33 protein-coding genes (1 of these 33 running past the window's edge) are annotated in these 57,671 nt (G+C 37.7%); 2 read left to right on the plus strand and 31 right to left on the minus strand.

Translation table 11 applies throughout. The features are described from left to right. Window positions 1-381: 381 nt before the first annotated feature. From ACX9YW_RS05865 to ACX9YW_RS06005, 29 genes are all read right to left on the minus strand, one after another. The gene (locus tag ACX9YW_RS05865; protein ID WP_460343258.1) at window positions 382-855 is read right to left on the minus strand and encodes a hypothetical protein; all 474 of its coding nucleotides are present in this window, start codon (window positions 853-855) and stop codon (window positions 382-384) included. 381 nt (window positions 856-1,236) lie between these two features. Beyond that, window positions 1,237-1,833: a type II toxin-antitoxin system PemK/MazF family toxin gene (locus tag ACX9YW_RS05870; protein WP_460343261.1), complete on the minus strand. Its 597-nt coding sequence runs from the start codon at window positions 1,831-1,833 to the stop codon at window positions 1,237-1,239. Between the two features lie 538 nt (window positions 1,834-2,371). Next, window positions 2,372-3,538, minus strand: a complete 1,167-nt coding sequence (locus tag ACX9YW_RS05875) for a nucleotide sugar dehydrogenase (protein WP_460343264.1) — start codon at window positions 3,536-3,538, stop codon at window positions 2,372-2,374. Window positions 3,539-3,648: 110 nt separating this feature from the next. Continuing rightward, window positions 3,649-5,016: a phenylacetate--CoA ligase family protein gene (locus tag ACX9YW_RS05880; protein WP_460343267.1), complete on the minus strand. Its 1,368-nt coding sequence runs from the start codon at window positions 5,014-5,016 to the stop codon at window positions 3,649-3,651. A 186-nt stretch (window positions 5,017-5,202) separates the two neighbouring features. Continuing rightward, window positions 5,203-6,558: a flippase gene (locus ACX9YW_RS05885; protein WP_460343270.1), complete on the minus strand. Its 1,356-nt coding sequence runs from the start codon at window positions 6,556-6,558 to the stop codon at window positions 5,203-5,205. A gap of 151 nt (window positions 6,559-6,709) precedes the next feature. Beyond that, entirely contained in the window at window positions 6,710-8,008 is a 1,299-nt protein-coding gene (locus ACX9YW_RS05890; protein ID WP_460343273.1) for an O-antigen ligase family protein, read from the minus strand. Between the two features lie 100 nt (window positions 8,009-8,108). Continuing rightward, complete coding sequence (locus ACX9YW_RS05895) at window positions 8,109-9,041, minus strand: glycosyltransferase family 2 protein (protein WP_460343276.1); 933 nt, start codon at window positions 9,039-9,041, stop codon at window positions 8,109-8,111. A 22-nt stretch (window positions 9,042-9,063) separates the two neighbouring features. Beyond that, window positions 9,064-10,311 carry a glycosyltransferase family 4 protein gene (locus tag ACX9YW_RS05900; RefSeq protein WP_460343279.1) on the minus strand — a complete coding sequence of 416 codons (1,248 nt, stop codon included), beginning with the start codon at window positions 10,309-10,311 and terminating at the stop codon, window positions 9,064-9,066. After that, window positions 10,308-11,528, minus strand: coding sequence for a glycosyltransferase (locus ACX9YW_RS05905; protein WP_460343282.1), 1,221 nt, complete (start codon window positions 11,526-11,528; stop codon window positions 10,308-10,310). The genes ACX9YW_RS05900 and ACX9YW_RS05905 overlap by 4 nt, the downstream gene beginning before the upstream one ends. Window positions 11,529-11,557: 29 nt before the next feature. Then, window positions 11,558-12,622, minus strand: coding sequence for a glycosyltransferase (locus ACX9YW_RS05910; protein ID WP_460343286.1), 1,065 nt, complete (start codon window positions 12,620-12,622; stop codon window positions 11,558-11,560). Continuing rightward, window positions 12,623-13,738: a glycosyltransferase family 4 protein gene (locus ACX9YW_RS05915; RefSeq protein WP_460343289.1), complete on the minus strand. Its 1,116-nt coding sequence runs from the start codon at window positions 13,736-13,738 to the stop codon at window positions 12,623-12,625. Between the two features lie 11 nt (window positions 13,739-13,749). Further along, window positions 13,750-14,931, minus strand: a complete 1,182-nt coding sequence (locus ACX9YW_RS05920) for a glycosyltransferase (RefSeq protein WP_460343292.1) — start codon at window positions 14,929-14,931, stop codon at window positions 13,750-13,752. Window positions 14,932-14,971: 40 nt separating this feature from the next. Continuing rightward, window positions 14,972-16,168 carry a glycosyltransferase gene (locus tag ACX9YW_RS05925; protein ID WP_460343294.1) on the minus strand — a complete coding sequence of 399 codons (1,197 nt, stop codon included), beginning with the start codon at window positions 16,166-16,168 and terminating at the stop codon, window positions 14,972-14,974. Beyond that, on the minus strand, window positions 16,165-17,292 hold the full coding sequence (wecB, locus tag ACX9YW_RS05930) for a non-hydrolyzing UDP-N-acetylglucosamine 2-epimerase (protein ID WP_460343297.1): 1,128 nt from the start codon (window positions 17,290-17,292) through the stop codon (window positions 16,165-16,167). The genes ACX9YW_RS05925 and wecB overlap by 4 nt, the downstream gene beginning before the upstream one ends. 5 nt (window positions 17,293-17,297) lie before the next feature. Next, entirely contained in the window at window positions 17,298-18,407 is a 1,110-nt protein-coding gene (locus ACX9YW_RS05935) for a capsular polysaccharide biosynthesis protein CapF (RefSeq protein ID WP_460343300.1), read from the minus strand. Then, a complete protein-coding gene (locus ACX9YW_RS05940) occupies window positions 18,404-19,426 on the minus strand; it encodes a polysaccharide biosynthesis protein (protein WP_460343303.1) in 1,023 nt (340 codons plus the stop codon). Before ACX9YW_RS05940 ends, ACX9YW_RS05935 begins: the two co-directional genes overlap by 4 nt. Before the next feature lie 4 nt (window positions 19,427-19,430). Further along, a complete protein-coding gene (locus ACX9YW_RS05945; protein ID WP_460343305.1) occupies window positions 19,431-20,618 on the minus strand; it encodes a glycosyltransferase family 4 protein in 1,188 nt (395 codons plus the stop codon). 22 nt (window positions 20,619-20,640) lie between these two features. Beyond that, window positions 20,641-21,534, minus strand: coding sequence for an NAD-dependent epimerase/dehydratase family protein (locus tag ACX9YW_RS05950; RefSeq protein WP_460343308.1), 894 nt, complete (start codon window positions 21,532-21,534; stop codon window positions 20,641-20,643). A gap of 10 nt (window positions 21,535-21,544) precedes the next feature. After that, window positions 21,545-22,186, minus strand: a complete 642-nt coding sequence (locus ACX9YW_RS05955; RefSeq protein WP_460343311.1) for a sugar transferase — start codon at window positions 22,184-22,186, stop codon at window positions 21,545-21,547. Between the two features lie 191 nt (window positions 22,187-22,377). Continuing rightward, window positions 22,378-23,271, minus strand: a complete 894-nt coding sequence (galU, locus tag ACX9YW_RS05960) for a UTP--glucose-1-phosphate uridylyltransferase GalU (protein WP_460343314.1) — start codon at window positions 23,269-23,271, stop codon at window positions 22,378-22,380. A 41-nt stretch (window positions 23,272-23,312) separates the two neighbouring features. Beyond that, the gene (locus tag ACX9YW_RS05965; RefSeq protein ID WP_460343316.1) at window positions 23,313-25,139 is read right to left on the minus strand and encodes a polysaccharide biosynthesis protein; all 1,827 of its coding nucleotides are present in this window, start codon (window positions 25,137-25,139) and stop codon (window positions 23,313-23,315) included. Between the two features lie 452 nt (window positions 25,140-25,591). Next, complete coding sequence (locus ACX9YW_RS05970) at window positions 25,592-26,365, minus strand: tyrosine-protein phosphatase (protein WP_460343319.1); 774 nt, start codon at window positions 26,363-26,365, stop codon at window positions 25,592-25,594. Between the two features lie 101 nt (window positions 26,366-26,466). Then, complete coding sequence (locus ACX9YW_RS05975; protein ID WP_460343321.1) at window positions 26,467-27,171, minus strand: CpsD/CapB family tyrosine-protein kinase; 705 nt, start codon at window positions 27,169-27,171, stop codon at window positions 26,467-26,469. Then, the gene (locus ACX9YW_RS05980; RefSeq protein WP_460343323.1) at window positions 27,164-27,904 is read right to left on the minus strand and encodes a YveK family protein; all 741 of its coding nucleotides are present in this window, start codon (window positions 27,902-27,904) and stop codon (window positions 27,164-27,166) included. The genes ACX9YW_RS05975 and ACX9YW_RS05980 overlap by 8 nt, the downstream gene beginning before the upstream one ends. A 366-nt stretch (window positions 27,905-28,270) precedes the next feature. After that, window positions 28,271-32,824, minus strand: a complete 4,554-nt coding sequence (locus ACX9YW_RS05985) for an endonuclease (protein ID WP_460343326.1) — start codon at window positions 32,822-32,824, stop codon at window positions 28,271-28,273. Window positions 32,825-32,991: 167 nt separating this feature from the next. Then, a complete protein-coding gene (locus tag ACX9YW_RS05990) occupies window positions 32,992-36,459 on the minus strand; it encodes a 5'-nucleotidase C-terminal domain-containing protein (RefSeq protein WP_460343329.1) in 3,468 nt (1,155 codons plus the stop codon). 647 nt (window positions 36,460-37,106) lie between these two features. After that, window positions 37,107-45,797: an S-layer homology domain-containing protein gene (locus tag ACX9YW_RS05995; protein ID WP_460343332.1), complete on the minus strand. Its 8,691-nt coding sequence runs from the start codon at window positions 45,795-45,797 to the stop codon at window positions 37,107-37,109. Between the two features lie 277 nt (window positions 45,798-46,074). Continuing rightward, on the minus strand, window positions 46,075-46,599 hold the full coding sequence (locus ACX9YW_RS06000) for a hypothetical protein (protein ID WP_460343335.1): 525 nt from the start codon (window positions 46,597-46,599) through the stop codon (window positions 46,075-46,077). A 160-nt stretch (window positions 46,600-46,759) separates the two neighbouring features. Continuing rightward, window positions 46,760-49,510, minus strand: a complete 2,751-nt coding sequence (locus tag ACX9YW_RS06005; protein ID WP_460343338.1) for an S-layer homology domain-containing protein — start codon at window positions 49,508-49,510, stop codon at window positions 46,760-46,762. A 413-nt stretch (window positions 49,511-49,923) separates the two neighbouring features. On the opposite strand from ACX9YW_RS06005, the gene ACX9YW_RS06010 reads away from it, so the two are divergent. Further along, the gene (locus tag ACX9YW_RS06010; protein ID WP_460343341.1) at window positions 49,924-50,931 is read left to right on the plus strand and encodes a C40 family peptidase; all 1,008 of its coding nucleotides are present in this window, start codon (window positions 49,924-49,926) and stop codon (window positions 50,929-50,931) included. Between the two features lie 361 nt (window positions 50,932-51,292). Here ACX9YW_RS06010 and ACX9YW_RS06015 read toward each other — a convergent pair whose 3' ends face one another. Together ACX9YW_RS06015 and ACX9YW_RS06020 are read right to left on the minus strand one after the other, a co-directional pair. Next, window positions 51,293-52,840: an S-layer homology domain-containing protein gene (locus ACX9YW_RS06015; protein ID WP_460343344.1), complete on the minus strand. Its 1,548-nt coding sequence runs from the start codon at window positions 52,838-52,840 to the stop codon at window positions 51,293-51,295. A gap of 254 nt (window positions 52,841-53,094) precedes the next feature. Next, window positions 53,095-56,574: a S8 family peptidase gene (locus ACX9YW_RS06020; protein ID WP_460343347.1), complete on the minus strand. Its 3,480-nt coding sequence runs from the start codon at window positions 56,572-56,574 to the stop codon at window positions 53,095-53,097. Between the two features lie 331 nt (window positions 56,575-56,905). Between ACX9YW_RS06020 and secA2 the strand changes: the two genes are divergently transcribed. Then, window positions 56,906-57,671 carry the beginning of an accessory Sec system translocase SecA2 gene (gene secA2 / locus ACX9YW_RS06025; RefSeq protein ID WP_460343350.1) on the plus strand. It continues 1,589 nt past the right edge of the window, so the window shows 766 of its 2,355 coding nt (coding positions 1-766); the start codon lies at window positions 56,906-56,908; its stop codon lies off the right edge, out of view.

Genomic DNA, 57,671 nt, shown 5'->3' on the forward strand with positions numbered 1-57,671 from the left:
CACACCAGCCAATTAGCTGCTTAATATAAAACTCTAACTTTTAGGGGTCACCACACGTTGGGTGGTTTTCTTGTGTTCTAGAACGTTTTTCCGAAAAAAATGAGCGCTTATTTCACGCACAATTCCCTTCAAAATTTCTCGTAGAAATTCAAGGAATGTTTCCATGATTATCACCTCCTTTCCTAAATAACAAAGGAAAGAGGGGACAACCAACCACCCCAACAATATACAGTTGCAACTTTATTCTATCACTTTGAATAAGCTAAATAACCTATCAATCTTCGACAAAATCCGAGGAGTGACAGAACCGAAACACTATATTTCCACTTTTCCTCTTAATTTAATCACGTTAGGTAACTGGCCGTGGTTCCGGTGTCCCACCTAACCACGTAATCTCTCTCTTAACTTCTTATTCCGCTCATCCTCTTTTAATTTTGAATTCCAGTAATCTATAAATGCTGTATATCCCTGTCTTTTCCTAAAGTAAGGTAAGAGCTGCTCACCTGCGAGTTTATATGAATCAATACGTGACACACCCTCCCGGTAAGCCTTCTCCATCCGATGGTTGCCGTCGATTATCTTAAACTCACCAGGCCGGACTTCTGCCTGAATGACTGGTTTACTCACATCGACCTTCGGCAAGTGCTCTTCATTTACAAACGGACGGTAATGAGACTCGAACCAACTGCTCACATCAATAGTTTCCTCTTTAACCTTGAGTGATCCATCATGGATATGTTCAGTAATCCTCGATATATTAAAATGAAAAATTCCGTTTGGAAAAATTTCATCTCCTTCATAAGTAGGTAGAGGAACATATTCTTCATTTAATTTCAGTGCTCTCTTAAGTTTCATCTAAACCATCCTGTTTTCAGTCTTAACTCAAGTATAGGAAAGTTTTCTATCCAGTAGAAGAGGTGAATTACTCGTTTGTGAGTTTAAATACTAGAAATCTTTTATGTATGGGGAAAACAATCTCCTATCATATATTGCACGGGAGGACCTGACACCTGGATTTAAAGCCAACGGAATTAACCAATTTGTCCACGGGAGGTACCTGACACCTTGTTCCATAGCCAATTTGTCCACGAGGGGTACCTAGGCGAAAAAAAACCCCACAAATTAATGTAGGGGCCTTAATCAAATAACTTTATTTAGTCGGCAATTAAGCCATCTTTCAATATCGAGTCGGCAATTAAGCCAAAATTATATATTCACACTATAATGATAATAAATTTAGTTTCCAATGTCAACTGTATCCGTAACTTTTTTCCTTGTGAATATAGTCTGTTCTCCCAATTTCTTTATTGCATTAAAAATTAATTTCATTTGGGTTTCACTAAGGGTCATTGGATAGAACTTTTTGTCATCATTATTAAAATAGTCAGTTAGTCTTTGTTTACTTACTGTTTTTATTTGATTAACCATAGCATAAACTGGTTTTTTGTCTTTAGGCATATCCTCAATTTCACCTATTGGAATAACTAGATTCCCAGCACTTTTCCAGTCAGCATCATCCTCTTTTTCTGTAGATAATGGCACTATAATTGCAGTATAGTCAAACTCTTTAATAACTACACAGAAATGAAAAAAGTTAAACTCCGATCCGACATTTACTCCAAAATCAAGACAATAAACATTCTGTCTTTTCTTCTTGACAGTTTCTTTGGCTTCACCTTTTTTTATCTTATAATTTCTATTTACCAACTCAAAAAGCCACTTTTTTAATTGATAAACATACTGATTTTTATTTTTAAAACTTAAATTATCTAATTCTTCAACTTTTTTTGCAATCTGCTGAAAATTACTTTCTACCTTATCTATAATCTCCACCCCCAATTTCTCGCTATATTTTACCATATTTCGAGTTTAGATGGAGGAAAGTTATAGAATAAAACCAAGAGAACATTGGGCTCAACTTTTCAAGTAATCTTACCCTGGGAAAGCAATTAATAAATGTGTTGGGGCATGGCAAGTAAGTTATTATCCAATTGAATAAAGCGACTTGATTATTGTTGTTTCCTTCTAATTGTCGGAGTGTCCCTATCGCTTGCTGATATTAATTATTTCACTAGTAATCCAATTTCCGTCATGTTCATGCACAGGACTGTCCTCCCACCGCGGACAAATCAACCGATTTGTCCACCAAAGGTACCTGACACCTGGGTTTCCGAAACTAAAAGTCGCATAAAAACATAATCTATAATCCGGCCATTACCGTTTGACCCATATGAAAGAGCGTAAACCAATTAAAGGATAAGATTGGCGCTTACAATTATAAAAATCTTCCACTTGTGAAAATATGGTAGGACGAGGAACCCGTCCCCATGTCCCATCCTCCTCCCCATTTTATATTTTGACTGAAATCATTTTAATCCCTACTAAACAAATCTCTAGTATAGACTTTATTAATAACTTCTTGCAAGTCATCGGATATACGATTAGCCACTATTACATCACTTTCTCTCTTAAACTCTTCTAGATTATTTATTACTCTAGAATTAAAGAACATATTTTCAGTAAAAGTTGGTTCATATACAACAACCTCTATACCCTTAGCCTTTATACGCTTCATAACACCTTGGATTGCTGATTGTCTAAAATTATCTGAGTCCATTTTCATGGTGAGTCTGTAAATACCAACAACCTTAGGGTTTCTTTTTATAATCATTTCAGCAATATGATCTTTTCTCGTTTTATTAGCATCGACAATTGCTGTCATTATACTATTAGGGACATCTGCATAATTTGCTAATAATTGCTTTGTATCTTTCGGTAGACAATATCCTCCATAACCGAAGGAAGGGTTGTTATAATGATTTCCTATTCTAGGATCAAGACCAACTCCATCAATGATTTGTTTCGTATCTAAACCTCTTACTTCAGCATATGAATCTAGTTCATTAAAAAAGGCAACTCTCATGGCAAGATAAGTATTAGCAAATAGTTTAATTGCTTCGGCCTCTGTTGAATTTGTAAATAAAACATCAATATCTTTTTTTAAAGCACCTTCAATCAGTAAATCTGCAAACTCCCTAGCTCTATTTGATTTTTCACCAACAACAATTCTTGATGGATATAAATTATCATAAAGTGCTTTTCCTTCTCTTAGAAACTCTGGTGAGAAAATAATTTTTTTCGTATCAAATTTCTCTCTTAATTTTTGAGTATATCCAACTGGGACTGTGGATTTAATAATCATTACAGCTTCAGGATTAATTGATAATACATTAGCAACAACTGCTTCAACCGATCTAGTATTAAAATAATTCTTTTCTGGGTCATAATTTGTTGGTGTTGATATTATGACATATTCCGCTTCTTTATATGCTTTATAATTATCTGTAGTTGCCGTTAAATTTAGTTCTTTCGTTGCTAAGAATTCCTCTATTTCATGATCAATTATAGGTGACCTTCTTTTATTAATCATATTAACTTTTTCTTTTACTATATCAAGCGCGGTAACTTCGTTGTTTTGCGCTAACAATATTGCATTTGATAATCCCACATATCCAGTTCCCGCTACAGTAATTTTCATTGTTATACCTACTTTCATAAATAAATTCTTCCAAAACAAAATTCTGTATAAAAACGACATGAACAGATATGGATAAAATATTGTTGCATGTTTTAAATTCAATTTAAAACCTATTCTGATATATTTTGTATTAGAAATTTAGACTTGCCACGCTGTGTCAAAGGTAAAGAATCTACATATTCAAAAGAAGTTTTTATTTTTGCAATATCGTAAAAGTTTTCTTTCAACTCTTCTTCATCTTCACTCGAAAAGTTTGGATTTTTTATTATTTTAAAGATAATTTCGCCAGGTTTATTTTGTACAATTTGCCATTTATCAATACTATCGAACGCTTTATAATGTCTTCCAAATACTAAAGCAGTTAGTAGAACTTTTTCCATATTGTAAGTATAAATATAGTCTTGTGTTCTTCCAAAAATTCGCCTTAACCTAACTATTCCACTATCTTCACCGTCATATAATGCTAAATCACCTGTACGATATCTAATAAATGGCATAGCATAATTATTAAAGCTAGTTACTACAACTTCTCCTATTTCCCCTTGATTAACATGTCTACCATCTTCTCCAATTACCTCTGTAAAGCCATAAAGTGGAGAACAGTAAGTCATCATCGTCTCATCTATAGAATAGCCAAATATACTTGACTCTGCATGTCCATACTGATTGTAAACTTTTGTATTAAAAGCATTTCTTATATTATCAATTTGATAATCATAGGCACTCTCTGATGTTATCTCTATTCCTTTTATACTTAAACCCAAGCTTATATTGTTTTTTAAAATATATACAGCAAGAGAATCTATAAAAGCCGGATAACCTCTTATTATAGAAGGTTTAAATTCTTTAATGAAATTGATATAAGTCTGTATATTCTCCTTATTCAAATAATGAGATGATAAGGCAACACTACCATAAGGTAAATTACTATCACTTTTTTTAGTCCAAAATATCCTTTTATTAACAAGCTCTTCCGGTACTAAAGTTCCGTCCATTGCCAAAATTCTGTCTCCAGGTTTATATCCCATGATTTTATATAAAAATTCTTGATGTTCTGAATCTAATCCACCTAAGATATAGAATCCCAAAGGTTGGCCCGTACTTCCCCCTGTATTTAAAAAGCCAACATAATCTTTGGTACTTGAAACAGCAATTAATCTATTCTTTTCTTTACGAATTATCTCCTTGTCCAGGAGAGGAATTAACTTCCAATCATCTAAAACTCTATCAATTCTAACCCCATTTTTATCAAATGTTTCTTTATAAAATTCAGTATATCTATAAGCATATTTTAATATTTTTTTTAGTTTCCTTTTTCTAATAACTTCAAAATCCTTTTTTTCACCCAAATGGTATTTTTCAAGATTCTTAAGTTGAATATTAAGTGAAAGTTTGTCAGGTAATCGCCTTATCCCATATCTGATATATTCAAGATCATTAATTCTTTTAAATATTGACATTATACGACTGATGTCCATTATTCTCTCCTTTTAAATAAATAAAGTAACTTAATATCAAACCCTTTATTTATAACCTTAATTTGCATAATATTTCAATCATACTTATGTGTTTAGATCTATTAGATCTTTTCCTTACATATAAGTACTTGTGCAATATATAATTTATATTTACATTCTAATAAAATTAATTATACAGATTATTGACTAATTATTTCCAATTCTTTTGTTAGATTTCTTCCTAAATACATTAAGAATTAATGATTTAATAATCATTTTGGAAGATACTCTAGTTTCCTTAAAAAACGAAGGAGCAATAATGGCTACTGTCATCTGTGAAAAAAGAGTTGCAATTGCTGCCCCATACCCACCAAAAGATGGTATTAATAGATAATTGAGAATTACGTTTAGAACACAACCTAGAGAAATATAGAACATAGAAAATCTCTGAAGTCCTTCGCTAACAAGCCATACACCTCGTGCAGAGCCTAACATTGCAAAGCTTCCTGCCCAAACGCTTATTGATAATATGCTTGCTGCTTTTAAAAATTCTTGACCATAGAGAACAGAAACAATAGTTTTCGAAAACAGTAAAATAAAAATGCCAAAAAAAATACTAATCCATAATACTATACTGTATAGAATTTGAATGGTTGAAATATACTTTTGATTATCTCCGTTTTTTTTATGTGTCATTATCACTGGCTGAAAAGAAGTTATTATTGCTGCAGGCACAAAAAACCACATTTCCGCGATTCTAACTGCTGCTGAATATATTCCAACCTCAGCTTTATCATTTAGTAAAGATCCTAGCATTACCTGATCAATACGCATATATATTGTTACCATTAAACCAGATAGAATAAGATACCAACTTTGTGATAATATATTTTTGGCAAACTCACTACTAAAATTCCAATTTGAAAAATCTTCTCTAGTTTTAATATAAACAGCCACTAATAAAATACCGGAAAATATTATTTCAAACATAAAGATTATTGCTAGAAAAATTAAATCTAGCTTCATGATAACTAGTAATATCTTTAAAACAGAGGTTAAAATATATACAATAATACGTATAGTTGATATTAATTTTGCTTTTTGATGAGCTTGAATCCAGTAGTCAATTACCTCTAATGATTTAAAAACCATTGTTAAAGATATTAATGTTACTAAAATATGTAACATTTGATCATTTGGTTCTACTATTTTTATTAGTGTTATAGCAATGAATAACAATCCAATTCCACTAATCATTCTTAGAATAAAACTTGTAAATAGGATTGTTCCTTCTTTATACTTATTATCTATAAGTGCCTTAATTGCAAGAGTCTCTAATCCAAGAGTAGAGAAAGCCGTAAAAAGTGATACAAATGCAAGTGCATAATTATATTTACCGAAATTTTCCGGACCAAAATACCGGGCTAACAATCCAATAACAAAAACCCCAATAATCATATTGAAAATCTTTTCAAAGATCATCCAGCTTGAATTTTTTATTATTTTATTAAATATATGATTTTTTTTTAACTTGCCCTTAATGTTTAATAGTTTGTTTTTCATATGTTTTGTCCATTCTTAAAACCTTTATTAATGAAATTTTATATAAAGATAGATTGTTAAATTAATTATTTCATTTTGGATTTAAACATTGTTTTGATATTTATTTATTAAAAGGTTCTTTATTAGCATCCAATAGTTTGTTAATTAATAATTACATTAATAATAACCAAATAAAGTATTTATAAGGAAAAATAGAAATGCCTGCACTTCCAATTAATAATACTAACTTTAAGCAGATTAATGTAAGATAAATATTGTTTTTTTGTCTTTTATAATTTTTATAGTTTAGTATTATGCTTAAACCTAATAAAAATAATACTATAATTATGCCAACTATACCTAAGCTGAAAAGCATATCTATATAACTATTGTGCGACACATCTCCAACCATATTTTTATATTTCATTCTGGTTACTTCGTTTGCAGTTAATAATTCGCCTCCGAAAAATTGATTTTTTATCGGCAATGATTTAAATTCACTAATATATAAGTGTGATAATTCACTTCTATGGTTCGTAAGTTGTTCGTAGTTGCCTTCATTATAAAACCCTACAGTTTCACTTATTCGGTTAATAAGTATTGCAGAATATTCACCACCAAATAAAGTAAAAAGTAATATAAAAACTAAGGAGTAGATGGCCATTTTTATTTTACCTTTAATACCTTTATACAAAATAACATAGATTAAAAAAACTGTAATAAAGGTAAGTATTCCGTGAATACTTACAGTCATTATCAAAAATAATAGCATAATAACAAATAGAAAAGTTTGAATATTTTTTTTAAAGATGTCCTTTATCCCTAAGAATATTATTAAGGCAACATTTATTATGAATGCTGTATAATTAGGATCAGAAATAGTTGAAGTTATTCTTGAGTATGAAACTCCACCTGATAATAAATTATAATTTATTGAGGTGGAGTAAACTATCCCATAGAATACTGAAAATAAAGCACCAATTCCAAACGCCAGTAATTCTCCATTAAATATTTCTTTATTATGATTGGTTAGTGTTCTTAATAAGATAATAATTATTATGTTTGATGCAATTGCAAGTGAAATTTGCCCAGAAAGTACATTATAAATATCTAAACTAAACAATATTATTGCCTTTATAAATATAATTGTAAGACCCAAACCCATTTTTATATTCGTTCTGTAATGCATTAAAAAGTACTTGATTAAGAATGCTAATATATATATTCGAGATATTGAACCCATACCCAGAGGTAACAAAAATTGATTTTCAAATAAAATAAAAAAGGGATAAAGTATAAACAGCAAATTATTTTTATCAAAAATAAGATATAATATAATTGCTGCGGTTACTGTAGTTGTAACAAAGTACATATAAGAATTTAATTCCGAAAGTAATGCTAAGAAACCTAAAATAAGAAGAATTTTAGTCAATTTATTAATATTTAGGTTATCTTCAATTTGAAAGTTCATTTGATTCACCGCATCATTTACATTTATTTTTGAATTATATTTAAAGTTATAGTTATTTACAGTTATAGTTATTTACATATCAAGATTTATTGTATATACTTTATCTCTTTACGGAGTCTCTAAAAAACACCTTATTTAAGATAATATATTTAATAAACATTTTTATTCTTGAATATAAATTCATTTCAAATTTACTGACAAATTGTTTTCTAATTCTCTCATCTACCACTAGGTCATTAAATGTGACGTTACCCTCCAATAATATTGTATCAAATTTATTAGAAACCTTTTTGGCATGAGTTCCCGTCCCATCATGGCCAATGTTACGTACCTTAGAATATCTCGGATATACTGTTAGCATATTATTTGAAAACATTGCATAACAAAATCTTATAGCCCAAGAATCTATTTTTCCATTCATTTGACCATCTAACATATGTGACCTATCGTTTCCGTATCTATTAAAAAGCTTCCTTTTAACCAAATCATACTTAAATTTATTATAATCTGATACATTCCAATCTATTTTTTCCCAGCGATCCTTCCAGGTTGCCCAAGCATAACTACAAGTCCTTCCCATTACAAAAATATCGAATTGATAATCCTTAGGAAACTGCATTGGAAAAGAATATCCTCCAATGGACCATATATTTTTATTTGTTCTATAATATTCAAGTCCATTATTCATGTATTCTAAGAAATCTTTGGATGATACGCTATCATCTTCAACAACAATAACCTTACCATAATTGTTTATTACTTCATTTACCCCACTAATTATAGATTTAGCTAGACCTTTATTATGCGGAGATTCAATCACTGATACACTTTTAAAAGCTGCCTTTATATCATCTGATTTAATATATTCTCTCACCTTGTTTACCATTTCAACAGCTTGTTGATTTTTAGGCCCATCGGAAAAAATATATAGGTCACTCTCAATAGCCAGGGTATTTTTCATTAATGCCTCAAGAGTGTCTTTGGTATGGTCAAAACGGTTATACACAAATAATATTACTGGTGCTAAAATCATTTTTATAATGACTCCTTCGAACTTAAGAAATTTTCCTATAAATTTCAATTAATGTTTTTATATTATTCTCTCTATTATGTGTGACTAAAGCATGTTTTCTTGCTTTTTTTGATAACGTCAATGCAAGACTGTCATTTTCAAAAATAGAACTAACATAGTGAGCAAGCATATAGGGCTCATCAAAAGGATATACGAAACCTTCTGTTTGATGATTTAATAAATTTTGCACACCACCGACACATGACGAAACTGAAGGAACCCCCAAGATCATTGCTTCACCTAACGAATTGGGGCTATTTTCAATACTTGAAGGAGAAACAAAAACATTTGCTTTTAGAAATTGATTACACATTTGTTCTTCATTTAAATCTCCTGTAAATGTAATGTGTTTCCGAAGGCCTTTTGTATTAATTAAATCTTTTATATACTTACCATAAGATATATTTAATTTATCCGCCAATGCCTCTCCATTGGTAATATCAAAACCTGCTATATAGAGATGAGTTTTTGGGTATCTTTTTAAAATCTCAGGCATCGCTTCAAGCAATATATGCAAACCTTTAATAGGATATCCAGCTTGACTAACGAAAATTGAATGTTTTTCACAATTTTTTATATCCCATTTTTGATTATAAAACTCCCCACGGAGAGTTTCATTACAAAAGTGATAGTTTACATTGTTATTTATTTGCTTAATACATGCATAATCCCAAGTTGTTCTTCCAATAACATGCTTAGCTTTTTTTATTGCCTGCTCTTCAAATTTACCTCTAATTTCAAACTCTCTACGCTGCTTATTTAATAATCTTCTCATCAGATAATTTTTGAATGTTCTTGGCAATAAAGAAGGAAGACTTGCTTCATAATGTCTGGAATATATAGAAACTAACCCTTGTATAGATATGACAGTGTTTTCAACTGGACAAATATTCATCATTGCTAATGTATGAGGATATTCAGTACCAAAAATATGAATTACATCTGGTTTTACAGTGTTTATTACTTCCTTTAGGTAAGATTCCGTATTTTGATCATATACACAAGGATTAATCTCATTTTTAGGTATTGCGTAATAAGTTATATTATCAATCTGACGTTCTTTAACTTCCTTAATATTGTTATGCATAAATGCAATATTCAAATGATTTCCATCTATATTTTTCAGATCCTCTGACATGCCAACTAGCCAACCGCCACCATTCCCTGCTTTTATATTAAAAGATTCGGCAGCCATTGGTAGAACTCCATTACAAAGCCATAATATTTTCATTGCTGCACTCCTTTATTTTTCCTACTTAACATTTCAATTATTTTATTTGCTTGCATGATATTATTTTTTTCTCTTAAAACAAATTTTTTTGCTTCTAAGCCTTTATTATGCAGTTGCTCAATAGGTATTGTTAAGATTTCTTTTAACGCTAAACATACTCCATCTACTGTTTCATCATTAATTAAATATACATGTTCATAATATTCCATTGGCATGCCTGGTAATTTGGTAGTTAAAGTTGGTGTGCCGGAAACCATGTATTCCATATTCTTTGAAGGAAATGAGTACTTTGTAAATTCTTTGTCCGTAGGACGTGGATTAATAAGTAAAGTTGCTTTAATTTGCTCCTGAATTATTATATCGTTATGAACAGAACCATAATACAACACGTTATTTACCTTCTGTGCAATACGAGTTAATTCTTCCTCATAATCTCCACTCCCATATATATGAAGCTCGCTACCTTCTATTCCTGCTTTAATAAAGCCATCAACTAATATATTTATACCATTTGCTCTGTTTAGAGAACCGGCGAACACACATACTTTTGCAGTGTATTTATTTGCAAGATTATTATTAGAATGTGTCATATTATTGTCTACTTGTCCTTCAATAACACAATAAGGCTTTCCCTTTGGGTTTACTATATTATTCATAAGCTTTGTAAGTAATATATACGAATCGAGAGAGGTTATGAGTGTCATATTTATTTTACGCGACAAACTTTGGAAGAAGCTAACATTTCGTCCCTCTTGTTCATCTTCTGAGAAAAAGCCCGGGACATCTGTTACTATCCCTGTAATCTTTCTATTCATAAGTTTTGCAGCCAAAAATGCACCGTAACTGACACTAATATTGAGCACATCACAAATAATTGCACCTTTTTTATTTTTCATGCTCCAGATCATTGTTTGATAGAAACTACAAATAAATATTAAAAATTGACGTAATATAGGTATATTTATAAAAGCTAGATATGAGAAAGATATATTATTCTCAATTTCATTTTCTTGTTTCCAAAAGAGTCTTTTAGAAACATTCCGACTAATAGGACGTGCTGAAAGTACTGTTATATTAGCATTACTATTGCGCGAAAATCCTTCAGCCATTAAGATATGATATTTTTGCGATTGTTGTGCTATTTTAATATGTGCATTCTCATAGATTCTTTTAAATTGCTTCCTTGAACAGAGTGATGAGACATATAAAAAATTCATAATTTACCTCAATTTTGTATTTAATCTTTCTAACGACTAAATATTTTTCTAAAGTTTTTATACAAGGGTTCAAATTTATATCTAAACCAAAATAATCCTTCATACCCGTATTGCATAAATAAAACACTATTTATTTTACAAAAGTATTTAAATAACTTTCCATAAATATCCGAAGGGGAAAATTTATTAATGTTCTCTCTAACAAAGATATCTTCCAATATATTATTCTTAATAAAATGAAACCTCTCAGATCGAGTTAGCTGACAATCTTTTCTATATAAATTTATTATACAATTTGAAAGATCATATAAGAATGAATTTATCAGCCACTCCTGTTGTTTTTCATTATTTAAAGAGAAATAATTGAAGATTTCTTTACATTTTTCGTGTTTTTGAATAGATATCTCAAACAATCTCGGATAGTATTTATTTACTAGGGTTTCCTCATCACGTTTCATGTAATGATAGAAGGGTTTGTTAAGTATCATTAGCTTTTCAACATTTTTGAATACTTTAACATTAAATATTAGATCTTCCGCAGGCATAGCATCTAGAATAAAAAATGCATTTATCTCTTGTATAAATTTAGTCTTATACATTTTATTCCAAACTACATTGAAGAAACCTTTCTTATTCAGTTCAAAAACACTTTCTCCAATTTGATCTTTACTTTTGGCGATAACAGTTTTGTCAGGAATTTTGTCAATGCTATAGCCCTCATTATTAAAATCAATCGTATAACCTGATATCACAACATCTGCTTGAATATTGCTTGCTGCATTATACATTACTTCAAACATATCAGGCTCCAACCAGTCATCTGAATCAATAAATACTAAATATTCACCACTAGCAATTTTCATTCCTTCATTTCTTGCTGAGCTTAGTCCCCCGTTCTCTTTATGAATAACTTTTATCCTATTATCCTTTTCGGAAAATTGTTCAGCAATTTCTCCACTTTTGTCTGTGGAACCGTCATTAACTAGTATTATTTCAATATCATCTAATTTTTGACTAATAATACTATCTAAACATTTTGCAAGATGTTTTTCTACATTATATATGGGTACTACAATACTGACTTTAGGGGGCATTTAATATCTTCCTCTATCTAAAATTTCCTTAAATGTTTTAATATGTTCGTTAGTCATATTTTCAATAGTATATTTCTTTATCTTTTCTAAGCTTTTTCGTGACATATTTCCTCTAATTTTATCGTTTTCTAGTAAATATATGATTTTTGATGCTAGATAATCTGGATTATCAATAGGAATAATGAATCCATTTTCATTTTCTTTCACAAGTTCTATACCTGCTACACATCTATCTGTTGTAATTACGGGTAAAGCATTGGCCATCGCTTCGTTAATTACCAATCCCCAAATATCTTCTCTTGTGGGTAATACAAAGATATCAGCAGCGTTATAATAATTAATTAGTTGTTTTTTATCCATAAAATCTAATATAGTAATATTAGTAATCCCTAATTCTTTTATCTTTTTAATTAATTTACTTTTTAATTCTCCATCACCAATAATGATTAATTGATATGAAGGATCAATATTTTCCCATGAATTTATTAGTATATCAAAACCCTTACGATAAATGAACTGTCCAACAGCTAGTGCGATTTTTTTAGAATTTAATCCTAACTTTGCTCTAATTTTTCGTTTAATTTCATAGTCAAGTGGGTTCTCTAAAACTTCACTACTTCTTAGAGAGGTAAATGGGTAACGGAATATATTCTCCTCTTTTGCACCGTAATAAGTAAGATATTTATCAGTGGCCTTGCTGGTACTTAACCAATATTTTGCCGAGCCAATAAAAAAAGTTTTAACCCGCTTTTTTAAATAACTTTCTTCCTTAGGCATCCCCCCATCTACTTCTAAGATAAAGGGTATCCCTTTTAATTTCATTAGAAGAATAGAAAGCATTTCCGTTGGATTACTATAGGTAGACGCAACGATTAAATCGTATTTTTTTCTTTTAATATATTTGACTATATTTAATTGAATATTTTTTTCGTTAATGTTGCCATTTTTTAAGAATATTGCTTTGAAATTTCGAACGTCTTCAGAAAACCATTTTGAGTTTAAAGTCGAGTTATTTTCCGCTTGATATACTACTGTTAGATCGCATGTTTTCCCTAACTCATTAAAATAGTCTACCCTATAAGGTGATGGGATATTAGATAGATATAATATTTTCATACTATCCCCCGTTAAATTAATTTAAATAATTTTTGGACTTCTGATTCATTACTTATATTTTCATAACTTAGATTCTGAGAAAATTTTTCTCGAATATTTTTATTATCAAGAAGTATCTTTAATCCATCAAAGATAGCATCAACATTAATTTCAACAATTTTACCAGTTTCATTATTTCGTATTTGATCAAGCGCGCCAACAAAATTTGTTGTAACAATTGGCTTGTTGAAACATCTTGCTTCCGCTAAAGTAATGCAATAACCCTCATGCCTTGATGGTTGTACATATATATCTGAATCCTTAATATAGGGATATGGGTTAGTCTTTATCCCTAATAAAATAAAATGTTCTTGTAAATTTTCCTTTTTAATTTTACTTTCAAGCTTCTTACGTTCTTTGCCTTCTCCAACTATATACCATTTGATCTTAAAATTATTTTTAATTAGTCGAGAACAAACATCTAATGCAATATCGAAACCTTTTTGCGGGTCTAAACGGCCAATAGATAAAATCCGAATACCGTCAAAGTCATCATTAAATGTATCGCCTTCCACTGCCATTCTTTTCATCATATCAACCGACAAAATATTATAAAACACAGATGTTTTAGCCTTATACTTAGGCAAAATTGAAATAAATTCTTGGTATAGTTGAGCTGATACGGTAAAAAAGTGAGAATAACTATCCAAATAATTTTCTACTTTTTTTGGATTAAACCTACTATTAATAAAATCATTATGGATCCACAATACCTTTTTCTTAGCATTAACTTTTTCAGCAACATAACGTAAAATAAACGGCATGTGCATGTGGTAACAAATGGCAATGTCATAAATCTCAACTTCTTCTGGTATTTTATTAAATGAAATTCGTAGCTCTGGCATTGTTTTTTTTAACAAAGCCTTCTCAATAAAAATTCTTAGCGAAGTTATAATTTTGAATTTCCTTAAATTATAAATTAAAGCCGCTTTTGCCCCACCTAGAAGTAATTGTTCTCCTACGTTATCTGGTATGTTAATTTCATTTACTTTTATGTTATCAGGAATGAACTCAAGAAAATGCCCTCTAGCTTTAACCATTAAAACATTCACATCATATTGGTCATTTGGAAGTTCATTTAATAAAGAAATTAATGATTTTTCAACACCACCTGCTATCATATGTGGTGTAACGATGAGTATTTTCTTTTTCATAAATAACTCCTAAGGTTCTTTATTTAATTTTACGAAAAATCTAATGTATTAAACTCTCATACAAGTGAATATAATCGGAGTATTTATTCTCACTTACAAAATTTTCTTTAATCTGGTTAATACATGCGTCCTTATAGTTGGCAGTGGAATTTCTCAAATGCTTTATTATTTTTAAAAGTTTTTGAAAGTCCCCTTGTTCAATCACAAAGCCTGTATTTTCATTAATACTTTCTTTGGAACCTCCAGTATCAAATGTTATTACTGGCAATCCACACGCCATTGCTTCTAAATTTGTTGTAGGAAAATTATCCTCGAATGTGGGATTTACAAATATATTTGAAGAAGAGTATATTTCCACTAGTTCTCTAACTTCCTGTGTTTGTGTTATTCCAATAATGTTATCAGGTAAGCTCGCTTTTTGCTTTTGTGTCAAGCCAACAATTACAACTTTATAGTCCTCATTTAGATACTTAGAAAGTTCAATTAAATAATCCATTCCTTTTCTTTTATCCCATCTAGCTACACCCAAGATTATAAACTTATCTTCTATGGCGTAGTTTTTTCTAAAATCACTTTTTGTCGGCTTAAATACACTGATGTCAACTCCATTATTAATAATATTAATAGGGTAATCACCTAAAAAAGATTGTTTAACAAGGTTTGCAAGCCAATTTGAAGGAGTGACAATGTTCATCTTTTCCAGATTCGTAAAAAGTTGTTTCTTATCATAAAAATTTGATTTTGAATTATCTAAAAAGCTTGATGGGTATTCTTTGATTTGAGGGCATTTTTCGCAACTAGTCTTCCACTTATTGCAACCAGCATATTCAAAATGCACACAATGACCAGTAAATGCCCAACAATCGTGAAGCGTCCAAATGACGGTTTTATTGACTTCCTTTAGATAATTAAATAATATTTCAATATTCAAATAGTAACCATGTAAATTGTGTAAATGAATAATGTCAGGATTTAATCCTTGTATTTTTTCAATAAAATTTACAGTAGCTTTTTTAGAACCAAAACCATGTTTGTCAATTAACCTAGTCTTTGCAGCATGTTTATAATTATCTAATTTGCCCCCGATTCTAATTGCATTATCACAATTTCTTGCGTTACCTCTACCAAACGCTATATAACTTTCATGACCTTTACTCTCTAATAGATTTCCAATCTCAGTAGCAATCCGTCCTGTACTTCCCACTCCACAGACTGAATTGATTTGTAAAATCCTCATAATTTACTCCACACTACTCGATTTATATAATCTGTATATGAAAGTATTATTCTTAGTATCTTGTCGGATACATTAGGCATACTATAATCTCTAACAAGTCTTAAAGTGTCTTTTTTTTGTGTTTCTAAAATCTCTAATCCTTGTATAATTCTTTCCTTCTTTAATCCAACCATCATAACCGACGCCTCTTCCATCGCTTCAGGTCTTTCGTGGGCTTGCCTAATATTAAGAGCTCTAAATCCTAAAATTGATGACTCTTCACTTATTGTTCCACTATCACTAAGTACTGCTTTTGCTTTTATTTGAAGTTTCACATAATCATTAAACCCTAAAGGTTTCATTGTTCTTACTAGTGGGTTAAACTCTATCCCTTTAGCATCAATCATTTTTTTAGTTCTTGGATGCGTACTTACTATTACAGGCATATTATACTTTTCTGAAATTGCATTTAAACTCTCAATTAAATCAATAAAATTAGTTTCTGAATTAATATTTTCTTCTCTATGAGCCGATATAACAAAGAAATTACCTTCAGTAAGTTGTAATCTCTCTAATACGTCTGATTCTGCAATGTCATTTTTTCTTGAGTTTAGTACTTCAAACATCGGGCTTCCAGTCTTAATAATTCTATCCGCAGGAAGACCTTCTCTTAATAAATATTCTCGTGCAATATCACTATAAGTTAAGTTGATATCTGCAATGTGATCTACAATTTTTCTATTAGTTTCTTCTGGCACTCGTTGGTCAAAACATCTATTTCCAGCTTCCATATGAAATATAGGGATATGTTTTCTTTTAGCCGCGATTGCGCATAAGCAGCTATTTGTATCTCCCAATACTAAAATAGCATCAGGTTTAACCTCGTCCATTATCGGGTCGATTTTCACTAGTATGTTTCCAATTGTTTCTACAGCTGTTCCATTAGCTGCGTTCAAAAAATAGTCGGGTTTTTTTAAATTGAAGTCTTTAAAAAACACTTCATTTAATTCATAATCATAATTCTGACCGGTATGGACAAGTATATGTTCTATTGCATTTGATTCTTCTAATTTATTTATTACAGCTGAGAGTCTAATAATCTCTGGTCTAGTACCAACCACTGTCATAACTTTTAATTGTTCCATATAATTTATACCTCCAAAAAATAAGTGTCCGGCTTTTCAAGGTCGAAATACTCGTTAGCCCACATAATCGTAACCATATCGGTTTCACCAAGATTTTCAATATTATGTGTGTAGCCGGTCGGTATATCTACAACTTCCAGTTTGTCACTACTAACAAAGTATTCAATGACTTCATCTGAGTCAATTTGCCTTAATCGGATTACTCCTTTACCTGAGACGACAAGAAACTTTTCATTCTTAGTGTGATGCCAATGATTCCCTTTAGTTATTCCTGGCCTTGAAATATTCACCGAAACTTGACCTCTGTCTGGTGTCTTGATAAACTCTGTAAAAGATCCTCTATGATCCACATTCATTTTAAGATCATAACTAAATTGATCTATTGGAAGATAGCTTAGATAGGTACTATACAATTTTTTTGTAAAGGAATCAGACATATTAGGAATAGTACGTTCTTCGCGACTATTTCTAAATGAATAAATCAATTCAACTATTTCCCCTAGAGTAATTGTGTGAATGACCGGTACTTCATAAAAATTCCCAACTTTGTTTTCACTTCCGCTTAAAGCATTAATTAGTTCTAAAACAACATCGTCAATATATACTAAGTTCATTAAAACACTTGGGTCATTAACATTTATTGGCAAACCATGAGCAACATTATAACAAAAAGTTGCAATTGCACTGTTGTAGTTAGGTCTAGCCCATTTTCCAAATACATTTGGAAAACGATAAACTAATACCTTAGCCCCGGTTTCTTTACCGTATTCAAGGATTAAATCCTCGCCTGCCTTTTTACTAATACCATATGGGTTATCAAGTTCAGCTTGGATAGAAGAAGAAATCATAATTGGACATGTATTTTTGTATTTTTTTAATATTTCTAGAAGTGTTAATGTAAATCCATAATTACCATCCATGAAATCGGATTGATTTTGAGGACGATTTACTCCTGCAAGATGAAAAACAAAGTCAGCCTTTTTACAATATTTATCCAGTAGAAATATGTCTGTTTCCTTGCTATATTCCATTATCTCATTATAGTTTTGGCTTTTAAGTTCAGCTATTAAATTTTTTGCAATAAACCCTTGGGCTCCTGTTACAAGGATTTTCATAATAGATTCCAACCTTTTAATTCTTCTCGAACATAGTCCAGCATTAATAACTTTTCTTTAATTTGCTCAATAGTCAGCCTATGTGTATTATGAGAATTATACTCATCATCAGATGATAATTTCGTATAACCTTCTAAGAAATATTTATCATAGTTAAGATCTCTTTTATCTGCAGGTACTCTAAAGAAACCACCCATATCCTGCGCTACTATGTTTTCTTCTTTTGTTAATAGAGTTTCATATAGTTTTTCACCATGACGAGTACCAATTATCTTAATTTCATTATCTACATTAAATAGCTCTTTAATTGCTTGAGCCAGGTCACCAATAGTTGATGCAGGTGATTTTTGGACCATTATATCTCCTGCCTCAGCATTTTCGAATGCAAATACTACAAGTTCTACCGCTTCTTCAAGGCTCATTAAAAATCTAGTCATATTTGGATCTGTAACAGTTAAGGGTTGTCCATTTTTTATCTGTTCAATAAATAATGGGATTACAGAACCTCTTGAAGCCATCACATTACCGTATCGTGTACCACAGATGAGCGTTCTATCTGGATTTACTGTTTTAGCTTTGGCTACAAAAACTTTTTCCATCATTGCTTTAGATATACCCATTGCATTAATTGGGTATGCCGCTTTGTCTGTAGACAGACAAATAACTTTTTTTACTCCACTTTCTATAGCACCAATAAGTACATTTTCAGTACCTAATACATTAGTCTTAACTGCTTCCAATGGAAAAAACTCGCATGAAGGAACTTGTTTTAATGCAGCTGCATGAAAAACATAATCAACGCCATGAATTGCATTTTTCACACTCCCCAAATCTCTAATATCTCCTAAGTAAAACTTAAGCTTTTCATTTTTATAAATCTTTCTCATATCATCTTGTTTTTTCTCATCTCGAGAAAATATGCGAATTTCTTTAATATCCGTTTCTAAAAATCTCTTCATGACAGCATTACCAAAGGACCCAGTACCTCCAGTAATCAGTAAAGTTTTATCTTTAAACATATATTTAATCCTCCAATTTTAATAAACTATTTTCTAACACTAATAAAAATCTCTCTTTGCTAAAATTTTTTATATAGTAGTTATACGAGTTCTTGGCCATTTTTTCTTTATTTCCACTTTTGCAGAATTCCAATATAATATTTGCCAATCCTTTGTAATTTTCAGCCTCGCAACATAATCCACATTCTGATTCCTCTATAACGTGCTGTGTTTCACCATTTATGGCACCTAATATAGGTTTACCTCCTGCCATATAGGATTGAACTTTCCCAGGGAGAGTATATGAGAGAGTTTTATTATCCTTTAATGTAATTAACATGGCATCAGCTATGCTATAGTACATTGGCATCTCACTAATTGGCTTTCTCCCATAAAATATAACGTTATCTAGCAAAAGTTTATCGGTAAGTAACTTACATTCTTGTAACTTAGATCCGTCTCCAACAATATGAAAAACAATATTTGGGTAATCACGTAATTCATTTGCAGCTTTTATTATTGTATCTACACTTTGTATGTCACCAATATTCCCTGCAAAGACAAAATTATATTTATCCCCTTTTGGAGTTTGAATGGTCTCAGTAAATAAATCTTCAGCATACTGTGGAAGAAGGTTTATTTTTGGGGTATCTATATCGAAATTTTCTTTAAAGAAGTTAATAAACATACTCGAAGTAACTAAGATAGAATCAGCTGATTTATATATCCACTTTGAGACCCTCAAAAATATTTTATATACAACTGAATTTTCATTAATACCTCCAGCAGCTAAACTAGCTGGCCATAAATCAAGTGAATAAAGTAAAATCTTTTTATTATGTTTCATTTTATAAATTATCGCTGGAATTCCCATCATAACTGGTGAGAGTTGATTAACAAAAACGACATCGAATTTTTCCTTCATAAATAGCGACTTTAAGGAAGCTGAAAATGCAAAACTGAAATAATTTAGAAAAAGTTTAAATTTTCCACTACCCCGCCCAATTTCAAAACTTCTTATAATTTTTACGCCATTTAGTGTTTCATTTCTTTTTCTACCATTACGATACTCATTTGAAACTCTACCCTCAGGGTAATTTGGAAGTCCTGTTAAAACAGTTACATCATGACCTCTTTGAACTAAAGTCTCACATAAATCAGATATTCGAAAAGGCTCAGGATAGTAATATTGACAGACAACTAATATCTTCATTTTAACTCAAAGCCTCCCGATATTATTGGACAACCTTTATATATTCATTAATTTCTATTTTTAGCCCTTCCTCTAAGGATATAGGATTATAACCAAAATCGTCCATAGCAGCTTTATGAGAAAAGTTTCTATCCTCCGCCATCCTTTGAACTTTTTCAATATAGTCAATTCTCCCGATTGTAATTATTTTTAGGGTTTTTGCCATAATTAAACCTAATAATAATGGGACACTTAGAAAAGTTGTTTTCTTACCTAATAGTTGACTAATTAATTCTAATAATTCCTTCATTTTAACAGGTCTTTTACCAGATAAAATATAATCTCCAGTCATTATTTCAGACTTACTTAACAACTGATAATACGCTTTTCCTAGGTCTCTTCCGTTTACAGGTTGTAATAAGTTTTCACCTTGGTTTATTATTGGAAAAAGCCTTAACTTATCTACCATTTTTATAAAGACAATCATATTTTTATCATTGACATAACCATATATCATAGTTGGTCTTAAATAGATCACACCAATTGAAGATTTTTCCTTAATGATAATTTCGTTTAGTTTTTCTTCAATTCCCTTATATTCCTCAGATGCGCTTTTATATTTAGAATAAATACCAGTAGTATGGACTAATATTGCTCTTCGAACATTATTCTTGACAGCCGCATTCATTAATGTGACTGAGTAAAATATAGATGCGATATGGATAACAGTGTCAACACCTATCATGATTTGGTCCATAAATCCTTGGTCATCTAAATCCCCATATACCTTCTCTATATTCAGCCCACTTTTATCTAACAAGGTTGTGTCAGAACTTTCTCTCACAATACAACGAATAGGATCTTGATAATTATTATCAATGAGCTCCTGTAAGAAATATTTCCCACTATGACCTGTAATACCTGTAACTACTAGCATCTTTCCACCTCTACTTTTCTCGTAACTTTCTTTTCTCCCTTTTACCTACATTCTTCTTAGTAATAGTTCCAGTTCCACCTTCAACCACTCCATCACTTTTTAAGACACTTACAATAGTTCCAAGAAAGCATTTAACATCCATCAAAGGTCCGATTTTTTCAACATACTCTCCATCTAGTTTGGCTTTAACTTCTATCGGTAATTCATCTCTTCCGTTAATTTGCGCCCAACCAGTAAGTCCTGGAGAAATATTATTAGCACCATATTTATCACGCTCAGCTATTAGGTCATACTGATTCCACAATGCCGGCCTCGGCCCGATTATACTCATATCTCCTATAAATATATTCCAAATTTGAGGTAGCTCATCAAGAGATGTTTTTCTTAGAAATTTTCCAACCTTTGTAATATACCTTTCCGGGTCCTTAAGTAAATGTGTTGGCATGTCTTTAGGGGTATCAATCCTCATGGTACGAAACTTAAAAATATTAAAGTGGGTTTTATTTATTCCAATACGTTTTTGCTTAAACAAGACTGGACCAGATGATTCAACTTTAATAAAGAAAATAAGTATTAGAAAAAGAGGAGATAAAGCTATAAGTCCTATTAAAGATAGACCGATATCAATAATTCTCTTAAATTTGGAATACATATTATAATTACACTCCTTGAATTGTTAGTTAATTGGTTAGTCTCTAGTTTTAAAAAAGTTTATTTAAAAACTATTAACTAACTAATCATCCAACAAGTTACTAATTGAATAACACAGCCCCTTACCAAAAATAAATTTATCATGGAAAGGAGCTAATGTTAAAAAATTATTTAGGTATATGCCGTTTAGGTTTAAGCCTTAGTAAATAGTTCTGTATTATGGTTAATAATTTGTTTTAAGTACTCTAATAATTCTACGTTAATTTCTTTATTTTGTAAGGCAAACTCAATCGTAGTTTTAACAAACCCCAGCTTTTCCCCCACATCATAACGCTTGCCCTTAAAATCATATGCAAATACTCGTTGAATCTGATTCAACTTTTGGATTGCATCTGTTAACTGTATTTCTCCACCAGCACCTTTTTCTTGCTGGTCCAAAAACATAAATATCTCCGGTGTAAGAATATATCTACCCATAATAGCAAGATTTGATGGCGCCGTACCATATGCCGGCTTTTCTACAAAGTTATTAACTTGGTAACGACGACCTTCCTGAACGGAAGGATCAATAATTCCATAACGATTAGTTTCTTCATCAGAAACTGTCTGAACTCCAATAACAGAAGAAAGTGTCTCCTCATATTGGTTAATTAATTGTCTTAAGCAAGGAGTATCACTTTGTACAATGTCATCCCCGAGTAATACAGCAAACGGTTCATCCCCAATAAAGTTGCGTGCACACCACACAGCATGACCTAATCCCTTTGGTTCTTTCTGCCGTATATAATGAATATCAACAAGATTTGTTGAATATTGAACCTTATCCAACAGATCAAATTTACCCTTTTCAACTAAGTTTGCCTCTAATTCAGGAGCGAAGTCAAAATGATCCTCTATCGCACGCTTCCCTTTACCGGTAACGATAATAATATCCTCAATACCTGATGCTACTGCCTCTTCGACAATATATTGAATTGTTGGTTTATCAACAATCGGTAACATCTCCTTAGGCATCGCTTTTGTAGCTGGTAAAAATCTAGTACCTAAACCAGCAGCTGGTATAATCGCTTTACGAACTCTTTTCAAAATAATTCCTCCTTAAGATAAAAAATCAACTTCAAATAAAATCAATTATTACTAGCCAAAGCATAAGTCTTATTTTCTCTCCGATTCGCCAAATCCAATACATATCCCTTTAGCTCTTGAGAACTAAACTGTTCAAACCTATTAATTAGGTAATTAACCTCATCCTCTTGCTCAAACAAAGCCTTCCCAATAAATATCTTAGGAAACACCGCCTCAGGATGCACTTCCTTATCACCCAAAAGCTCCTCATACATCTTCTCCCCAGGCCTAATACCTGAGTATTTGATGCCAATCTCCTCAACAGAATAACCCGATAACTTAATAAGATTAACCGCAAGGTCAACAATCTTAACCGGCTCACCCATATCCAAAACAAAAATCTCCCCACCCCGAGCAAGGGATCCTGCCTGAATCACAAGCCGCGAGGCTTCCGGTATAGTCATAAAATACCTCGTCATTTCCGGATGCGTAACCGTAACGGGCCCCCCAGCCATAATCTGTTTCTTAAACAACGGAATAACCGACCCACGACTCCCCAACACATTCCCAAATCGAACAGCCACAAACTTAGTTTTACTAGCCTTATCAATCTGCTGAATAACCATTTCCGCTATTCGCTTCGTAGACCCCATTACATTCGTAGGATTAACCGCTTTATCTGACGAGATTAGTACAAACGTATCCACACCAAATGTGTCCGCCGCCTCCGCCACATTCTTAGTCCCAAACACATTATTCTTTACGGACTCCCGTGGATTATATTCCATTAATGGCACATGCTTATGCGCCGCAGCATGATAAACCACATCCGGCCGATGCTCCTCAAACACTTCAAACATCCGACTACGATCCTGAATATCCCCAATCACCGGAATTACCTCCACCGAAGGTGGAACAAGCTTGCGCAACTCCATATCAATCAAGTAAATTGAATTTTCCCCATGTCCCACAAGGACAATCTTCTTCGGATGGAACTGACAAATCTGCCGGCAAATCTCCGACCCGATCGAACCACCAGCCCCAGTCACTAGCACAGTTTTCCCAGAGACATACTCGGATATAGTCGTAATATCCAACTCCACCGGCTCGCGTCCAAGCAAATCCTCCACCTGAACCTCACGGAACTGATTCACCGAAACCTTCCCCGTCATTAAATCCTCGATTCTCGGGATAATCTGCGTCTTCACCTTTGTCTTCGAACACTCATTAAAAATTCGATTTAATTCCTGCTTCTTCAATGAAGGAATCGCAATAATAATACTCTCCACCTGAAACTTTTCAACGGTCTCAACAATATTACTTGAATCCCCTACAACAGGAAGTCCCAAAATATCCAACCGATGTTTCATAGGATCATCATCAATAAACGCAACCGGCTTTAAATCAACATCATGATTATTCAACAACTGGCGTGCCACCATCGTCCCGCCAGCTCCAGCTCCGATAATTAACACATGCTTTACATTCTTCTGATGGTTCATATACTGGTCACGAATTACTCTCCAAGAAAATCTCGAGCCACCAATAATAAGAACATGTAACATCCACGTTATCAACAAAGCCCTAACATAAATGTGGCCGAAGGCCAACTTCTGCATCATAACAGCCACAAAAATAGTCAAACTCACCGCTTTAACAATCGCAATTAATTCGCCTACACTAGCATATGCCCATGCTTTCTTGTAAAGCTTATAAAAAGAAGAAAAAACATGGTGTGAAACCAACAATGTTAATGCCGTCACTAATATCATTGGACTCTTCAATATCTGTAACTCTGGATATAACGTAAAAGTGCTTATGTACACAGCTGTCAGCACAATAATGGAATCTAAAATTACAAGTGAGGCAACCCTCTTTCCATATGTCACTATAAATCTCCCCCAATAAATAAGTGATAAAGCGGTTTTACCCAAAAATAAATATCTATTGAAAACACATGTGTTTACACATACTTTCAATAGATATTTAGTAGATTCTATTAAGTTGGGCCTTAAACCCACCCTCACACTATACTAACGACGACAAGCGTCTAAGGAAAAAGCCTTTTGGTTTCCCCACAGCACAGTCGAGTGCCTCCAGCGATAACGGATAGGAGACATTGCCGATCAGGATCTCCCTGAATTCTTAGATGTATAGAAAACATGATGTCCAGCAAAGATGATAAAAAAGAACTCATACGGTTAATGATGAGTCAGCCGAAATGCTGCAAGTCAAATAAAAATCAAGTAGTTTTAATTCTTCCCAACCGAAATGGTTGGGACTATATGACACATTAAGTCCGCAAAGGCATACCCAAATAAGGAGTTCAACAAAACCCCATCTAAAACAACCCCAAAACCCGCTTCCGCTTCACCCGCTCTGGAGCTTCCTTCCTAACACGTTTCCCCTCCACAGCTAACCGAGCATTCTCCGTGAAAAGGTTCACATAATCTTCTCCGAACTTCTTCTGCACCACATCCAACGCCTCTATCATCTTAAACCCACGTGAGGTCGTATTATGTGCATCGGATGCTATAAAATGAGCCAAATTCGCCTCTATCAACTGTAAAGAGAACTTCTTAATCGTCTTCCCGAAATGCCCACTCACACTAGAGGCGGTCACTTGGGTTAACGCTCCCTTCTTCACCAACTGATAAAGCACTTCAGGGTTCTCAATAATCTCCGAATTCCGCTCTGGATGAACGATAATAGGTAAATAGCCTTTCAACTGCATATCAAACAACAACTGCCCCGTATACCGGGGGACATGTCCTGATGGCAATTCCACTAAAACGTACTTCCGTTCACCATGCTGATTAATAATTCCGACTTCTCCATTAAGAAGACCATCAATCATCTCACCAAAAATCCTTGGCTCCTGTCCTGGAAGGACCGTAAGGTCGATGTTCTCAGCCTTTAGAGCCGCATTTAACTCCTCAACCTTCCGAAAAATCGTCTGATAATGGTTTTCATAGTTTTCATTTCGATGATGGGGAGTCGCTATGATAGTCGTAATTCCTTCCCTAACCGCCTGTTTAGCCATTTCGACACTTTCTGCTAAACGATCAGGTCCATCATCAACATTAGGCAAAATATGACAATGCAAATCTATCATTCTAGCACCCCTCCTTATTTCCCGGATTCCCAGTTAATTACCTATTAATAGTACCATATTACTAGGTCTTAAGAAAGGGGCGCAATTTGTCGAATGCTGTCTTATTTCCGACCGTAATAATAGTAATATTGGGATTCACTTGCTTTTTTCTGGTTTAACACGACACCAAGTAATTTCCCCTTCGAACTTAATAGCAATTCCTTCGCCTTCATCGCAGGTTCAATTTCCGTCTTTCCACTATTCACAACCAAAATTGTCCCATTACATTTATTAGCTAAAATCTGTGCATCCGTTACCGCCAATACCGGTGGCGTATCAAAAATGACAAGATCGTACTCTTCAACTGCATGTGCTAACAATTCCTCCATTGCCTGCGAACCTAATAACTCCGCTGGATTTGGTGGAATCGGTCCTGAAGTCAAAATAGATAAATGCTCGACTTCCGATTGATTCACGGCCTTTTCTAATGTCGACTGCTTCGTCAATACATTTGTTAATCCATTCACATTATCAACCTGAAACGTGTACTGTACAGTCGGTTTCCGTAAGTCCGCATCAATCAATAAAACCTTCTTCCCTTGCTGAGCAAACACCACCGCAAGGTTTGCAACCGTCGTTGATTTCCCTTCTGAAGGACCCGAAGAAGTCACCAACAATGTTCGAATCGACTCATCTACCGAAGAAAACTCAATATTCGTCCGAATCGTTCTGTATTGCTCTGAAATCGCCGCCCTTGGAGAATGGAAGGTAATCAAGCTACGTTCATTTTTGCTAATTGTTTTCTTTTTTCTACCGAAGTTAAACACCAACCGACTCTCCCTTCACATGCTGACTAGTGCCATATGTCAATAATGACTTATCCTTCTCACCAATCGTATTAATCGCACCTAATACTGGTAATCCTAACACCTTTTCAACATCCATCTCATTTTTTATCGTATTATCCAAATACTCTAAAAGAAATGACAAACCAACCCCAGCCATTAAACCAACAACTAAAGCAATGGCAATATTCAACAATGGCTTCGGTTTAATTGGAGTAGGATTTTCCTTTGTTTTCGCTTTTGCTAGAATACTAACATTATCGACTCTCATAATATTGACAATCTCTTGTTGAAACACAGATGCCACAGTATTGGCAATATCCTCTGCTACATACGGGTCTGGATCTTCAACGGAAATATTTAACACCTGTGAGTCCTTTTCACTACCAACCATAATTTTGGAGTTAAGCGTTTCACCAGAGATACCCATATCTAATGATTGCGCAACTTTATCGAGTATTGCAGGGCTCTTAATAATAACGCTATAAGTATTTATTAACTGAAGATTCGTCTGAATTTCGCTTGGATTATAGAAAAGTTGCTCACTTTTCTCCTGATTAACCAACAGTTGTGTCTTCGCTGAATAAATCGGCGTCAATACATAAAAGCTGATAATTCCACTTGCTAATGTCGCCACCACCGCAATCGAAATGATCAACCATATTCTTTTCCTTAATGTATAGAACAATTCCCTTAAACTAATCGTCTCTTCCATTAGAGTTCCTCCAACTTTGTTCATATTTCTGTCGCTAATTATATCACAGGAAATTCAGTTTTTTGTGGCTTTTCGACATTTTTTTTTAGGAAGTTTTTTGGAAATTGTCTTGTTTTGGTGAAAATAGTCAGATGAATAGGCACAAAGACTCATATCTATTTAGGACTAAAACACTATCTCATCATCTAGCATGAATGTAATGATTTAGGAACTACTATTTTTTTACTATTACTTATTGATTTTTCACCACTGTTTTTGTTATCGCTACTAACGCTAACTATAATAGAAGAAACTCGGAACAAAAATTTCAACCTGCCAAAATCAAAAAAGCCTGCCCCGAAATGGGACAGGTATCTGCTAATCTATTTAACTAGCCTTCCAAATCAATTCCACCCATTCCGGATGATCAATAAACGGATTGCGGTTTCCTTGAATTTCTTGAATTCGGTTATTACGTCTTATTTCAAACGCATCAGGTGGATCTTGTTTATGCCATTTTAATAATGTGGATAATTTTCCATGATAAGGAGTTGGGTAGGTGTTTACTTTGTCCGCTAACTCCAGGTCAATCTCCCCATTACCTTCGTAACGTACCGCCATGTACATCAACATGCGCGCTACATCACCTTTCACACGATCAGGTGGCTCAAAGGAATCTCCATCATAGAAACAGCCGACACACTCTCCTTGTGGTTTACCACCCTCATCGAAATCTAAATGACCACGAGTGCTGTTGACTGATGCATCCGTTGGACGTAGGTGATGAATATCTGTCCCCGGTCCAACCGAAGTCCCAAAGTTACCGTGGGATTTCGCCCAAACGTGCTCACGGTTCCAGTCATTTACCCCTGAACCGAAAGTGGTTTTCGCTTGGGAGCGGCCCGTATAAAGCAAAATCACGTTGTTTGTATTATTCGGATCTTCATCGGTAATTTTTAGTGCCTCTGTTACCGCAGCGTAAGTTAATTTCTTTTGCACCTTAATAATGGTATGCAAAGACGCCTTCAACTCGGGACCAGTTTTACCAACCGCCGTTGCATAATAGGCATCAACATCTGTCCCTCCTGGAGGGTTCGTACCTGCTGCTGTGACCGTTAACGTAAATGTTTGCGATACCGATAGTTTCCCATCTGTTGCCGTAACGGTTACAGTTGTAACCCCTTCGTTTGCTGCTGTAAAGGTTAAAATTGCGCCTTGTAGGTCACCAAATGTTGATGTAAACGTAAGTGTATCACCATTTGGATCAGCAAAGAAGTTGTTCAGGTCGAATGAAAAACCTGAGCCCTTTTGCACGGTTGTGTTCGGTAGAACCGCTTTTACATAAGGAGCCCCGTTTGGAGTGGAAACAAAAGGAGAAGTAAGAACTTCTCCTCCTACGTTTGTTATTTTGATGTTAGACGTATCGACGCCATCACGCACTGTCCACTTCTGTACATTTTCTGCACCGCGGATTTGGCTAATATTAGCGTTTTCAATGATAACTTCCTTCACAGCGATACCACTTAAGTCAATAATAGCTCCTGGAGCTTTTGGACTTATCACGACCACTGTGTTTGTTAAACCAGCGCCATCTAATTTCGCATAAGCACCTTGTAACACGATGCCTTCGGTAATCACAGAAGTTGTATCAACAGATACGATGGCTCCTTCATGAGAAATCGTTAATTTCTTTGTCTTGAAGCCTTTTAAGTTATATGTCTTTGTACCTGTAGGTGGTGTTACTGGAGGTAACACTTCGGTACCTTTCAATGACGTTTGGATAATCACTGGGTCATGGTCAGATGCACGGCCGTGAACTTCCATGAAACCAGAGTTAATGTTAACGATGTCAACTTTTGTGTTAGCAAACATGTTGTTTGTGACTAATACATGATCAAGTACTTGCGCGTTACCTTGGTAAGAGTAGTTGTAACGCTCTGCCGCAGGAACGTGGTCGATCATGTTGGTCATTTCATTGCCTTTAGCAATCGTTAATGTTTGCGTGAATTCGAAGTCGTTGAAGTCCCCTAATTGAACCACGTTCGCTTTTGGATTCTTCGTCTTAATGTCTTTCACGAATGCATTGGTAATCGCTGCAATCTTATGACGTTGAATTTCACTGCTTAGTACTGGCGGTTGGTTTTTACCCATTAAAGGTTGGTCGCCGCCCTTAGAGTTGAAGTGATTCGCAATCACAATAATACTTTCGCCTTGGAAATCAAACTGTGCCGCCAATGGCTTACGGCTTGATTTAAACGCATCGTTCGTTGGATCGATACGTCCAGGGTTTAACGTTAACTTGCCATTTTGATAGCCAACTGATTGAGTTGCTGTTCCTTTAGGTGCTCCAGTTGTTAACGAAACGCGATCTTTATTATAAAGGAATGCAACGCGAATGTTTCCGCCCGGTGCTCCACCGTCCGTATTGTTTTGTGGGGCAATTTCCACATAAGCATACGTTGGGCCGCTTAATGCTTTAACTGCATCAATAATCTTCTGAGCACTTTGCGAACCATCAACTGTGCCGCTATCTGTTTCGCCGTCATTATCTTGAACTTCGTTTAAGCCGATAATGTCAGGACTCTTCATTTTGTTTACAATTGCATCAGCAATTTTGCTCACCTTATCAGCAGGTGTCTTCGTTGAGAAGTTCTCTACGTTATACGTCGCAATCGTTAGCTTATCTGCCGCCGGAACGATTGATGTTGGTTCACGAAGAATTGGTGTTTCTGTTAATTTCGGAAGCGTCGACTCCTGTGCCATTAACTTGTAGTTACTATAACCGTAATGGATAACCCCTTTAATCGCACCTGTGTAATAGTCACCCATTTTCGCACGGTAGTTTTTGTTCGCTGTTGAACCGTTACGAACATCGACACCAATACGATCTGGATTAGAGTTATCTGCTGTAATACGTAAGCCACCTGGATGTACATTAGTCGAATGATTTCCAGGTACTACCCACACTAAGCCGTCCTTTTGCAAGGCGATAACTTTCGCATCGTTCACCTGAACATACATACCTTCAATACTTTCCCAGAAGTCGATTGCATCTTCTTCAGGATCAAACTTTGTAAATGAGTCATTGTCAATAACCTTGTCTGGAGCGATTCTGTCTACGCCCAAGATAATTGGTGCAGGTAGTGGCGCTGTACCAATTTTTGTAATCGTTGAAGCTGAGATTTGTGTTGCTGCTAAATCCGTGTCTGCTTTTTCTGCATAACCTTCGCCAACGAATTCAGAAACGGTACCTGTTACTTTCACATGGTCCCCAATTTGCATGCCGTGGTTAGATTTGAATACTTGAATACCATCAGACGTATTGTCATTATCGTCACCTTCAAGGTCTTGCATGAAGAAACGGCTTGTTCCATCGATGTAAGTAACAACCCCTTCTACATCACTAACTGTTTTACCAGCTAGAGGAGAAGTATGGCTTTCGCCTTGGATGTCGTAAATATGAATTGCACCATCTTGGATGATGTAAGTAAATGTCGAAACCACACTGTTTGTCATGCCAGGTTTTACTGCGATCGCTTTAATCGTCATACCTTTGTTGATGGTAATCGGATTGTTGAACACAGGGCTAGCTGTTGTAGGCTCGCTGCCGTCCACTGTATAGTGAATGGTTGCCCCAGTTGTACCTGTTGCTAATGATACTTCAGTACCTGCTTTAACCATACCGGCACCAGGAGTTGCCACAACTGTTTGAACCACTGTTGTATCCTGAACGATATCGCCTTCGTTACGTGGAAGTAATTGTTGCTTATTATTAAATGCTCCGTTCACACCGGTAATTTCATCATAGGTTTGCCCTAATGCTAACATCGTCGAACTTGGTGGACGGATATCAAAAGGCGTTCCTGCTTCGTCCGTGGACGCAAAATTACCACCAGAGACTGTTCCAACAGTAACCTTTTTAATTTTAACCAACATACCTTCATTTTCATCAGTCAGTTGATTTGCTGTGATAACCTCAGGAGCTGGAACCGCTACTGTGTCAAGAATTTCAATTTGATCATGGTTTGCTTCAATTTCAAGTAATCCTGAGTATTCCGTTAATTTTCCAGACACACGGATTTTATGCCCAGGGAAAATCGTAGTGCTATCCGTTGGCGTGTAAGCCACTAGACCAGCTGTCGCGTCTTGGAAGTAGATCGCACGACCAAGAACGGCTGTAACTACCCCAGTCGTTTGTACTTGTGATTGTAATGCCATTACGCGAACTGCCGCGATTGAACTTTCAGTTAAAATGCTGTAGCTGAAAGTAGCGATGTCGCTGCTGTCTAAACCAGTTTTTGTACCGATTGCTTTAATGGTTTTTGCTGCGTCAATCGTAATTGGCGCTGTGTACTTCGTGCTTGCTGTTGATGGGTTTGTGCCATCAGTTGTGTAGTATATGTCAGCACCAGCTGTTGTTGTTGCTAACGCTACTTTTGTACCCGCTGCTACTGCACCTGCTGCTGGAGTAGCAGTAATGGCTTCAACTTTTGTAGGGTTAGGATTTGTTGCTCCAACAAAATCCATCGCTGAGACATTCTTTAACCCTGGCATAGAGTTATATGCCATTAAGTCACCAGTAATACGAACCTTTTTACCGATGTTAGTAGGGTTCGTTTGTAAACCATGAGTAGGTCTAAATGATGCTGGAATTTGAACGTTAAGCATTTTTGCTTTATTTGTTTCCGTCGCTAAATCAGCGATTGAATAGTTAAAATCACTATTAAATTTTGAAGGGTCTTGCGTAATCGCATTACTTCCTGTCGCAAACGCAACAATATATCCTTCCACTGTCGCATTTCCCGAGTTGTTAGCAATTGCTTGATCGACTGTTATCGCATCTGCTGCTTTCGAAACAAGTTGAAACGGAGTAAACATACTTACGATTAACGCAAATATTAATCCAATATTAAAAACTACCCTTTTCGTTTTCCTCGACAAGATTGGTGCACCACCGTTCGGTTTGATTTTTATAGAAAAAAGCAAGCTTGCTTTTAGGGTTTGGTTGAACGGGTGGCCAATCGGTCACCACATTCCACAATTTCCCAAATAAACTTTGAGATAGTAAATCCTCCTAGCACCACTAGAAGGATTTACTACAAATTTACTTATTCAAAAATGGTGTCGCCGTCTACTTCAACGTTGTTTAATTCAACGCCGTTGTTGCCTTTTAATGTTAGGTTTCCTGTTACATGGGCATATTCAAGCTTCGTGACACCTGTTACGTCTACCAAAATATTGCCTGTGTGAACTTTAATGTTATCAACTGTTCCACTGAAGTTAGCTGCTGTAACAACTGTTGGAGCAACGTTCACGATACGTCCTTCTACAGAAGGGTTAATAATTTTGTTTGGTTGTGCAGAGATGTGGTCTAGGAACATTTCCCAGTCTACGAATCCTGGCTCACTTACGCGACCTTCCGTATAAGCTTTACCAAACATAGTGAATCCGTCTCCACCTTTAGCAGTGAATACGTTTGTTGCGACAAAGTAGTTCTTGTTTACATCTAATGCTGTGTAGCTTCCGTCTTTACCTTTTACTTGGATGCTGACAATCTTCTGACCAACTGGTTTAGTACTGTCATATTGAACTTTTAAGCCTGAAACTTGTAGGAATCCACCAAATGCAGTTAATGGTGCATCTTTTACTGCGTATTCAAGAGCTTCTTTCAGTTCAGAACCTTTAAGGTTCATGATTCCTAGAGAGTTACCAAATGGTAATACTTGGAATACATTAGCAAGTGTTACGTCACCTGCTTTTAATGTTGTACGTACACCACCACCGTTTTGAACAGCGATTAATGTATCTGGATTGATTGTTTGAGCTTTTGCAAGCATACCGTCAGCAATGAAGTTACCTAAGTTTGTTTCACCCACACGTGCTGGAGGATTTCCACCAACTAGGTCAACCGCTGCTGTACCAACTACCGTTTTTTCTTTAGCTGTAATGGTTGGCTTATACTTTGTATTTAAGATTTCTAATGTTGCTGGGTCTTCTGTGTATTTAGTGATGTCTAATAGGCTACCAGACGTTTCATCTATGATTACTTTTCCTGCCTCATCAAATGTTACGTTTAATGTTCCTAAGAACTTATTGTATTCATTTGCTTGAACGATAACAGTCGGCTCTTCACCTGTTCTATCGAATACAGGCTTATCCAGTTTTGTATGTGTATGTCCACCTACGATTACGTCGATACCTTCAACTTGTTTCGCTAACTCAAGGTCATTGTCCCAAGTTAAAGAATCATCGTATCCGATATGTGTTAAGGCAACGATTTTGTTAATGCCTAAAGCTTTGAATGCATCAACTGATTTTTGTGCTTCTACTAGGTAGTCTTCAAATACTACACCAGCACCTGGGCTTGAAATAGTTGGTGTTTCAGCTGTTGTTAATCCGAAGATACCAATCTTCTCACCGTTTATTTCTTTCACGATACCGTTGTAGATTTGACCGCCTTCAGGAGTAGCTGTCATGTTGTCATGGAAGTATGGGTTTAAGTTCGTATCGTTTGTAAAGTTTACGTTTGCAGAAACGAATGGGAATTGTGCACCTTTAACAAAGTTTGCTAAAAGAGCTGTACCCATATCAAATTCATGGTTACCAAATGTCATAGCATCGTATTTTGCAAGGTTCATAAACTCTAAATCTGCTAAACCTTTATATTCGTTGAAATATAAAGTACCAGTTAAAACGTCCCCTGCATCTAATAATAATGCGTCTGGATGATCAGCACGAACACTCTTGATTGCTGTCATTCTCTTCGCAACGTTAATATTGTTTGTTGCATTGTCAACGTTCGCATGCGTGTCATTTGTGTGCATGATCGATAAGTTGAACTTGCTAACTTCACCCACTAATGGGATGTCAAATGTCGTTGGACCATTTACTGTAAATTCTTTGTTTAACTCATACCATTTGCTTTCTGCACCTAACCAAATTCCTTCAAGTACATAAGTACCTTTTGGTAAATGAACTCCATAGTTACCTGTTGCATCTGTCTTAGCTGCATACCAGTTTGGTTGCTCATCTTTTGTACGTACACTGAATTCGATATTGCCTAGTGCATTGCCATTCTTCGTTAATTTACCAGTTACAAGCGGGTTAACAGAGTCTCTTACAACGTCAATATTAACTTGAGTTGCTGTAGCACCTGCTGTAAACGCTGTTTGTGTTTCATACCATTTTGCTTCCCCAGCAACCCAAATACCTTCGATGAAATATTCGCCACTTGGTAATCTTAGGCTAAAGTTACCAGATGCATCTGTTGTCACCGCGTACCATTTTGCAGGAAGTTCCACTGTGCGAATTGCAAATACTTGATTCGCTAATTTCGCCGTACCTTTAGAAAGTGTTCCAGTCACGTTGTCATTGTAAACAGACGCGATATCCACTACTAATTCAGCACCGTCTAACTTACCAGCCGTTACTGTGAATACTTGATTTAATTCATACCATTTCCCTTTTGCATCATCCCAAATACCATCGATTTGGTAGCTTCCATTAGGAAGTGTTAACGCAAATTTACCGTTTCTATCTGTTCTAACTGCATACCAATCTCCAGTTGTACTATGTAAACTGAATGTTAGGTGAGCAAGTGGTGTAGCACCATTTTGTGCTTTACCAACAACATTATTGTCAGCAGTTGGTACATCATATTCTAATGCTTCGATTGTTAATTCTTTCAAACCATTCTCTAAACCATTTGTTAGCGTGAACGTTTTATTGAGAGGGTACCAAGTTGGCGCTACCCAAAGACCTGCAAGATTGTAAGTTCCATCAGCAAGACCGTGTTCGAACACACCATTTGCATCAGAATGAATGTCAGACCATTCACCTGTTGTCGTTTCTTTCACACTGAAAGTAAGATTTGTTAATGGTTGCCCATTTAATGTAACCTTTCCTTGACCAGGTACTGCGTTTGGATCTGGTTGTGGTTCGGTTGGAGTTGTTGGGATAGCTGTACCTTTGAATTCGATCAATCCGATACGGCTAGTTCCACCACTCGCAATGTCTCCAGTATTGCTAGCAGCTTTTTCAGATGTTTTAATCCATCTTACATAAACTACATCTTTATCTTTTGTTTCACTTGGTAAAGCAACATCTGTTAGGATTCCAGAAGCAAATGTCCAGCTATCTTTCGTCGCAACTGTAGATCCAGGTACATCTGTCCAAGTAGTATTATCTAAGCTGTATTGAACCTTGAAATCTCTCGGTCCAGTGGTAGAACTGTATTGCTTTGATGATAGTGTGATATTTTCATATCCTTTAGTTGAGACTGGTACAGCCCAATACGATGGGTTCGCAGTCCAATTTGAAGCGTTTGGAACAGTAACTCCTGACTGTGGCCCGCCGCTATAAGTGAGACTTGCAGGACCAACATAAGATAATGCCTTTTCTTTATTTGCATCTTTTGCAGTGGTTGGTACAAGTTTGTTTGTACCACTAAAATCCCACTTTGCTAGCGATACCGGCGCCGTGTTTGCGCTTACATTGGGAGCAACCATTGCTAACAACAAAATTGCTGTCAGGACAACGCTGATCCATTTTTTTGACCTTTGGAAAATCTTAGCCAAGATTTTTCCCTCCATTTCTTAATTGTTTTTTACCATAATTGAAAGACGAACGAACAATTAGATCGCTTAGAAAGTTTTTCCAATTGTCTGACATCCAACCTCACTTTCGAAAAAAAAATAAGAACTGTTTCCATTTTAGCTAATATTCTACTAAATTACCATATCTATTTGTGTAAATCTTTCGTAAAGAGTAAAAATTCTAGGAAATTAGTACTATACCAAATTATGGTAGTATTTTCACGTGAATTCTGGCCTTGGCGAATGCTAGATGGCTGTTGAAAGTTGGACATATCGGGACAAAGTCGGGCATATCGGGACAAATTTGGTCATATGTATCGAAAAGTTGGGCATATATTTTCAAAGTTGGAAATAAGTCCTGAAAAGTTGGAAATAAAATTTTTTAGTTGGACATAAGTGACAAAAGTCGGGCATATCTGCTAAAAGTTGGGCATATCCTGCAAGCTCCCTTTAACAAAAGAAATGGTTTTACTAAAAAATGCTCATTAATCTTGAAAACCTGTTCAAAAACTAGCAAAAAATCAAAAAATGCTACCTTTTTCAACAAAAAATCTTTAGATTGCTTCATTTTCATAAAAAGCAAAGAAGCCAAGACCTCAAAAGTGAGACTTGGCTTCTTCCCATTCTATTTACTTATTCATTAGCCCAACAAACACGAGGAACTCAGCGAGCATTTTCGCCATTTGATCACGTTTGGTTGGATGGTTTGGATTTAGGTTGCCTTCTTCGTTACCGCTCATGATGCCTGCTTGAACGATTAACTCGATGTCAGCCACAGCCCACTCTTGAACCTTAGCACCATCTTTAAAGTCTGCTACCTTTTTAGAACCATTTAGCTTGCTTGCCTCATAGCCGACAAGTTTCATTGCTCTTGCTAGCATTGCGGCCGCTTGCGTTCTAGTGATGGTTGCATTTGGACCAAAAGTGCCGTCCGGTCTGCCTTGGATAATTCCTGCTTCGTAGGCTGCAATCACTACTGCATAATCGCCAGCGCCTTGCTCCACCGAAATATCCTTGAATTGACCTTTATATTCGCCACTTGGGGTTAAGCCAAGGGCACGAGCGATTAGAATCGCAAACTGGCTACGCGTCATTCCCTCACTAGGACCATAAATCGTTTCGCTCTTTCCTTTAATGATATATTTCGATGCTAGTGTTTCAATATAGCTTTCAGCCCAGTTCTTGCCATTGTTGACATCTTCGAACGTGCGCTCTCCTTGAACGACGACATAAGTGCCAAGTGTATTGCTGCGGATGGTTGCTGTTTTCCCACTGAATACAGTTGGTACTCCGACAAATCCAGCATCTGTTAACTTCACTGCCGTCGCTTTCGATGCATTAGCCGCTTCGTTCAGGGCAATTGTTCTTTCAACAAAACCTTTGAACGTTGTGACAGCTTTTGTTTTACCATCAACCGTTGCCGTCACGAGGAAGTCAACTGGCGAGCTAAGAACCGCCACACCTTTTTCCAAGAAACTGCGTGCTGATTTCACGATACTTACATTGATATCCGCTACGTCTAGAGCTGAAACTGGTAACGTAAGCGAACCAAGTTCATTTTCAATAACAATCATCGCCTTGTTATTTTTATCAGCTAAAGCCTTCACTAACTTAGCGGAGATAGCCACATCGCTAACATTTGCCTTGATGACGATTTTCTCAAGCGCTGTTGCTTTGTTGATTGCAGCTAGAACAGCCTCTTCATTGACTGTGCCTTTATTGTCCTTGACAGTTACCCACTTGTCAGTCAATTCCATTACGCCATTTGTGACAACCGGCTCTGTTGGATTTGGAGTTGGAGTCGGGATTGGGATGACGATTCCGCCACCGCCTCCACCACCATTATCTCCTCCAGGTGGTGGTGTAACCGTTTTAACCGTGAAACGTTGTAGCTCTGTTTCACCCAACTGTTTGCCCCCATAATCAGCAAACTTGTCGCTGACTTCAAGCTCATACGTTGCTCCCGCTTCAAGTGCTGAGTTTGGTACAAATGTAAACGTCTTCGCTAATTTTTTCGTGCTGTCTTCTTCAAAGAATCCTGTAGCGCCGTCAGTTTGCTTATAGCCATTAACTTCGGTTGCATGGACCGTACCTGGAACGATGGTGCGCTCGTTGCCACTGATTTTATAAAGCTTTAGATTTGCTGCTTTATCAGCGGTACTCATTAACCGGTCAAAGGTTACCGAAATCGCTGCATTGCTTTCCACCGTGCTGTTCGCCGCAGGTGTTATGCTTGTTACTCTTGGATCGGTAGTGCGAACCATCGGTACATTTAATTGTGTTTCCGGTGGTGGTACTGTCACAATACGGGAGATATAAGGCTCATAGCCGTCCTTGGTGAAAATAACACGCCAGTCACCTTGGATCACATCCCAACCATAACGACCATTTTCATCTGTGGTTTGTGGGTTCACTTGACCGAAGAATTCGGCATTCCATTTCACCCATTCGCCATTCACCAGCTGCTCGACCACAGCCGTAACGCCTGCTAATGGTTGATCCATGCTTCCTTCAAACACAAAGCCGGATGGATCGATTAACACGATGATTTCCATGATTGGAAGCGTAATCGTGATATCACCCTTCTTGAACGTTAACTCCAGCAACTGCTCACCATAAGAGCTCCAGTCTCCAAGACGACGACCGTCAAAGGTAAACTTCTTCTTATCAGCCGATGCGATCATGTCATACGTTTCACCTAAGAACGTAATCGATGCGGAATCAATCGCTTCATTAAAGTCGACAGTTGTATCGAGTGGTGTTTTTTCTGTGACGGCGAATGTCGCTAATCCTGTGTAAGGGTTAATTTTCACATTGCCGTTCCACCCCGCATACACCGTTAAGTCTTCAATTTGCGGAATGCTTGGTGAATACTTGACGGCTACTTTTTCAGATGTAACCGATTCTGTTCCGTCTAATACTTTCGCTACAAGCGTAAAGCTTTCTTCTGCTGTTGCGTCCTTCACAGGTAATGTGATGTCCGCGAACCACCAGCGTCCTTCGACCTGGACGGTTGATACTAATGTTCCGTTCGCGTAAACTTCAACCGCTGAACCGGTTTTCGCATTACCGTATACTTTGATTTTCTTTGTCGCGGTTTGGGTTGGTGCATTGATGGTGACGAAGAGGATATTCGTTACCGCACTTAACACTTCCGCTCTCTTTTCTGCTGAATCATTGATTGTTGCTGTTGCTTGCACGAGGCTTTCGGATGTTTGGAGCACTTCTGCTTCAAACTTCAGCGTGCCGCCTTTTCCTTTTGCCACTGCGTCAACTGTAATCGCTCCATTATTCCAGGCTACCTTTTGACCATTCAATTGAACGGTATCAGATAGGACCTTCACATGTGCCGGCAGATTTACCTGAAGTGGAACATTGGTCTCGTCAGCGGTGCCGTTATTTTTATAAGAAAGAACGTAAGAGATTGTCTTTCCTGGAACAACGGTTTGCTTGGAAGCCTTTAAGCTGTTTCCTTCGCCAACAAAGCTACCTTGCCCTTTTTCCTGAAGAATGTACATTAAGCCATCTGTTTCCGTAGGAACATTGCGTTCGATAAGCTCAGGAAGCTGATTGTTGCTGATTTGTAAATCATATTGTCCTTCTGCCAGACCAGAAATCTTGAAATAACCGTCAGAACCGGTTCTTGCCCAAGCCTTGTAGTTACCAAGCTTCTCGTTGCTGCCTTCTGCGACTGGCTCGTAGACATAAACGGATACGAATTTCATTGGCTTGTTGTTTTTATCGACAACTTTACCGTGAACGAATGACGCCTTGTTTAATACGATTTCTACGTCATTCTCTAGTTCGGTTGGATCATATGTGCGATCAAAACGCAAATAATTTGGATTCGACACATTCAGTGTCACTTTTTCATTACTGTCGAGACCCTTTAATTCGAAGCCTCCATCTTGATTGGACGTGCCGTTCCCATAGCTCGTATTGCTATAGGCACTGATTTGCGCACCTGAAATCTCTTTTCCATTCCCGTCGACAATTTTACCTGTGATGGTACGGCCTTCATCTAGAGTGATTTGTAATGTTTGGGTCGTTGAATCAATGGTAACAGGATATTGACGGTATTGACGGTAGCCATCTTTATAGATGTTCAGTTGATAATCATCGGCATGAACGACATCTGGAATTGATAATGCGCCATCCTGTAAATCTTCATAATGATAAGAATAGTAACCAGCTGCACTATAATCATTATTGTAGTACGTACTCCAGCTTACTAATGAAACATAGTCAATTGACTCTAGGTTTTCATTTGTAAACTGCAGCGATACTGTTGAAGCTTCGTTAGTCATCTTATCTACTTCTAAGACAATTGGATTCGTACTATCTTTTGTAACCGTAAAGGTGGCCGTCGTATCTTTGTATAGACCTTGACGTGATACCTTTACATGGTATTCCCCAGTGGCCAACCCTTTTAGCGTTGTCACATTGCCCCAAGTGGAGAAGTAACCTTGGTCATTGATATACCCATACTGGATATAACCGGCATTGTTATACACTTGAGCATTCAATTGACGAGTTGGTGTTTGTTCCGTGCCTTTTTCGACAAATTTCAAGGTCACGTCACGGTACAGGGGTAGAGAAATTCCCTGTTGAAGGTCCTTATTTAGACCGTTTGCCAAGGTGATTTTGTTTGTTAAGACGTTATAGAACGTTTTACCACCGTAAATGACATTCACGGAATAGTCACCTTGTGGAAGTCCTTCCCCACTAAAATGACCTTTCCCATCGGTATCGATGCTGATGGTTCTAGAACCGACTAAACGGACAATCGCCTTCGTTGTCAGGTCATCGCCAGCTTCGGTCACTTGACCGGTGATGGTGGCACCTACAACGGTATTAACCTCCTTTGTCAGCTTATTGGTTTCTTCCGCTTGGTCAGAAACAATCCAGCCTTCGACTTTGTTGATTTTGGCGATTCCCTCGGTGATGAGGAATTTACCTTGGTAGGATTTTGTCTCTTCGTTATACGTTAGAGCGACTTCTTTCGTTGCTGCTGCGCCATTTTCTTCGTAGATGACTAGCGCTTTCGCTGTGTAGCCAGATTGGTAAGAGCCTTCTAATCCGATGGCAAGTTCTTGATCGATTTTATAAAGATTAAAGATGCTCTTCGCTCCAACTACATCCAGCTTTGTTGCCACAAATGATGATGTGGTGAAGCTGATTGTCGTAGAAGGTGCTGAAACGTTGCCAGCCGCATCCTTCGCGGTAATTCTAAACTTGTACGTTGTTGCCGGTTGGATGGTTTGGTGAACGTACTCGTTCGTTGTGACTGCTTCTGCAACCGTTTGGAATGGCTCGTTGCCGATGGCCATTTCGACTTTATAGGAAGCCGCATCACTTATTACATCCCAGCTAACCTTCAACGTATTGGAAACTTGCTCGACCTTTACGTTTGTTGGCGACGCTGGTGGTGTTGAATCGACGGTGATGGTCACTTTATTTGATTGAACGTCACCTTGGTAGCCGATTAGGTCGTAAGCACCGTCATTGGCAACATTTAATGTTGTCGTGAAATCGCCTTCGTCGTTCGTTACCACATTTTGTTGCGTGACAAGCGTTGTTGTGCCCTCTTGGAACGCTTTTACTGTTACTGTAACGTCTGGATTGGATTTACCAGATACAGTGATGGTTTTGTTGGTTGTGACGCTGTTGTTTGCTGGTGCCTGTAACGTCACAAACGGATTGTTCGCTTCGATAACGTCGAAGACTTTGCTGTAGGTCGCTGATTTCATTGGACCTACTGGCATTTCGTACGATAATGTGTATTTGCCTGGTGCTAATTTTTTATAATAGTAAAAATAACCGACATTTTGATTCGCTTCTGCTTTATGGACCTCTTTTCCACTCTCATCGGTAATACGAATGATTCCATTTAAATACTCGAATCGAGTGAATTTATCGCCATAATCACGAATGGGTTGTGACGATTGCGCGATTTCGTTATAACCTCTGTAATTGTCCACTTTGGCTACAGCTACTCGAGTTAAAGTGAAATCTCCTGATCTGAAATCGGCACGACCATTGATGTAAAAGTAACCTTCATCGGCACGATGGTCATAGTAATAGGCTTCCTGTCCAGTAAATTCACCTGTAAATTGTAGGGTGGTATTGGACTTAAAGTCACGGCGATCGGTGTATAAACTGTAAAGCCATGGCGTATCGTTCTCTTCGATTCCAACGATACTCATGATTAGACTGGTCTCACCCGGCGTCATATGAAGCTGGCGAAGCACTCTTTTTTGGTACCGGTAATCGATTTCGTTATGATAGCCGATATTTCCATAAATGACGCCAAATCCTTTAAACGGAATTTCCTGGCCATTTTTTTCGACATTGATCGTCACGGTTGGGATATCTGTTAATTTAATCGTTTTTGCCTTGGTTATATTTTGCTTAGGATACTTATAAGAGTAGGCATCACTGCCGTTCATTCCTTCTAAAATCGGCTCATACGTGCCTAGTGTGACAAGCATCGCATTTTTGGTGTTTCCATATAAGCTTACCGTTTGGGTCACTTGATCTTCCAACGTTACCAACAGTCTGTTTCGAACATCTTCCTTCGCTTTTGTCTCATTCACAAAGCTGATGGCCGCTAGTTCTTCATGGTTAATGACATACTCTGATAACGCTAGGAATTCTGCCCCTGTCATTTTTTCATAAGCCAATAGGCCCGTGGATTCATATGGTCCTTGCACACTACCATTCACAACCAAGTAGTATTCCGCATCCGGCTTAATCGGTGCCCCTATTGCATACTGACCTGGGATATTGGTAGGATTCAGATAAAATTCACTGCCACGGTAGCTCTGACCATCTTGCTTACTCACTTCTACTAGCTTTACGTTCAAATTGTTATTTAAACGATAATCGCTATTCGAGTAAGAAAGTGTAAGCTGTTTCATATTTGACGTGTTGCTGCCCACTTCAAAAGAACGATTCATGTGAAGGGTCACGACGTTATTCGGAAATAATTGTTCTTCCAGCACGAGCTGGTATTGACCTTTTTGCTCGGGGTGGACGAACTTCACATTATGCACCAAGTTTGTCGGTATAACATCACCGATGGCCACTTGATTTTGATAAATTTGATAGTTTAATAGGGAATCTGTTGAAACATTTGTCAGTTCATGAACGGCTGAATATCTGCCATCTTCCCCTATCTTCATCTTCTTGATTTTCCCATCTGAACCCATGACATTAAAATACATGTCGTCACTTACCGGAGCAGGATAATCAAGTTCAACGTTCTCTAAATAGATATCTCTGTCATTTTGGTACGATGTATAATACGAAGCCTCATTCGTTTCTGGATTGATATACTGAAAATAAAGCCCACCGTCGAAAGGTTGCTTGATGTCCTCTTCCAAGTTATTCAACCCATTGATATCATACACGTATTTTTGCAATTGATAGAGAAATCCGTTGGCATGTATATCGATATCTAAATCGAAGCTTTTGCCCATTGGGATCTTTGAAAAATCGGTTACATAATAGGTCGATGCTTTCTGTGGGATCCACCATAACTTTCCGATACCAATTTTCGCATCCTCATAGCCTTTTGGGGCTTCCAATTTGATTAACTCTTGGTCTAATTCATCCAAGTTGATCGTTTTGGTTTTATTATCGTCAAAAGTAAGGAGCTGGGAATAATAATAACCGGTATCCTGATCGGTATCGATCAACTGCGCATTGGCCACCACATGCTTATTAGTCGAAATATAGACCTTTTCGTTCGGATTCACGTGTAACGGCCAAGACAAGTAGTTCTTCGATTCTGCATCGACAACCACTAGACCTGCACGACCTACCTCAACCGATTTGTTCGTCTGAAGTGTTAGCTCTGTTAACTGGTCTGCTTTAAAATCGATTGTCGATAAAGAATCAGCCTTTATAGAGCTGTGGTAGTAAATTTTTTCATCCTGGGCATTGTAGCCATCCACGACAACCTCATATTCACGACCCGCTATTAAGAGAGCATTTGGAATAAATGCCTCATATGCCCCATCCACCTCTTGTATCGGTGCTTCGAACATAGAGCTCACGTAATAATAGTTTTCCTCGTAATTGGCGTACATATCTTGATTTACGCGTTCCAGGACGTAAACATATCCATCCGTTAATGGCAACCCTGGTTGCGCTTCGGCTGTCACGACCACCCCATGGATATTGGTGTCGGTTTGATCTTGGAGCTCGAAACTCTTACTTGTCCTCGCTAGTTCTTCTCCACCATTATATAGCGTGAGATTCATCGTTCCTACTCCACTAAAGCTCTCGTTAAACCAAAAACCAGGATTGGATAAAAACGAGGACCTATTGGAATAAACCTGCTGCTCATTTGGATCAACAATGTCCAACTGTGCGGAAATGACATTTCCACTACTACTACTTAAAATGTAGCCATTATTGGAGTATTCGACTGTCACTGCACCGCCATGACCTTCGCCATAAGAGTTCCAATTGATCCCTTTAATATTGACTTCATTCGGCACTAGTGGCGCCTCTATTGTTGTTGCCTTATCAATCACGATACTTGGCTTATACCACCAACCATAAAAGGTTCCATTTTGTAATGAAGCTGTTGTATGAAAATTAATTTTATAGTCCCCAGGTGTCACATATAAAGGGCCATTATAAGGCACGTTGACTCCAACATAAGCTGAATAGGCGTTAGACGTTAGTTGAATGTTATTGATCGTTGCGTCGCCCATTTCGAAGGAGAACGGAATAGCCTGTGTAAAAGCATCCGCAAAGCTAATCGGATCGGTTGTATTCGTCCCGATTGAGGTATGAATTAAATACTGCTGCTGTGATTGGTTTTGCCCCGTCACCATGATGTTTAATGAATCCTCAGAGGTTAGGATTTTAGAAGCCTGTATGTAACTATTAACTCCGACATTATTCTTCGGTATGAGTTTCAGTGAATAGTTTGACTCTAACGGAATACTACTGCGGTCAACCGTTAGTATTTTCGCATTTTCCGCAATTGTAAACGTTTCTAGTTGCGCCAGTTCACTTCCTGATAACTCTTGATAATCGTAATAGGTTAAGATGTCGGTTGCATCCGCATTTTTTCCATAGGTGATGAAAGCTTCGACCCCATAGGTTGCGTTAACTCCAAGCGGTAACCGGTTAAACGTCACTTGTGATTGCATAACCACACCCTCGTACGATTGCCCTGATACTAGGTTATGAGCTATCACCGTTCCATAGGCGAAATCATAGCCTTCGGGAATTTCAAGATTATAGTTTCTTTGTTCGGCTGACGCTGCGCCGGCTATCGTCGGTGCAAACGATGTGAACACTAATAGAAATGCCAGTAATACATGGATAAAGCGACTTCGACTTTTGATGATTTCCTACCTCCTTTTATTCCTGTGTGTTTTGGATTTTTTTCCAGACTGATAGTGAAAGAAGAGCTCCCCCTCTCTTGTACTAACAATATTCCAAAAATGTAAACTATTACAAATTATATGGTAATTTATATCCAGTTAGTAGTCAATGATATTTGTCACGGGGTTTGGTGGGGTGGTGGTTTAGTAAAAAGAAAAGGCCGTGATTCTGGATCACAGCCTGTCTTGTTTAGTTTGTAAAGAGGATTTGGTAGCCTTCATATGGAATGATGAAATCTTCTTCTTGCTCGATATTGATTTTAAATACACTGTAGGACTTGGCTTTGATCTCATATTTGTCTTTGAGCTGGGATTTATAGATGGTTTCTCCCGATTTCGTCAAGATCGTGTATGGAATGTTTTCAAAGCTTAGCTCATGTTCTGTGTTATTCACAACCAAAAAGCTAAGTGTCATTTTGTTATTGATGATCCGGTCAATCGTCAAGGTCATTTTGGACTGCTCATTTGGTGAAATCCTCATAAATTTAATTTGATTGACGTCCTCATTTGAAGCCGATGGCAGGATACTATCCGTGATAGCCACGGTTCCAACGTCTGATAGGTGATTTTTCAAATCAATTTCAATCGTATTTTTACTAGCCGTGCCAGTATAATAGGGTTTCTGATTTTCTTGAAGAAATTCGATGATTAGCGTATTATTCTCTTCTTTATAGTTAATTTTATCGGAATTAAAATCGATGACAGCCTTTTCCAAAATATATCCTCCAATAGTAAGTGTTCAGTTTTTATCATTATAGCATAAATGGGGAAGGGGAATACAATTGGGGATGGTACACGGTGTTTGGGGAATTTTACATAAAAAAACTCTAGAGATTGCTCTCTAGAGTTTTTCTAATTGATTTAGAATCTATTTATTAAGGTGCTACAGGAGCAGCTGTTACAGTAACTTTAACAGTTACAACTAAACCGTTTGAAGTTACATAACCGATTGTTACGTCACCAGCAGCAACACCAGTTACAGTACCAGCATCAGCTTCGTTACCAGTAACTACAGTAGCCTTTTCTTTGTCAGTTGTAGTCCAGAAACCTGTCTTAGGAGCTGTAATATCAACACCATATTGATCAAGTACTTCTAATGCAGCAGCTAAGTTAAGTTTTTCGCCAACTTTAACTGTGTAAGAAGCATCAGCATCGAATGAAACTGTAGTAGGTACAGCAGCAGCTTCAGAAACCGTTACAGTTACTTCAGCAAGCTTAGTTGCGCCGTTCCATACTCCAATTACAGCAGTACCAGCTTTCTTACCAGTTACTTTTAGACCATTTGATTCTGCAACAACATCGTTACTTGTAGTAGAGTGAGTTACTTTACCAGTAGCAAGGTTTACTGATGAACCGTTAGAAGTTTTACCAACTAACTTTAATGTTCCAACGTATTTAGGGTCTGCATCAACTTTGATTGCTGCAGGAGCAGTTAATTCATAAGTTGTGATGTCTGCAGTTTTAACAGTACCCATAGAGATAGTGTGTGCAGAACCAGTTACACCTTTGATAGATACGATGAAGTCTTCGCTGCCAGCAGTTGCAGTTCCAGCAAATGAAGCTGTTTCACCAGTTTTTAATTCTACAGAGTTTTTGTCTGTGTTTAAAGTGATAACATCTGCTTTTTTGTCTTTCGCCTCAACAACGATAGTTTCACCATCTAAAGTGTAAGCTCTGTTGTATTGGTCAACAACTGTTAGGTTGCTGAAAGAGAAGTTAGCTTTAGCGTTTGTGCTAGCTTCGAATAATAATGGTAAGTTTTTAACACCAGTAATTCTAGTAGCAACAGCTTTCTCTTGAATTGTTAGTGAAATGCTGTTTTGTAACACGTTGTTTGCGTAAACATAAACAGTTACACTTCCAGCCTTCTTAGCTTTTAACACTAATTCGTTCTTGCTGTTCCAACGGAAGTCACTATTGCTAACAATAGTATCGTTAGAAGATGCAAAAGTAATATTTTTTCTTTCAGTATTAGTAATATCTTTACCTAAGATTTGACCACCAAATTGGTCGACTGCTTCAAATGGAATTACTACGTCTTCATCAGCTACTACTAGGCTAGCAGGAGCTGCAATTTTGAATGTGTTTACAGAAGCTTTGTTAGCAACTTCAATAGTAATTTGAGAAGTGCTTCCAGTTGCCGCAACTAATGCAGTTAATGTAGCAGTTCCTTTTTCACCAGCAACAAATAATAAGTTACCTTCTTTGTCAGTCGTAATATTTGCGACATCAAGAACTTTTGAGTTAGTTGAAACGAAAGTAACACCGCTAATTGTTGGAACAACTACTTCTTTTCCATCAACTAATTTCTTAGTAGTTTGGTCAGCAGTTAACTTAATTTCTTTTCCATATTGGTCTAACAAGTTGTACTTAATTTGTACATTTTTGTCGCCATCGTAAATACGAACTTGATCTTTTGGAAGAACAACTTCACCAAATGCGAATGTAGCACTTGCTACTTCGTTGATAACAGGAAGAGTTGCAGATACGTTTAGACCTGTTTTGTAAGCAATTGCGATAACAACTTTGTCATCTTTAGCAGCTTTTGCAAGGTCTAAAGTGAATTTATCAGCAGCTACTGATACAGCTTCACCTTTAGTAGCGTTGAATGCTGTGATTGTGAAGTCTGCACGGTTTAAAGTCATTTTCTTACCATATTGGTTAGCTAATGTGATGTTTAATGCAGCTCCGTCTTTCTTTTCAACACCAGTTGAATCGATTGTTAAAGTTGTTGCAGTTTCAGCTTTCACTTCAACTTTAGCAGCATCTTTTACACCAGTTGTAGTAACTTGGTACTCACCAGCTGGTAGGTTGAATGAGCTTTCTAAAGTTACAGTTTTTCTATCTTCACTGTAAGTAGCTTTAGTGTTGTAAGGAACTAGGCCTTTCTTCAATTCTACAACTGCATCTGTAGGAAGAGCTTTGTTGTATTTAACTTCGATTTTGTTAACGTCAACAGCTTTTGCAGCTTCAACTTTAAGTTCACCTTGTGCTTGAGCAACAAGTGTAACTGTACGGTTGAAGAATAAAGCGAATTGAGAACGTTTAACAGCATCTTTAGGATTGAAGTTGCCATCCTGTAATTTTGTTAATTCGTGTTGAGCAAGAATTTTGATAGCAGCTTGTGCTTCAGCTGAAAGATCAGCGATGTCTTTAACTTCAACAGCTTTGCCGTTGTCTTTAAGACCGAAACCAGCTACTAAAGCTAAAGCCATGTCTCCGCGAGTCATTGGAGTTGCTGCAGCAAATTTTCCACCAGCAGGGATAACTTTTGCATCAACTAATGCTTCTGCATATGGAGAGTAGTAGCTCTTTGCAGTTAAGTCTTCAAAAACGTTTCCAGCTGGAGTAGCTTTTGGAGTTAACTTAAGAGCTTTAACAGTCATCTCAGCAGCTTGACCGCGAGTGATTGTTTGGTTTGGCTTGAAAGTGCCATCTTGGTAACCTTGGATTACATTTAATCCAACTAATGCAGTGATTGCATCAAGTGTTTCTTGATCTTGACCAGCAAGGTCAGTGAATTTTACTTCTGCAGCAGAAGCAACAGGTGCGATAGCAGATGCTACAACAGCAGCAGAGATAGTTCCAGTTAGGAACTTACGGTAAGACTTTGGTTGGTAAGCCATTACTTTATTTCCTCCTCTTAATTAAGCTAAATATTTAACTGAGTTTATATGAGAGTCTTGATTTCTCGCGTTCTCTCAAACTCTGTTTTTAACAATTACAAATACTAGTATAGAATCTTGTAGAAACAATGTCAACGATTTACGACTGGGATTATATTACCAGTTCGTTAGAAAGACATGTTATATCTATAAAATTCGTAACTGCCTACCTACTATTCTACAAAAACTGTCAAAAATAGCAAGGATTTTTCATTATTTCCTGGATTTTTTCCTCAACATCTTAATCATATGTCTCTTTTTTTCATATTATTACTATTTTTCTTACTATTTTGTTACAGAATTGTAAAACTACAATTCTACAAAATATGATAAAGTTTTCTATGAAGAGACATGGTGTGAGGTGGTTTTCCTAAATGATTAGACGAACGACTTTGATTTTGGTTTCACTTTTTTGTATTTTTTTCTTTGAAAAAATAACTTTTGCGAAAAGCACGGGCGAAACTCCCGTGAATTATGATCAATTGGTCCCAATTGCGAAGAAGTTTATCGGTGTTCCATACGCTTGGGGCGGCACGCAGCCGAGCGGTTTTGATTGTTCAGGATACGTCACTTATGTTTTCGATCAATTGAATATGAAGCTACCACGCATTTCTCGCGATATGGCGAAGGTCGGTAGTTCGGTGAAACGCGCTGACTTGCGTGTCGGTGACTTAGTTTTTTTTAATACATATGGAAATGATATCTCTCATGTAGGTATATATATAGGAAACAATGAGTTTATTCACTCACAAGATGGCAAGGGTGTTTCGATTAATTTACTAAATGACCCGTTCTATTGGGGGAAGAAATATGTCGGGGCGACGCGGGTGTTGGATTATGAGTTGGATGCCGGCAGTTTCCAGGATATAAAGAAGTCGCACTGGGCATTTGAGGCTGTTTCAAAACTCGGGCGCGCAGAGTTAGTTGTGGGTTATGAGGATAGTTATTTTTTACCTGAGGAAAAAATGACCCGTGCCGACATGGCGGCATTGTTGGCTGTAGCGTTGGAATTGAATTTAGCGAACCGCAAGCAAGTGTTTAAGGATGTGCCGAGTGGCCACTGGGCGGTCGGTGCGGTGAATGCGTTGGTGAAAGAAGGCATTGTCGCGGCGGAAGGTCCGTTTCGTCCTGATGCGGTCGTCAAGCGCGAGGATGTGGCGCTGATGTTTGACAAGGCTTTTAAGTTGAAAGCCAATGCGGCTTCAGTGCGCGAGGTATCGTTGAGCGATGTTTCGGCGAGCGACCCTTCGTATGGAGCAATTCGTCGGTTGGTAGCCTCCGGTGTGGCCGTTCCGGGTGGAGATGGATCGTTCAAGCCTCGTGAAGAAGTGACGCGCGCACAATATGCGACGTTTTTGTATCGGGTATTATTTGAGATGTAGATTGGGATTTTGAGTTAATGGTGATTGGCTGGGTGCCCGGGTTGGGTGCTCGGCTTTTTTTGTGGGGATTTGGGCAGGGTTGTGTGTAATTGAATCGAGTTTCTACTATTTATATAGTAAGAACAAATGGTGTTTAGGAGGGTGGATTTGATTTATCAGCTAACCCCCTCTAACGCCAAACCAAAGCGACCTTTTCTAGTTATAGAAGGCTGGTGCCACCAGGGCACCAGCCTTCCTTTTCCTATACACATATCATCTGCAAAAAACACCCAAAAATACAACCCTTTAGCACTTTAAAAAATTAGGGGACAGTCCCCACATGCTTTAAAGTGCTAAAGCGCCGGGAAGTTCCGGCGCTTTTTTATTTTCGCATTTCGATGGTTCGCATGAGGAATAGTGCGAATTGGGCTTTGGTGACGTCGCCGTTTGGACGGTAGGCTCCGCCTGCAGTGACAGTAATTTTGTTAAAGGCTAATGAGTTAATGTCATTGTAGCTCCAGTCGGTCTTCTTGACGTCGGTGAAGCTTACGCTTGTCGTTGGTTGGTTGTAAACCTTGTCGTACGCCCGCACCAAGATTGCCGCCATCTGGGCTCTTGTTAAGTGACCTGTTGGTCGGATCGTGCCGTCTTTTCCTAGGATGCCATGAGCTTCGGCGATGGTCATCTCTTCGTAGTTGGCATCGGTCGGTTTCATGTCAGTGGCTTTCATTTTATAACCGTCAGGCAGCGTTAAGCCAAGCTCTTTTACTAGCATGGTTGCAGCTTCGCGGCGCAGGATTGGCTTGTTCGGATTGAACTTACCATCCGGTGTGTTGGCAATTAAATTTTTCAATTGAAGATACGTGACCGCACTTGCTTGTTCACCGATGGCCACATCTTTGAAAATGGTTAACTTGTCAGCGGATTGGATATTCGATGATGAGAGGTAGCCCTTCACACCGTTCATATTGACTTCGTACATATTATAATGGTTATCCGCTTTGTCGACTTCATACGGGCCGCTGACGATTTCAAGCGGCGTATAATGCGGTAGCTGCTTGATTTCAGCACCGTTGACGCTATCGCGAAGTCTGGAATAAGTAAGCTGATTATTTAGCGTGTAAGCCGTTTGCCCCTGGGCCAGCATTTGCGTTGATTTTGTTTTGGTCGTCCATCTATAGTCGCCTTCAGGGAACACCATTAGATCCGGTTTATCAGGGTACGGATAACGAATATCAACCTTTGGTGTTGGACCGATTGGCAGCAGACTTTTGTCGCGAATCGCTTTAATAACCGTTTCCTGATAGGCTGTCGTTGGATTTAGAGTCGGGTCGTTGCGTTTCGAGAGTCCGTTGTAGGCCATAATGGCGAAGTACCAGTTTTCAATTATCTCTGGATTTTTATCATTTACCTTTGGTAAGTTGGGATTTCTAAATTTTTCGAGTAAAATTTTTGCCCCAATCTCGATGTTGTAACGTGTGTTCCACTTTAATGCTTCTTTATCGATGCCCTTGGCTGTAGCCTCTTCATCGGACAGCGTTATTTGCATGATGCCGATTCCACCGTCTGTTGGATTAAGAACCGGGTTACCGGCAGCATCATATTGCTTCATTCCATTTTCGACATAAGCTATCGCCTTGAGAATCTCCGGTGGAATGCCGTTTTCAGTGGCGACTTCACGTAGCATCGTCTTGACCTCTGCATCACTGTAAATTTTCGGATCTTTGCTCGGCGTTTCCGCAGCAGAAGTCGTGGTAGCTTGTGAAATCAATCCAGAAATTAAGAGACTTGTAGTTAAAAAAAGTGAAAATACCTTCTTTTTCATTGTAAATTGGCCAACCTCCCTATCTAGTACTCTCCTATTATAGCAAAAACTTAAGATCAAAAGCTTTAAATGACCTCTTTTTGGTAAAAACCACCATTGGACCATATTTTATTTACTCAAAATGGCAATATATTTACCCATAACGTAGATTTATTTACCTCTCTTAGCAGGATATTTACCTAAATCACGAACATATTTACCTTTTTCACAAAACCGTCACAAACCCTTTAGCCCTTTAAAGCATGTGGGGACTGTCCCGCTGCGCTTCACCGCGTTAAAGCGCAGCGGGACTGTCCCCACACGCTTTAACGCATTAAAGGAATGGCGGGGCCCTGGGGGCCCCGCCATTCTTTTGTTTGTTATTGTTTTACAAGTGTTAATGCGTAGCCTTCGAGGCTGGTCATGCCGCCTGCTTCTTCTACGACGATGTAGTATTGGCCTTTTGGCAGGGTTAGGGTGCCGATTTCGAAGTCACCCATGCCGTAGTTGTCGAAACGGGCCATCTTTTTGCCCTTTGCGTCATAGACGGTCAGAACGCCATCTAAATGCATTGGTGTCTCCAACACCGCCAAAAACTTCGAATATTTGTCAAGCTTCAGTGAGTAGTAATCCTTGTCACCGAAGTCGATACCTGGGTTGAAGTAACCTGATGCTTCGTAGCCTACAACCGCACCGCCATCTTTAATTTCCTTCATCTTCAGTGGTGCTGAAGGGATGTTGCCCTTTACGACGGATCCAGCGTCTTCATCCTTGACATTCCAATTGTGTAGCCCAATTTCATACGGTTGAACGGATACATCGCCGTCCATCGTATAGCCGTTCAATACAAAGAAGTATCCAACGCCCTTTTTCGCTCTGAACGAAGCTTCGGTATTTAACGTGTACTGGTTCGGCTCTGCTCCGGTCACTTTGCCCGCTTCCTCTGGGTCAATTTTCATATTGCCATTGGTATCCTCAATAATCGTTGCAAAGGCGAGTAACGGGTTCCGAAGCTGTTCTGGGAGCTTCTCCCATTCTTCCGGTGAGAAGGCTTGTGGCTGAACCGTTAAGGATAAAAACTTATCCTCGTCGCCACGGTTTTTATAATAGTAGTAATCCGTATCGGTTGAATAAATCAGATGGTTCTTCGCCTTCTGGCCAGGTGCCAACACGGTTGCACGTGATTCATTGTTTAAATCAAAATCCTGAGTTTCCGGGACATCCATCAGTTTCTGCGAAGTCACCACATATGCCTCATCGGAAGCTTGGTAACGGTCGTTCATGATCCGGATGTAGTATTCCTTGTCTTTTTCAAGCGCAATCGATCTGGTTAGATCAACGGTTTCGCCCCACATTAAGCCATAAGTCCAAATATAGGAAATTGGCACGAGGTCGTTATTTTTCGCATCATAGGACAGGATTTGAACGACCGGCAGGAATTCAAGGCCATTTGGTTTAGCTAATTCAAACTCATAAATCGTATCGGCTTCGGCCGTAAATTTATAAAAATCCTCGTCTCCGCCAAATTGGATTTTTCCTTCCAACTTGCCGCCAAGCGTGTATGGCAATGCTTTTTCCTTCACGATATTCACCATATTGGCATCCATATAGCGGTAGTATGGCATGTCGGCAGCTTTTTCCATTGCCGATTTAAATTCACGACGTTTCAGTTCTTGGTACGCTGCTGGTGCCATTTCACCTTTTGTTACGGAATCTTCTGGACGCGGCCCTCGTTCTGGGAATCCATCCTCATCCGGTTCCGGTACAACTTTTTCCGCCTTCAGCGTATATGGCGTATTCGAGTTTGGAACTGGCTTATCGGTATTCGGCGCTCCACCCATCATCATTTCAAACCAGAAATCGCGTTTCGGCTCGGCGGAAACCTCGATTAAGTAAGTCATTTCCGGAATTGCCTCGAAACTAACTTTTTCCCCTTCACTCACACCGTTAACATTCGCATACTGAATCATCGGCTTTTCCCAATAATATCCTGGTGGGAGATCAGGTGGTGGCGTCATGAAGAAGTCTTGTTCGAAATAGACCGCTATCGATGAATCGATACCAGGTACGGCTGACAAGTCAAATTTTACCGTAGTAGGCTCGGTGACCGTGAAACGGAAATAGTCCTTGTCTGCTTCCTTCGCTTCAGCGTCGACCGCAAAGGTTAACGTATCCTTCACTGCGGTTCCGCTATTGAACGGCAGCTCAGTAATCACGATTGGCTCAGTTGCCGTGACGTTGTCAATCTTCATTTCCTTTTCCTTCGTTAAGCTAAGCGTGTAGATTGAAGCTCTATCATAATTGCCATAAACGTCCTTCACCCCAACAAAGAGTGTACCCGGCTCCTTCGCTTGGAAGAATCCGCCCTCGCGCTTGCCTTGCTTCGCATCGTTGATTTGGTACGACTCCTTTTTGCCATCAGCGGCATCTGGGACGAAATCGAAGATCATTTTATAATTAAAATTTTTCGCGCCATCGAGCAACGCTTGCGTACCCTCGCCTTTTGCGAGTTTCACCTTGTACCAGTGCGTTTCGCCAGCAGAGGCGAATCGGCCATTCCATTCCTTCTTATCGCCAGTTAGCTCTTCAGCCTTCTCTTTATCATTTTTCACGTCGAACTTCGGCAGATTTTTGAGGTCGAAGTTCATCGCCTTTACCGGGTCGACTAAGCCAGCGCCGTATTTAATGTCATAGCCGAGGTCACCAAGGTCTTTGGCGGTCATTTTTAAAATCGCTTCAATCTCGATCGGCTTTAGGTCTGGGTGCTTGGATAATAGAAGCGACACGACTCCGGCCACTGCTGGAGAAGCCATGGACGTTCCTGAAGCTTCAGCAAAGGTTGAGCCTTTTTGCGGATAATAGATGGAGCTGTAAATCGCTTCACCTGGTGCCGCTAGGTCAATGTTTGCCCCGTAGCTTGAGAATTTGGAGAGCTTATTTTCCCAGTTTGTTGAGCTGACGGCGATGACGCCCTCGTAGGCAGCAGGGTATTCAACCGATTCACCGTAGCTGTTTCCGGCCGCTGCGACGATGGTGATGCCAGCGTCAACCGCTTTTTGGACGGCTTCGGCAAGGATTGGTGATTCCATCGGGCCACTTAAGCTCATATTGATGACTTTGACATTTTTACTAATCGCATAAAGAATACCTTCCGCAATCGTATAGTCGGATGTGTAGTATCCTCCGCTAAAGACGTCAATTGGTAAAATCTTAGCGTTTGGATTGATCCCATATCCGCCAACACCGTTCCCCTTTTCAGCTGCGATAATTCCAGCGACATGGGTTCCATGGTCAGAGGTAATCGGCTGGCGCGACGGATTCATGACGCTATACGGCGGCAGGACGCGTCCCTTTAATTCGGGATGCTTAATATCCATTCCGGTATCAATAACGGCAACTGTTACGGCGTTATTGCCAGCGAGGCGTTGAGCCTTATCGATGCTGAGTAACTCAAGATGGTACATTTGCGTTGCCTTCGGATCGGATGCGATGGAAGTGGTTTGATATGTAACACTTGGTGAAACGCTGGTTACTTTAGGTTGCTGTGTGTAAAATTTTACTACATCGGACATCTTTTGCCCTTTGGAGAGCTTCACGATGTCGTAGCCGAGCGACGGAATCGAGCGCTCAAGCTTTACACCTGATTGGCGGTGCAGATTAGCAGGTAATTTGGATTGATATTTGATTACTAAAGTATCGCTAGATAACACATCTTTTTGGTTGTTTGCTAGTTTTTGATCATACGTCAGCTTATTTTTGACAGTCGTGGTTTGTTCCTTCACGGCTGCTTGCGAAAAGCTTGGCACGAGCAAAGATGAAGCCAACCCAACGGATAGCGTCATTCGATGCCATTTCTTCATGGATTATTCTCCTCCCCCATTATATGACTCAACTAGTATAGACGAATCAAACTGGAAAAGGTTTCAAATATTCTATCAAAATGGGAAAATAGTAACAAACCCCTTTAACCCTTTAAAGCATGTGGGGACAGTCCCCACACACTTCACCGCGTTAAAGCGTAGCGGGACTGTCCCCACATGCATTAATGCGGTGATGTGTTGGGGTGTTTTTCTGGTGGCGCGGGTGGTGTTTGGTTTAGGGGTGAAACATGTTTCAATCGGTGTTATACTGTTTTATGTAAATGAGTGCATACTATTTCTATGGAAATTGTAAATATTGGAGAGATCTTTAATGATAAACTATTTCAAAAAAATGGTCGGGATGGATGATAGCAAACGTTTGAAAAAGTACTATCAAACGGTTAATCAGATTAATGCGTTGGAGCCGGAGTTTGCCGCCCTTAGCGACGATGAACTTCGCGCCAAAACGACCGATTTTAAAGAAAGATTGGCCGCTGGTGAAACGATTTTCGATATTCAGGTTGAAGCGTTTGCGACCGTTAGGGAGGCGGCAAAACGCGTCCTCGGCATGCGTCATTTCGATGTTCAGCTTATTGGCGGGCTCGTGTTGGCGGAGGGAAATATCGCCGAAATGCCGACGGGTGAAGGAAAAACACTAGTGGCCACATTACCTTCCTATTTACGAGCATTAGAAGGAAAAGGCGTTCACGTTATTACGGTAAACGAATATTTAGCACGCCGCGACAGCGAGCAAATGGGACAAATTCATGAGTTTCTAGGCTTGACTGTTGGCCTTAACTTGCCGCTGATGGAAGGTGACGAGAAGAAGGCGGCATATCTCGCCGATATTACTTATGGCGTCGGTACCGAATTTGGATTCGACCATTTACGTGACAATATGGTGTTTGAGGTGGGCCACCGCGTACAACGCCCGTTCCATTTTGCCATTGTTGACGAAGTGGACAGCGTTTTAATCGACGAGGCGAAGACCCCATTGATTATTGCTGGTAAAACAGATGTCAGCTCTGATTTGAGTTATCTGTGTGCACGGATTGTAAAAACCTTCGTTTTGGATGAGGATTTTATCCATGACGTTG

It is taken from the genome of Pseudoneobacillus rhizolycopersici, assembly GCF_054786815.1.

Excerpts from the sequence above, each read along its gene's own strand:
- wecB (WP_460343297.1), bottom strand. The coding sequence starts at position 17,292 with ATGGAACAATTAAAAGTTATGACAGTGGTTGGTACTAGACCAGAGATT.
- ACX9YW_RS05910 (WP_460343286.1), bottom strand. The coding sequence starts at position 12,622 with ATGCCCCCTAAAGTCAGTATTGTAGTACCCATATATAATGTAGAAAAA.
- ACX9YW_RS05945 (WP_460343305.1), bottom strand. The coding sequence starts at position 20,618 with ATGAAGATATTAGTTGTCTGTCAATATTACTATCCTGAGCCTTTTCGA.
- ACX9YW_RS05890 (WP_460343273.1), bottom strand. The coding sequence starts at position 8,008 with ATGAACTTTCAAATTGAAGATAACCTAAATATTAATAAATTGACTAAA.
- ACX9YW_RS05880 (WP_460343267.1), bottom strand. The coding sequence starts at position 5,016 with ATGGACATCAGTCGTATAATGTCAATATTTAAAAGAATTAATGATCTT.
- ACX9YW_RS05980 (WP_460343323.1), bottom strand. The coding sequence starts at position 27,904 with ATGGAAGAGACGATTAGTTTAAGGGAATTGTTCTATACATTAAGGAAA.
- ACX9YW_RS05900 (WP_460343279.1), bottom strand. The coding sequence starts at position 10,311 with ATGAAAATATTATGGCTTTGTAATGGAGTTCTACCAATGGCTGCCGAA.
- ACX9YW_RS05875 (WP_460343264.1), bottom strand. The coding sequence starts at position 3,538 with ATGAAAATTACTGTAGCGGGAACTGGATATGTGGGATTATCAAATGCA.
- ACX9YW_RS05915 (WP_460343289.1), bottom strand. The coding sequence starts at position 13,738 with ATGAAAATATTATATCTATCTAATATCCCATCACCTTATAGGGTAGAC.
- ACX9YW_RS06010 (WP_460343341.1), top strand. The coding sequence starts at position 49,924 with ATGATTAGACGAACGACTTTGATTTTGGTTTCACTTTTTTGTATTTTT.
- ACX9YW_RS05920 (WP_460343292.1), bottom strand. The coding sequence starts at position 14,931 with ATGAAAAAGAAAATACTCATCGTTACACCACATATGATAGCAGGTGGT.
- ACX9YW_RS05950 (WP_460343308.1), bottom strand. The coding sequence starts at position 21,534 with ATGCTAGTAGTTACAGGTATTACAGGTCATAGTGGGAAATATTTCTTA.
- ACX9YW_RS05940 (WP_460343303.1), bottom strand. The coding sequence starts at position 19,426 with ATGTTTAAAGATAAAACTTTACTGATTACTGGAGGTACTGGGTCCTTT.
- ACX9YW_RS05955 (WP_460343311.1), bottom strand. The coding sequence starts at position 22,186 with ATGTATTCCAAATTTAAGAGAATTATTGATATCGGTCTATCTTTAATA.
- ACX9YW_RS06015 (WP_460343344.1), bottom strand. The coding sequence starts at position 52,840 with ATGGTCCAATGGTGGTTTTTACCAAAAAGAGGTCATTTAAAGCTTTTG.
- ACX9YW_RS06005 (WP_460343338.1), bottom strand. The coding sequence starts at position 49,510 with ATGGCTTACCAACCAAAGTCTTACCGTAAGTTCCTAACTGGAACTATC.
- ACX9YW_RS05885 (WP_460343270.1), bottom strand. The coding sequence starts at position 6,558 with ATGAAAAACAAACTATTAAACATTAAGGGCAAGTTAAAAAAAAATCAT.
- ACX9YW_RS05925 (WP_460343294.1), bottom strand. The coding sequence starts at position 16,168 with ATGAGGATTTTACAAATCAATTCAGTCTGTGGAGTGGGAAGTACAGGA.
- ACX9YW_RS06020 (WP_460343347.1), bottom strand. The coding sequence starts at position 56,574 with ATGAAGAAATGGCATCGAATGACGCTATCCGTTGGGTTGGCTTCATCT.
- ACX9YW_RS05865 (WP_460343258.1), bottom strand. The coding sequence starts at position 855 with ATGAAACTTAAGAGAGCACTGAAATTAAATGAAGAATATGTTCCTCTA.
- ACX9YW_RS05905 (WP_460343282.1), bottom strand. The coding sequence starts at position 11,528 with ATGAATTTTTTATATGTCTCATCACTCTGTTCAAGGAAGCAATTTAAA.
- ACX9YW_RS05935 (WP_460343300.1), bottom strand. The coding sequence starts at position 18,407 with ATGAAAATCCTTGTAACAGGAGCCCAAGGGTTTATTGCAAAAAATTTA.
- ACX9YW_RS05970 (WP_460343319.1), bottom strand. The coding sequence starts at position 26,365 with ATGATAGATTTGCATTGTCATATTTTGCCTAATGTTGATGATGGACCT.
- ACX9YW_RS05895 (WP_460343276.1), bottom strand. The coding sequence starts at position 9,041 with ATGATTTTAGCACCAGTAATATTATTTGTGTATAACCGTTTTGACCAT.